The following is a 55922-nucleotide window of genomic DNA, read 5'->3' as shown; positions in this document are numbered from 1 at the left end:
CACGATCAGCGGGTTGATCTCGGCCAGCGAGGCGTCGGTTTCCCAGTAAGCCTTGTACAGGCCCTGCAGGTTCGCGCGCGCGGCGGGGATCGATGCTGCCGGGATGCCGATCTTGGCAGCGATGTCGTCGGCGTCCTTGTCGGTCAGGCCGATCGCCGGATCGATCGCCACCTTGTGGATCAGCTCCGGATGCTTCTCGGCGACTTCCTCGATGTCCATGCCGCCTTCGCTGGAAGCCATCAGCACGACGCGCTGGCTGACGCGGTCGGTGACCATCGAAACATACAGTTCCTTCTTGATGTCCGCGCCTTCTTCAATCATCAGGCGGCGCACCTTCTGGCCTTCCGGGCCGGTCTGGTGGGTGATGAGCTGCATGCCCATGATGGCGTTCGCGTATTCGCGCACCTGGTCGATGGACTTGGCAACCTTGACGCCGCCGCCCTTGCCGCGGCCGCCGGCGTGGATCTGTGCCTTGACGACCCATACCGGACCGCCGAGGGTTTCGGCGGCCTTGACAGCTTCCTCAACGCTCATGCACGGGATGCCGCGTGGAACGGTCACTCCGAATTTGCGGAGGATTTCTTTACCCTGGTACTCATGGATTTTCATGCGAGCTTCCCTTCAAACGCTGATGTGGTTGGCTGCTTGCAGCCGGTTGATCAAGTGGTGGATTTGGTTGGCCGGGCCGTTGCCCAGCGCGGATAGAACTGCGCGACCGCGGCGCCATCGGTGCGCAAGGCATGGCAGCGGTCGAGTTGAAACGGTTTGATTGCCTGGCCGTCCGCGCCCGCCTCGCCGCGCACCGGGATCACGTCGCCGGCGAATGCCTGCACCGCCGCCGTCGGCAGGATGGTGGCGAGCTCGGAAAGATGCGTGCAGCCGGCAATGCCGCCCATGCGCTGCTTTACCTCGTAGCGAAAACCCTGCATCAGATTCAGGCCGATGAGCTTGCGGTAGTCGGGACCGATGGTGTCGCAATGGCCGGGGTACGGCGTGGAATCGGAAACGGCGGCGACATCGACGATCTGCATGCTGGTGTCGATGGTCAGGCGCAGCCACAGGTCGTGGATGGGTTCACCAGCGACACGCACGCCTGCCGCGGCATGGACGTCGCGGGTTTTCACATCGGAGATGTTGGCATCGATATCCCATAGTCCGTCTTCGCGCGCATAGGCATCGATGCGGATGGCGCGGGTGTGTTTCTTCTCGCGACGAACGGGGGAATTTGGCAGGGGCATAAAGACACGGGTGCCAGGGAGCGGCGAAGCATGGATATGCCGCATTTGCGCGTTACTGTCACAGCTTCTGCGACAGCGGCCGCTCCTGCGGCGTTAGCAAAAAAACCGGGAGAGTGTAGCACAGCTTGTGGCCGCTTTAGCAAGCGGAGTGTCGGGATGGCATCGAGGTAATTCGGGCAAGACTCGATTCGCAGCGGCGGCCGCCGAGTCTTATCAGATTGAAACCCAGAAGCCAACCTCGTTGAGCGGCAAGCAGCGCGCAAGCGACTGGAAGCGGCTTTGCAGTCGTTTCGAACCCTTGGGCAGAAGTCTTGCCAAGCGTGACATCCTCTTCGCGGCGACGGCGACCATTCTGTGGCGCCTGAGAGGGACGACATGGTCAAAATTTCGCAGGCAGCCGGCTTGTCGCTGACGACCCGCCTGAAGCAAAACCGCGCATGCAGACTTCGCGCGCACCGCGTGCATCGCGGCAGCAAAGCAAATGACCGTATGCACACTGAACTTTCCATCATCGAACAGCTACAGATGCGCCTGAGCGGCTCGTTTGCTCGCCATCCAGGGCGTTATCAGAGTGGCGACAACGCTATTGCGCCTCCGAGCTTTTTTCCATCCTGAAAATTCAACTCAACATGCGTATCGATCAACATGGCGTGACTGCGCCTGTCCATCAGCAACACACTCAAGCCACCGATGAAGGGCAACAGGTCCAGACTGGAAATGGACCTCAACAGGCACCGGTGGTGCATCGCCAAGCGCAATACGCCGCCCTGCTTGTCAATCTGGGCAATGCTCGGGTAGCGCCGGCGAACTTCAATGGCCCTGGCCCGGCTTTGGCGGCGCGAAACGGTCCTGCCCGGGGTGTAACCATGTTGCTTGATGCCGCAGCGCACCTGGCATTGAACCAGTAAGACTTTCTCTAAGCGGATCGGTGCCGCAGACGGAGCGTCAGGCAACAAGCAGCTCTTACGATCACGTTGCTCATCCATGAACAAAGATAAAAAAAAGCGGGTCTGCCATTAAGGCAGACCCGCTTACTTCATTACCCGAAGAAGCGCTTGTCGCTTACTCCGCTTCGTTCACTTCCTTTGCTTCCTTCGCCTCACGCGCAGCCTTCGCGCCATCGGCGCCCTTGCCGGCCGGGATTTCCGGCACGCCCAGCGAAGCGCGCACCTTGTTCTCGATCTCGCGTCCCAGCTCCGGACGCTCCTTCAGGAAGTTACGGGCGTTGTCCTTGCCCTGGCCGATGCGCTCACCGTTGTAGCTGTACCAGGCGCCCGACTTCTCGACGATCTTCGCATCCACGCCGAGGTCGATGATCTCGCCTTCACGCGACGTGCCTTCTCCGTACAGGATGTCGAAGTGCGCTTCCTTGAACGGCGGCGCGATCTTGTTCTTGACGACCTTGACCTTGGTTTCGTTACCGATCACCTCGTCGCCGGACTTGATCGAGCCGGTGCGGCGGATGTCCAGGCGCACGGACGCATAGAACTTCAGCGCATTGCCGCCGGTGGTGGTTTCCGGATTGCCGAACATGACGCCGATCTTCATGCGGATCTGGTTGATGAAGATCACCAGGGTGTTGGTACGGTTGATCGACGCGGTCAGCTTGCGCAGCGCCTGCGACATCAGGCGGGCCTGCAGGCCGGGCAGCGAATCGCCCATGTCGCCTTCGATTTCCGCACGCGGGGTCAGCGCCGCGACCGAGTCGACCACGATCAGGTCGACGCCACCCGAACGCACCAGCGCATCGGTGATTTCCAGCGCCTGCTCACCGGTGTCCGGCTGCGAGATCAGCAGGTCGGACAGGTTGATGCCCAGCTTCTGCGCGTAGCCGACATCCAGCGCATGCTCGGCGTCGATGAAGGCGCAGGTGCCGCCCACCTTCTGCATCTCGGCGATGGTTTGCAGCGTCAGCGTGGTTTTACCCGAGGATTCCGGGCCGTAGATTTCTACGATGCGTCCGCGCGGCAGGCCGCCGACACCGAGCGCAACGTCCAGGCCGAGCGAGCCGGTGGACACCACCTGGACTTCCTCGGCGGGCGAGTTGTCCGCCATGCGCATGACGGAGCCCTTGCCGAACTGCTTCTCGATTTGCGCCAGCGCGGCCGCAAGCGCCTTGCTCTTGTCCGAGCCGGTTTGTGCTTTCTTGTCGTCCATATATGTCTTTCAGCGTGGGAGTCAGACCGGCTGGTGGCAGCGCGATGCGACGGTTGAGGGGAGAAATGCGGAACCGATACTGTACATAAATCCAGTGGTTTTAGCAAGCGAAACCGGCGGTGCTGTGGGGTTTTCGGGAGCGGCATTGCCGCGTTTTCCGCCGGCCCTGAGTCATGGAATTTGCGGCCGGGACACCGAATTGCAAGACACCGGACACTACAGCATTCAGCCGCTTTTTTCCATTTCCGTTCTTGTTCGTAGAACGAAAAGCCAATAGACTCCCTTAACCATTTGCCAAAACTCCCCCATGCGTATTCTGCTTGCCGAAGATGACGGTGTCCTCGCCGATGGATTGACGCGCTCGCTGCGCCAGTCCGGCTATGCGGTCGACTGCGTCAAGGATGGCCAGGAAGCCAATGCCGCGCTCTCCGTGCAGGATTTCGACCTGCTGATCCTTGACCTCGGTCTGCCGCGCATGGATGGCCTGGAAGTGCTGCGCCGGCTGCGCCTGCGCGATTCGCGCATGCCGGTGCTGATACTGACCGCCAATGATTCCGTCGATCAGCGGGTGCGCGGGCTGGACCTGGGCGCCGACGATTTCATGGCCAAGCCCTTCGCGCTGTCCGAACTCGAAGCCCGGGTGCGTGCGCTGACGCGGCGCGGCGTCGGCGGCGGACCGACGATGATCCGCCACGGCCCGCTGGCCTTCGACCAGGTTGGCCGCGTCGCTTACCTGAACGAACAGATGCTCGATCTGTCCGCGCGCGAGCTCGGCCTGCTGGAAATCCTGCTGCAGCGCACCGGCCGGCTGGTGTCGAAGGAGCAATTGGTGGACCACATGTGCTCCTGGGGCGAGGAAGTCAGCAATAACGCCATCGAGGTCTATGTGCACCGGCTGCGCAAGAAAATCGAGGCGGGCGGCGTGCGCATCGCCACCGTGCGCGGGCTCGGCTACTGCCTGGAGAAATACGTGGATCCGGCCGGTCAGACGCGGCCGGCAGCCTGAGCGACGTAGCGCATGGACCGCGCGCCGCAGGCCGCATCGGCTCTACAGGAAGACGAGGAAACCACGCAGCGCTCGCTGTTCGGCGAGATCCTGGACTGGATGCTGGTGCCGCTGTTGCTGCTGTGGCCGCTGAGCATCGCCATCACCTACCTGGTCGCGAAGAACATCGCCAATCAGCCCTTCGACCGCGAACTCGAGGACAAGGTCACGGTGCTGGCGCAGCAGGTCAAGCTCATCGACGGCCGCATCGCGGTGGGATTGCCGGCGGCGGCGCGCGACATGCTGCGCGCCGATGAAATCGATGCCGTCAGCTACCAGGTGCTGGGGCCGCGCGGCGAATTGCTCGACGGCGAGCTCGATATGCCTGTGCCGGTGGACGATGAGGACCGCACGCCCTGGGCCGTCACGCTGCGCTACGACACGATGCGCAATGCCGATGTGCGCATCGCCTATGTCTACGTCGGCCTGCCGCCGCAGGAAGGCGGCATCGCGCCGCGCCAGGCGCTGGTGCAGGTTGCCGAAACCCTGGACAAGCGTGCCGACCTGGCTAACCAGATCATCAAAGGCGTGATCCTGCCCGAATTCATCATCCTGCCCGTGGCCCTGGCGCTGGTGTGGTTTGCGCTGTCGCGCGGCCTGTCGCCACTGGCGGAACTGCAGCGGCAATTGCGCGCGCGCCGCAGCGAAGACCTGTCGCCGATCGATACCAGCCATGTGCCGGAAGAAATCACGCCGCTGGTCGGCTCGCTGAATGCGATGCTGGAAAAGGTATCGCAGAGCATCGAGATGCAGAAGCGCTTCATCGCCGATGCGGCGCACCAGATGAAGACGCCGCTGGCCGGCATGCGCATGCAGTCCGAGCTGGCGCTGCGCCAGACCAGCGCCGAGGAAATCCATCGCTCGCTCGAGCAACTGGCCAAGAGCAGCGAATCGGCCACGCGCCTGGTGAATCAGCTGCTGGCGCTGGCGCGCGCGGAAAACCAGACGCCGCAGGCCTCGCCCTTCGTGCCGGTGGAGCTGTCCGAACTGGCGCGCAATGTGGTGCACGACTGGGTACAGCTGGCCTTTGCGCGCGGCATCGATATCGGCTTCGAACAGCCCGAGCATCCGCTGCTGGTGGCGGGCAATCCAACCATGCTGCGCGAGCTGCTCGGCAACCTGATCGACAATGCCTTGCGTTATACCCCGGCCAACGGCAGCGTGACCGTGCGCGTGCGTGCGGACTTGCCGCATGAACTGGCGATACTGGAAGTCGAAGACACCGGTCCCGGCATTGCGCCGGCCGAGCGCGGTCACGTGTTCGAACGCTTCTACCGCATCCTCGGCAGCCATACCGAAGGCAGCGGCCTGGGCCTGGCCATCGTGCGCGAGATCGCGCAGCAGCATGGCGCCGAGGTCGAGATTCTCGCCAATCCGCAGTGCCGCGACAGAAAGCTGCCGGGCACGCTGTTGCGCGTGACGCTACCGATGCGGCAGCGCCCGGACCAACTCGAGGACTACAGCTGACATGCCTTCCACAGAACAACGCGGCAGCATCTGGTGGCGCCGCACGCGCCGCCTGACCCTGCTGCTGCTGGCGATCTGGTTCGCGCTGACCTTCGTGGCCATCTTCTTTGCGCGGGAATTGTCGCAGCTGGTGGTATTCGGCTGGTCGCTGTCGTTCTACCTCGCTGCCCAGGGCGCACTGCTCGGTTATCTGGCGCTGATCGGCATCTATGCGTTGTGCATGCGTCGAATCGATAGCAAAGCGCTGGAGGAACGCCATGGCGCTTAAGCGATATACCCGGCGCCTGACGCAGCACTATCTGCTCTACACCATCGGCTTCTTCCTGATCCTGGCCGCGCTGGCGGTGCTGGAAAAGGAAGGTTTTCCGCGCACCTGGATCGGCTATCTGTTCATCTTCGCCACCATCGTGCTGTATGCCGGCATCGGCGTGATCAGCCGCACCGCGGACGTGGTCGAATACTATGTCGCCGGACGCCGCGTGCCGGCGCTGTTCAACGGCATGGCGACCGCGGCCGACTGGATCTCGGCGGCCAGCTTCATCAGCCTGGCCGGCGGCCTGTATCTGCAGGGCTTCGACGGCCTGGCCTACATCATGGGCTGGACCGGCGGTTATGTATTGGTAGCCCTGCTGATTGCGCCCTATCTGCGTCGTTTCGGCCAGTACACGATCCCCGACTTTCTCGCCGCGCGCTATCCGGTCAGGGGCAGCGGCACGCCGATCCGGCTGATCTCGGCGGCGGCCACGGTGATGATTTCCTTCACCTATGTGGTCGCGCAAATCTATGGCGTCGGCCTCATCACCTCGCGCTTTACCGGCATCGACTTTTCCATCGGCATCTTCCTCGGCCTGGCCAGCATCCTGGTGTGCTCATTCCTCGGCGGCATGCGCGCGATCACCTGGACCCAGGTGGCGCAGTACATCATCATCCTGGTCGCCTACATGATTCCGGTGGTGTGGCTGTCGGCCGAGCACACCGGCATCCCGGTGCCGCAGGTGGCGTATGGCGCGGCGCTGGCCAAGCTGTCGCAGCGCGAAGCCGAGCTCACTGCGGATCCGGCCGAACAGGAAGTGCGCGCCGCCTTCCGCCGCCGCGCCGATGAGGATACGGCGCGCCTGGCCGCCCTGCCCGGTTCCTGGGAAGAGGGAAAGCGGCTGGCGCAGCGGCACGTCGAAGATCTGAAGACCAGCAATGCCTCGCTGCTGCAGATCCGCGCCGCCACGCGCGAACTCGCGGCCTATCCGCGCGATCCGGCGGAGGCGCGCCGCGTCTGGTCGGAAGACCGGGCCGCGAATCTCGCGCGCGCCGCGCCGCCGAATTCGCATGTCGCGCCGTTTCCAGGACCGGACAAGGCGAGTTCGGATGCGCGCCGCAACAACTTTCTGGCCCTGGTGCTGTGCCTGATGATGGGCACCGCCGCGCTGCCGCACATCCTGGTGCGCAGCTACACCACGCCATCGGTGGCGGCCTCGCGCAGCTCGGTGTTCTGGACGCTGCTGTGCATCCTGCTGGTCTACACCGCCGTGCCGGCGCTGGCCGCGCTGGTGAAGTACGACATCTATACCTCGCTGGTGGGCAGCGAATACAACAGCCTGCCGGCCTGGGTCTCTTATTGGGCCAGCATCGACAAGCTGCATCCACTGGTGCAGATCACCGACATCAACGGCGACGGCTATGTACAGCTTGCCGAGATCGCCATCGATGCCGACATGGTGGTGCTGGCCACGCCCGAGATCGCCGGCCTGCCCTATGTGATTTCCGGCCTGATCGCCGCTGGCGGACTGGCCGCGGCGCTGTCCACCGCGGATGGCCTGCTGCTGACCATATCCAGCGCGCTCGCGCACGATACCTATTACAAGACGATCGCCCCGATGGCCTCGACCCAGAAACGGGTGACGATTTCCAAGCTGATGCTGGTGGTGGTGGCGCTCCTGGCCGCGTATGCCGCGTCGCTCAAGCCAGGCAACATCCTGACAGTAGTCGGCATGGCGTTTTCGCTGGCGGCCTCGACACTGTTTCCGGTGCTGGTGGCCGCGGTGTTCTGGCGCCGCGCCAATGGTTGCGGCGCCATCGCCGGCATGCTGGTCGGCTTCATGGTCTGCGTGTATTACATGCTGCATGCCGGCGCCGTGCCGGAAGGCGAGCTTGCATCCCTGTGGTTCGGCATCGCGCCGATATCGGCCGGGGTCTTCGGCGTGCCGGCCGGATGCACCGCGCTGGTGCTGGCAAGCCTCATGACGGCGCCGCCGGATGCACGAATCGAGGGATTCATTGAGCAATTGCGCCAACCGGATGCATGAGGCTGGGCGCGGCATGGCACAACAGCATGCCTTGCAGCCGCAGCGTTTGCGACAACTGGTTACGGCGCATTGACGGCAGGTCGCATCCCGCATGCCGGCCTGCCGAATTGCGACGCCCCATGCCGGGCGGGCATGCTTCTTGATTGCAGGAAGCATGCCATTTGGCCTACCCATGCTCCAGTTCACCATGCCCACTCCCTTCGATGAAATGCATGCCGTCGGCGAAGCCCGCGAGCACTATCGCGTCTTTGACCGCTGGCTCTCCGATCAGTCGCCGGACACCCTGGCGCACAAGCGCGCCGAAGCCGACCTGATCTTCCGCCGCGTGGGCATCACCTTCGCGGTCTATGGCAGCGATGCTGGCACCGAGCGCCTGATTCCCTTTGACATCATCCCGCGCATCATTCCCGGCAATGAATGGAAGATGCTGCAGGCGGGACTGGTACAGCGAGTGCGCGCGCTCAACATGTTCATCCATGACATTTATCACGAGCAGCGCATCGTGCAGGCGGGCGTGATGCCGGCCGAACAGGTGTTCCGCAATGCGCAGTATCGACCCGAGATGCAGGGCGTCGATGTCGCATCAGACATCTATGCGCATATCGCCGGCGTGGACATCGTGCGCGCCGGCGCCGGCGAATACTACGTCCTGGAAGACAATCTGCGCGTGCCTTCCGGCGTGTCCTACATGCTGGAAAACCGCAAGATGATGATGCGGTTGTTTCCCGAACTGTTCGCGCGGCACCGCATCGCGCCGGTGGCGCATTATCCAGACCTGTTGCTGGACAACCTGCGTTCGGTTGCGCCCTTGGGCGTGGACAATCCCACCGTGGTGGTGATGACGCCCGGCATGTACAACTCGGCCTACTTCGAGCATGCGTTCCTGGCGCAGCAGATGGGTGTGGAACTGGTCGAGGGTAAGGATTTGTTCGTGGCCGATAACACGGTCTACATGCGCACCACGCGCGGACCGAAGCGCGTCGACGTGATCTACCGCCGCATCGATGATGACTTCCTCGACCCCCTTGCCTTCCGCGCCGATTCCACGCTCGGCGTGCCGGGCCTCTTGTCGGTGTACCGCGCAGGCCGCGTCACGCTGGCCAATGCAATCGGCACCGGCGTGGCCGACGACAAGTCGATCTATCCGTATGTGCCGGACATGGTGCGCTTCTATCTTTCCGAGGAGCCGATCCTCAACAACGTTCCGACCTGGCAATGCCGGCGCCGCGAAGACCTCGATTACACGCTGGCCAATCTTGCCGATCTGGTGGTGAAGGAAACCCATGGCGCCGGCGGCTACGGCATGCTGGTCGGGCCGGCATCAACCAGGGAAGAGATCGAAGCCTTCCGTCAGCGCATCCTCGCCAAACCTGAAGGCTATATCGCGCAGCCGACGCTGGCGCTGTCGACCTGTCCGACCTTCGTCGAAGCCGGCATCGCGCCGCGGCATATCGATTTGCGTCCCTTTGTCTTGTCCGGCAAGACCGTGACCATGGCGCCGGGCGGGCTGACCCGCGTGGCATTGAAGGAAGGCTCGCTGGTGGTGAATTCGTCGCAGGGCGGCGGCACCAAGGACACCTGGATTCTGGAGGAATGACATGCTGAGCAGCACGGCCGACAATCTTTTCTGGATGGCGCGCTATACCGAGCGCGCCGAAAACACCGCGCGCATGCTCGACGTGAATGTGCAGACGGCGATGCTGCCGCAAAGCCCGCAAGCCACTGAGCAGGGCTGGCGCGCGATGCTGGGCATTTCCGAGCTGGAGGAAGCCTATGCGCGCAAGTACGCGCACGTCCATGCGCGCGATGTGCTCGACTTCATGGTGCGCGATCCATCGAACCCCTCCTCCATCGCCTCCTGCCTGGCCAGCGCGCGCGAGAATGCGCGCGCGGTGCGCGGCTCGCTGACCACCGAAGTCTGGGAAATCCAGAACACTACCTGGCTGGAGCTGCAGGGCCAGCTGAAGAAGCGCGCGCAGGAGGACAATCCGAGCGCGTTCTTCGAATGGGTCAAGTACCGCTCGCACCTGTCGCGCGGCGTGACCATCGCTACCATGCTCAGGGACGAGGCCTTCTACTTCATCCGCATGGGCACGCACCTGGAGCGGGCCGACAATACCGCGCGCATCCTCGACGTGAAGTTCCATGGGGCGCGCGAGGCGCAGGCCGCGCAGGGGATGCAGGGGATGCAGGGGATGCAGGGGATGCAGGGGATGCAGGGGATGCAGGGGATGCAGGGGATGCAGGGGATGCAGGGGATGCAGGGGATGCAGGGGATGCAAGGCGCGCAGAGCTTGGAAACGCAGCGCGATTTCTATCACTGGGCCGCGGTGCTGCGCTCCGTGTCGGCCTTCGAAACTTACCGCAAGGTCTATCGTGACGTCATCACGCCGGAACGGGTGGCCGAGCTGCTGATGCTCAGGTCCGACATGCCGCGCTCGCTGATCTACTGCATGAACGAAGTGCTGTCCAATCTGGAACAGGTACGCAACGATGTATCGGCCGACACCGAGCGCTTCGCCGGCCGCCTGCATGCACAGCTGCGCTTCGCTACCATCGAGGACATCCTGAGCTCCGGATTGCATGACTACCTCGACCGTTTCCTCGCCGATGTCTATGAAATCGGCAACCGGGTCAGTCGCGATTTCCTGCTGCCGCTTTCGGCCTGATCCCATGATCCTGACCATCTGCCACGAAACGCATTACCGCTATACCGAGCCGCTGTCGTACGCGATTCAGCTGCTGCGCCTGACGCCGCGCCGCGAGGCGCATCAGCAGACGCTGTCCTGGCATATCGCCGCGCCGGGACGCTGCCATGCGACTGACGATGCCTACGGCAATGCGATGCATGTGCTGACCATCACCGGCAGGCACGATGAAAGCCATCTCGTCGCCGCCGGTCGGGTGCAACTCTTGCCGCTGGATCGCGGCAGGCTCGAGGATATCGGCAGTCTGCCGCCGCTGGTCTACAGCGTCGCGACCCGGCTGACCGTAGCGAGCGAGCCGGTGGCCGAGTTCGCCACGCGCCATCTACGCGGTCGGAGCACCGCCAGCATGCTGGCGCTGGCCGAAGCGATACGCGACGCGGTGGCCTATCGCAGCGGCGCCACCGAAGTCTCGACCGCCGCTGCCGATGCGCTCGCGCTTGGAGAAGGCGTGTGCCAGGATCATGCGCATCTGTTCCTGGCCTGCTGCCGCGCGCAGGGCGTGCCGGCGCGCTATGTGTCCGGCTACATCGACCCGGGCACCAGCGACCATGCCGACAGCCATGCCTGGGTCGATGCCTGGGTGGAAGATGGCGATTACAGCGGCTGGGTCAGCATTGACGTCACTCATGCCTGCCCGCAGGATCTGCACTACTGCCGCTTGGCCGTGGCGCGCGATTACGATTCGGCCGCACCGGTGCGCGGCGTGCGCCGTGGCGGCGGCCATGAAACCCTGCGGGTCGACGTCAGCGTCTCGCGCGAGCAGTAAAGGTACAATCCGCATTTTTCTTGCCGAACGACATCATGACCTACTGCGTCGCCATGCGCCTCCATGCGGGGCTGGTCTTTCTCTCCGACTCGCGCACCAATGCCGGCGTGGACAATGTCGGCACCTTCCGCAAGATGTATTTGTTCGAGAATCCCGGCGATCGGGTGATGGTGCTGATGACCTCGGGCAACCTGTCTCTGTCGCAATCGATACGGCAGGCGATCACGGATTATCGCAGCGCGCAGGGCGAATCGATCTGGAACGTGGCATCGATGTACGACGCCGCGCGCATCGTCGGCGAGGCCATACGCCGGGTGCATGCGCGCGACGCAAAGGCGCTGGGCGACTTTGGCATCGACTTCAATGTGCGCATGATCTTTGGCGGCCAGATCCGCGGCGAAGGATGCCGGCTGTTCCAGATGTACTCGGCCGGCAACTTCATCGAGTCACATGATGAAAACACCTACTTCCAGATCGGCGAGTCGAAATACGGCAAGCCCATCATCGACAGGGTGATCACGCCGGCCTCAAGCCTGGATGAAGCGGCCAAGTGCGCGCTGATCTCGATGGATTCGACCTTGCGCTCGAACATCTCGGTTGGGCTGCCGCTGGATCTGCTGGTGTACGAATGCGATGCGCTGGCCGTGAATCGTTTTGTTTCCATCGATGAGAAGAATGCGTATTTCCGCATGATCCGCGAGACCTGGGGAACGCAGCTGAAGCGTATTTTTGAAAGCATCGATGACCCGGTGTGGAATGCGCCGCAGCCGAGCACGGAGCCGGCGCTGTCGAAGGCGGGAACGTATGCGCATCCGGTGCGGATCCCGCCGCCGAAGGATGTAGCCGCGGGCGTGCAGCAGAGTTTGCCGTTGCAAAGTGTGGCGCAGCAGGGCGGGGATGATGCGCAGCACTGAGGCTGAACGAAAAAGTCCGGAAGCTGGTTAGCTTACGGACTTCGGGAACTTCAGGCGCAGCCTCTGGTAAGGAAGTTCGTTGCGCGCTTCGATGTCCAAAGCCTTCTTTGGCGCACGTCGCGTTATTGCTTCTCCTTTTCCATCTCTTCAAGTCGACGTCTAGACTCTGCGAGCACAGAGATATCGGTAGATATTTGCTCTGGATTCCTTTTAATAATGTCGAGGCCATCTTTACTGGGGTCGCAAGAGCCTGGACCGCAAATTCCGCCTTGCACATCATCGAGCGCGTTATCTTCCAGTTTGGCTTTATCTGCCGCCTCGTTCTGAGACTTACCATTCTTCTGCTGTTCAGGCATCTCATTCTCCCTGGGAATCAAGTGTTGAAAGCAAGATTGCCGGCGAACGTTTTCATGCATCGCATGCGGGCCAGGCACTGTAGCGCGGTTGAGAAAAGTTGCCGCCGTGCTGGATGAAACGAACCGGCCTAGAAACGATGCCGACGACCGCATGCGAACGGACCCGCGAATCATCCTTTCGGCTTCTGCAATGGTGAAAAGGGAAACTGTTACCTTCCGGGAGGCGCCATGGGTTCTTCTTGCCCCGGCGATACAGGAATGTTTTTTATGACGGGGTTGTTCTGTAATGAATGCTTTACATTCTCTATGCGCTCTCCGAATTCAGGCGTTCCACCACTTGCGCCACCTTGAATGTCCTCCAGCTTTTCTTCTTCCAAGGCCGTACCCTGAGTATTACGCCGCGATTTTTGCGAGCCCTTCTGTTCTGACATGGCATTCTCCATAACAATTAGCCAGCGAAAGCGGAATGCTCTCCGGCAGAGCCTTAGTGGAATGCCAACATGACGGTGTTCCAGTATCCGAGTTAAAGGTGGATGAGATAGGGGAGACACAAACCGTCGATGCGAATGTCCCGACACGGTAATGTTGCGCCTCCGTAGCTACGCTGACGCAAGAGGCGCACAGGAAGGCATGCATTCGAGAAAAAGCCATGAAAAAAGCCGGGACTGGAATGCCCGGCCTTGCATGACTGCCCTCCATACCTGCTTCACTTGGGGAAGAAATACGAGATACCACCTTTCTTTTCGAGTTCGGCGCGGTTGATGGGCTTGGCCATCCATTGCTCCAGCATGATTTGCTGCGATTTAGGATCAGTAGTGCAGCCTCTCTGCTCATTCCACTCGACATTTCTGCGCACGATCTCTGTAGCTTCTTCTCGGGTCAGGTATTCAGGCTGTTTGCCGCCAGTGATCGACTCGAGCAAGCCGTCATCAACCGTCGATGGCATCTCGTCAGCCGTATTGGATAGTTTTGCAGCACCTTCTTTCATACGTCCTCCACGTGATGGCGCCGCAGGAAGGCAGCGCCGCGTGGCATCTGTCACGGCCGACGCGTGATTAGTTCAATGTTCCATTTAATGTTTTGGAAAGCAGAACGATTCAGCAGACGTTCGAGACCTCAATCAGATTCGCATCCGGATCGCGGAAATAGACGGAGAGTATCGGCCCCTGCGCGCCAGTGCGCCGCACTGGCCCTTCAATGATCTCGACGCCAGCCGCGCGAATACGCGCAGCGGCCTCATCGAGCGGCGTGTCGGTGATGAAGCACAGATCGGCCGAACCCGGCGTCGGACGTTGCGCCTTTGGCTCGAATTCATGACCGTGCCGATGCAGGTTGATCTTCTGCGCGCCGAAGGCCAGCGCCTTGCGGCCTTCGCCGAAAGTGATGACCCGCATGCCGAGCACGCGGGTATAGAAATCGCAGGTCGTGTCGATGTCCGCGACGGTCAGCACCAGGTGGTCCAGTCGCGCGACCTGCATGGTTTACTCGACGATGGTTTGCGCCTCGTCGCCCTGGCGCTCGCGGATTTCGCCGATGCGGAACACGGTCTCGCCGGCGGCGCGCAATTGCGCTATCGCCGCGTCGGCATTCGCGGGCGACACGATCACAGTCATGCCGATGCCGCAGTTGAAGACACGATGCATCTCAGCATCGGCCACGCCGCCATGCTGCTGCAGCCAGGAGAACAGTGGCGGCATGGTCCAGGCGTCGCGCTTCAATACCGCAGTCAGATTCGGTTGCAGCACGCGCGGAATGTTTTCCACCAAGCCGCCGCCGGTAATGTGCACCAGGCCACGCACTTCGATCGCCTTCATCAGCGCCAGCAGCGGCTTCACATAGATGCGGGTCGGCGCCATCAGCGCGTCTGCCAGCGGCTGGCCGTGGAAATCGGCATTCAGATCAGGCCTGGCAACCTCGATGATCTTGCGCACCAGCGAATAGCCGTTGGAATGCACGCCGGAAGACGCCAGGCCCAGCACCACATCGCCCGGCGCGATCTTGCTGCCATCGATGATCTCGGACTTTTCCACCGCACCAACCGCGAAGCCGGCCAGGTCGTATTCACCGTCCGGATACATGCTCGGCATCTCGGCGGTTTCGCCACCGATCAATGCGCAGCCAGCGAGTTCGCAGCCATGGGCGATGCCCTTGATGACATCGGTCGCGCTGGGCACGTCGAGCTTGCCGCAGGCGAAGTAGTCGAGGAAAAACAGCGGCTCGGCGCCCTGCACCAGAATGTCGTTGACGCTCATGGCGACCAGGTCGATACCGACAGTGTCATGGCGCTTCAGTTGAAAGGCCAGCTTGAGCTTGGTGCCCACGCCATCGGTGCCGGACACCAGCACCGGCTCCCGGTATTTCTTGCCGATCTCGAACAATGCGCCGAAGCCGCCGATGCCGGCGAGCACGCCTTCCCGCATGGTCCGTTTCGCGTAGGGCTTGATGGCTTCAACCAGGGCATCGCCGGCATCGATGTCGACGCCGGCATCGGAATAGGACAGGGAAACGTTCGAAGGAGAAGTCATGGCGGGATATGGCCGCGGAAGGCGGTAGAATAACGGGTTTCGAGCCGGATCAACGCATCCGGAAAAACCGGTATTTTATCAAACCGCCCATTGCCGTCGCCGAATTCATGCCGTTTTCTTTCATCGCCAACCGCCGCGCCGATGCCGACTCCAGGTCTGCCGAGCGGCCCGTTGCGGTGCGGGCATGCGGCGAGCGACGGCCCGGCCTGCCAGCGCGAAGCCCACTAGCATGAGACAGTTGCTGCTGGATCTGAACGCCGAAAAGTGGCAAACCCTGGCCAACTTCGAAGCCGGCCGGAACGCGGAACTGTATCAACTGATGCGCCGCCTGGCGTCACATTCCACCGTTGCGCCGCATGAGCGCTTCGTCTACCTGTGGGGCCGCGCCGGCGCCGGCAAGACGCATTTGCTGCGCGCGCTGGCCGCATCGAGCCGCTCGCGCTATCTCGCGGCCGACGCGCCGCAACGTGCATGGCGCTTCGAGCCCGACATTCCGCTTTACCTGCTGGACGATTGCGAACAGTTGCCGGCGAAGTCGCAGATCGCCGCATTCAATCTGTTCAACGAAGCGCGCGAGCATGGCGCGATGATGATCGTCGCCGGCGCGGTGCCTCCGGCTGTGCTGCCAGTGCGCGAAGATCTGCGCACCCGCATGAGCTGGGGCCTGATCTACCAGGTGCATGAACTGTCCGATGAGGAAAAGATCGCCGCGCTGAACCAGGCGGCGCAGGCGCGCGGCCTGCAGCTCTCGGCCGGCGTGCTGCCCTATCTGATTACGCATTTCCAGCGCGATATGCGATCCTTGTCGGCCATGCTCGATGCGCTGGACCGTTATTCGCTGGAAACCCAGCGTCCCATTACCCTGCCACTGCTGCGCAGCCTGTTGCAGCTGGAAGAAGAATCAAAGACATGAACCTGACGCTGTTTGACCTCGACCATACGCTGTTGCCGCTGGACTCCGACTATGAGTGGGGACAGTTCATGTGCCGCGTCGGCGCGGTGGACGCGGTGGAATTCGCGCGCCGCAATGCCGAGTTCTACGAGCAATACCAGGCCGGCACGCTGGACCCGGTGGCCTATCTCGAATTCGCCTTTGGCAACCTGGCGCGCTTTCCGCGCGCAAAGCTCGACAGCCTGCACCGGCAATTCATGGAAGAAGTGATCCGGCCGGCGCTGCGGCCGGCGGCGCTCGATCTGGTGCGCCGCCATCGTGACGCCGGCGACCTAGTGCTGATCATCACCGCCACCAACCGCTTTGTCACCGCGCCGATCGCGCAAGCCTTCGGCGTTGAGCATCTGATCGCGGCCGAGCCCGTGCTCGACGACAGCGGCGACATCACCGGCGCCTTCCGCGGCACGCCGCCCTACGGTCCGGGCAAGGTGGTCAATCTGCGCCACTGGCTCAACGCGCGCGGCCAAACGCTGGAAGGCTTCGCCACCAGCACCTTCTACAGCGATTCGCAGAACGATATCCCGCTGCTGTCCGCCGTGACCCATCCGGTGGCAACCAATCCCAATGCCCGTCTCAGCGCCCATGCGAAGGCGCAGGGCTGGCCCATTCTGAATCTGTTCAATGATTAAGAAGCTCATCAGGCGCATCCTCGGCAAGCCGGCGGCCGATCCCACCCAGCCGGTCATCCTCGGTCCCGAAGAACACCGCATCCGGCCCGAGCTGGTATCGCCGAACGCGGTCCGCGTCACGCAGACGCTGCAGGCCGAAGGCTACAAGGCCTTTCTCGTCGGCGGCGCGGTGCGCGATCTGCTGCTGGGCATTCCGCCCAAGGATTTCGATATCGCCACCAATGCCACGCCCGAGCAGGTCAAGCGCCTGTTCCGGCGCGCCTTCATCATCGGCCGCCGGTTCCAGATCGTGCATGTGATGTTCGGGCAGGAATTGCTGGAAGTGACCACCTTCCGCGGCAGCTCATCGGAAGCCGCGCCGCGCGACGAGCATGGCCGCGTGCTGCGCGACAACACCTTCGGCGAGCAGCATGAAGACGCGCTGCGGCGTGACTTCACCATCAATGCGATGTACTACGATCCGGCCACGCAGCAGGTGCTGGACTATCACGGCGGCATCGAAGACATCCGCGCGAAGACGCTGCGCATCATCGGCGTGCCGGAAGAGCGCTATCGTGAAGACCCGGTCCGTATGCTGCGCGTGGTGCGCTTCGCCGCCAAGCTCGGCTTCGAGATCGATCCGGCCGCGCGCGCGCCGATCAGTGTGATGGCGCCGCTGCTCAACAACGTGCCGGCCGCGCGCGTCTTCGATGAAATGCTAAAGCTGTTGATGAGCGGGCAAGCCATGGCCTGCCTCGAGCGCCTGCGCAGCGAAGGCCTGCATCACGGCCTGCTGCCGCTGCTGGACGTGGTGATGGAGCAGCCGCTCGGCGAGCGCTTCGTGCGCCTAGCCCTGGACAATACCGATGCCCGCATCAAGGCCGGCAAGCCGGTGTCGCCGGGTTTCCTGTTCGCCTCGCTGCTGTGGCACCAGGCGCTGGAGAAATGGCGCGCTTACCAGGCCGCCGGAGAATTGCCGATCCCGGCGCTGCACATGGCGGCCGACGATGTGCTCAACGGCCAGACCGAGAAGCTCGCGCTGCAGCGGCGCATTGCGTCCGACATGCGCGACATCTGGGCAATGCAGCCGCGCTTCGAGCGCCGTACCGGCAAGTCGCCCTACAAGCTGATCGAACATCCGCGCATGCGCGCCGGCTATGACTTCATGCTGCTGCGCTGCGCCTCCGGCGAAATCGACGCCGAGATCGGCGAGTGGTGGACCGCCTTCATCGAAGGCGATGGCGCAACCCGCGAAGAACTGCTGACCAGAAAGCCGCGCACGGAAGGCGATGCACCGGCGAAGAAGCGACGCCGCAGTCGCAGCCGCAACCGAAATGCCGCCGGGGGAGCCAGCGGGTCCAATGGCGCGAGCGCAGAGAACGCGGGCAATGAAGCGCAGGGCGGCGCTCGTACCGGCGAACCTGTGACCAGGGACAACGTCGAATGAATGCTGCCGCGCATGTGCTCGCCTACATCGGCCTGGGCGCGAACCTCGGCGATGCGCGCGCCAGCGTGGAAGCAGCATTGCAGCGCTTGAACAGCTTGCCGCAAACACGCCTGGATGCGGCATCAAGCCTGTATGCCACCGCGCCTGTCGATGCCGACGGCGATGATTATGTGAACGCGGTGGCGCGCATCGATACTGCATTGCCGGCGCAGGAGTTGCTGCGCCATCTGCTCGACATTGAACAGGACTTGGGCCGCGAGCGGCCCGGCTACAATGCGCCGCGCACTCTTGACCTCGATCTGCTGCTGTATGGCGAAGAACGCATCGACGAACCCGGCCTCATCGTGCCGCATCCGCGCATGACGCAGCGTGCCTTCGTGCTGGTGCCGCTGCTGCAGCTCGATCCACTGATCACGATTCCCGGCGCAGGGCCGGCGCAGGGCTTCATGCCGGATGTGGCCGCGCAGGCGATACGGCTGCTGAAGCCTTAGCGCCGGCCACATCACATCGATAAACCATCCGCAGGAGACATCACAATGGCAGCCTACCTACAAGAAAACGCCGGCGCCGCGCGCACCAAGCCGGTCACCATCCCCACCCTGCTCTTGATGCGCGCCAAAGGCGAGAAGATCACGATGTTGACCTGCTATGACGCCAGCTTCGCAGCGCTGATGGACCGCTGCGGCGTGGACATGCTGCTGGTCGGCGATTCGCTCGGCATGGTGTCGCAGGGCCACGGTTCGACGCTGCCGGTGACGATACAGGACATGGCCTATCACACCGCCAGCGTGGCGCGCGGCAACCGCAACGCGATGCTGGTGGCGGACATGCCCTTCGGCACCTATGCCACGCGCGAGATGGCCTTTGCCAACGCGGCGATGCTGATGCAGGCCGGCGCGCAGATGGTGAAGATCGAAGGCGGTGCCTGGCTGGCCGATACCGTCCACTTCCTCACCGAGCGCGCCATTCCCGTGTGCGCGCACCTCGGCCTGACGCCGCAATCGGTGCATGTGCTCGGCGGTTTCAAGGTGCAGGGCAAGTCCACCGAAGCGGCGGACCGGCTCAAGGCCGATGCGCTGGCGCTGCAGCAGGCTGGCGCATCCGTGCTGGTGCTGGAAGCGATCCCGCGCGGCCTGGGCAAGGAAGTCACCGAATCGCTGGCGATGCCGACCATCGGCATCGGCGCCGGCCCGGATTGCGCCGGCCAGGTGCTGGTGATGCATGACATGCTCGGCGTCTTCCCCGGCCACAAGGCGCGCTTCGTGAAGAACTTCATGGAAGGCCAGACCAGCATCGATGCCGCGGTGCTGGCCTATGTGCAGGCGGTCAGGGATGGCAGCTTTCCGGCGGCGGAGCATTGTTTCTGAGATGAGAGGGACGCCGCTGCTCGCCGCGGCAGCAATGAAAGTGGAGCTATCGTAGCGGCTGCACGCAAGGCGCTGTAGAGTAATCCGACTGTTTCGTTTCAACCTTCCTCGATGTATCTGATGATCAACTATCAAGCGATCATTACCTTGGAGCCCGGCAAGCGTGGCGGCAAACCATGCATCCGGGGTCTGTGTATCACGGTGCAGGACATCCTGCAATGGATGGCTGACGGCATGAGCATCGACGATATCCTGGCCGACTATCCTGAATTGACCCGCGATGATGTGCTGGCATCGTTGGCTTATGCTGCCGATCGCGAAGGTCGTGCCGCCGTGTTGCACGTCGTGGCATGAAGTTGCTGCTAGACGAAAATATTTCACGACGCATCCTGCCGATGCGCATCGAGAGCTATCCCGATTCATCCCATGTCAGCTTGCTTGGGATTGAGCGTGCTGATGATCGGTCGATCTGGCGTTTTGCCAAGTAGAACGGGTATGTGATCGTGACCAAGGACGACGACTTTCAGGGATTGCTGAATGTTCTCGGCCATCCGCCGAAAGTCGTCCGCCTGAGAATGGGCAATTGCAGCAATCACGCAATCATCAGCGCATTGATTCGGCAGTTTTCAGCAATCGCCTCCACCTTGGCCGAGCCGGCAGTGGGTCTTGTCGAACTCTACGAATAAAGCTTTGACTATTGTCGATTCAGCGACGCAAGCCCATGGCTTGATGCAGTAAGAGTGCTCATAGCGCCACGATACAAATCCAGACATGTCCGAATGCCCGAACAAACCAGGAGCATTTGAACGGACGCTTCGCTTCGCGCAAATCGCTGAAGCCGTACAGGTTTCATCCCACCCGGCTTGCATTGTTCAATCCTGTTCACTCATACGCCGTGAACGCCGTCGCCATCGATTCCTCCAGCTGCCGCTGGCTGCCGATGTTCACGCCAAGATCGCGCAGCAGGCCATCATGCACGCCATAGACAATGCTGTGCACCGTGACTTCCTGGCCGCGTTCCCAGGCGTCCTGGATGATGGTGGTCTGGCACAGGTTGTGCGCCTGCTCGATGGCGTTCAGCTCGCAGAGCCGGTCCAGGCGCTCCTTGTCCCCCAGCACCTGGCCGAGATAGCGGCCGTGCTTGACCGAGACGTCCTGCACATGGCGCAGCCAATTGTCAGCCAGGCCGACGCGCCGGCCGATCATGGCTGCCTGCACGCCGCCACAGCCATAGTGGCCGCAGATGATGATGTGCTTGACCTTCAGCACATCGACCGCGAACTGCAGCACCGACAAGCAGTTCAGATCACTGTGCACCACGACGTTGGCGATATTCCGGTGCACGAACAGCTCACCCGGCAGCAAGCCCAGCAGTTCATTCGCCGGCACCCGGCTGTCCGAGCAGCCTATCCACATGTACTCCGGCGTCTGCTGCGCCGCCAGGCGCTGGAAAAAACCCGGCTCCTGCGCCGAGATGTCGGCGGCCCACTGGCGGTTGTTTTCAAATAGCTGCGGGTAAGTGATTTCCCTGGCGGTTTTCAAGCTCATGCTGCGTACTCCTGTGTCAAATATTCCGTGAATCAATGCCGGCGCGCGGCCGACAGCGAAAAGCGTTCGATGAAGCGGCGGTCGATCGCATCCTTCCATTTCCATACCCAGTCGCCCTGCCACGCCATCCCGCGCCAGCAGGCGATCGCATGACGGCCGCCGGTGGAAATCAGCGCCAGGTGCGAGCGCTGCGCATGATAGGCCAGCAAGGGTTCACCGCGCATCGAGCGCAGCAGGTTTTCCGCCAATATCGGCCCCTGCCGCACCGCGATCACGCCGGACTTGAGCCACGGCATGCCGGCATGGCTGGCCGCGTCGCCGGCGGCGAATACCTGCGCGTGACTGGTCGAACGCAGGCAATCGTCGACTTCGATGAAGCCGTCGCGGCAGGCCAGCCCGGACTGTGCAAGCCAGGGTTGCGCGCCGGCGCCGGTGGCCCAGATCAACGCATCATGCGCAATGGCGCGGCCGTCGTTCAGATGCAGCCTGCCCTCTTCGACCGCTTTGACCTCGGCGCCCATGAAAACATCGATGCCGGCCTCCTGCATGCGGCGCATGGCCAGCCGCGCGGCGCGTGCTGGATAGCCGCCAAGCAAGCTGCGACCGAGCAAGGTGCAATGCATGGATACGCCCGCCACCTTCATCCGATAGGCCATGGCCAGCGCCAGTTCCACGCCGCCCGCACCAGCGCCGACCACGACCAGACGCGCAACCCGAGTTCGCCGCGTGGCCAGCGCCTGGATACGCTGCCATCCCGCCAGAAAGTCGCCCACCGGCTTGACCGGCAATGCATGCGCGGCAGCACCCGAAACTTGCCACACCGGTGGCGTCGAGCCGATGTCGATTGAGACGACATCGAAATCCCAGCCGCGGCCATCGTCGGCGCGCGCCCGCCTGGCAAGCGGATCGAGCGCGCCTATGCGCGCCTGCACGATGTCGACGCCGGCATGTGCCGCCGGCGGCAGCAAGTCGATATGGGTTTCCGCGGCCGCGTAATGCCCGGCGACCAAACCCGGCAGCATGCCGGAATACGGCGTATGCAGCTCGCGCGTGACCAGTGTCGCTTTGATGCCGGCACGTTGCGACGGCGCCAGCCGGCCCAGGGCTTCCAGTACGAACAGATGGGAATGCCCGCCCCCGATCAGCAACAGACGCGTCATGCCGCAGCCCTATTCGCCCGAAAACACAATATCGCCATACCAGGCATGGCCACGGCTGCCACTGTTGTCGCCATCGGTCATGACGGCCACGGCATCGATGGCGGTGATGTCTTCGCCGAAGGCAGCGCGCAAATCCTCGCGCACATTGCGGCGGTGCTTCACCCACTGGCCAGCCTGCGCCGCGCCGCTGTCGACGGCGAGCATCATCGCCTGCTTCGTGAACGGATTCGGCCAGCGCATGCCGACCGGATTCTGCGCCGCCCACACATAGTTCAGCGCCAGGCTGGAAAGCCCGAATACGCCACGTTCAATCACCACGTAAAGACGCACCGGAAAGTCGTCGCCGCGCCTGGTGTTTTCATCGATGCCGGCATACGGCGCTTCGATCTTCCACGACCATTCGAGCATCGGCGTTTTTGTCAGGTCGATATGGATCTTGCGGAAGCGGCCAGACGCTGCGCCATCGGTCTGCGCTTCCAGCACGGTGCGGCCATCCACCATCGTCAGCGCATAGCGGGTATGGCCCTTGAACGATTTCTCTTCCCAGCCGTTGAGGTCGCCGCCGGAAAACGCGCCAACGACGATGCCGGCCGCAACGGCCGGTGCGCCAACGAGCGCGAGGGCAGCAGCGCCCATCCACCGTCGCATGCGCGGCCGGTGCCTGCTGATTGCGCCGCACATGCACATGAAAAAGCCGCTGGCATCGCTGCCAGCGGCTGTTCGGGCCAGGTGAAGCTTATTCAAAGAACTCCTTGACCTTGTCCTTCCACGACTTGCTTTGCGGACTGTGGCGCGAGCCGCCCTCGGTCATCGAGCGATCGAATTCGCGCAGCAATTCCTTTTGCTTATCGGTCAGGCGCACCGGTGTTTCGACCACGACATGGCAGAACAGATCGCCGGCCAATCCCGAGCGCACGCCCTTGATGCCCTTGCCGCGCAGGCGGAATACCTTGCCCGACTGCGTGCCTTCCGGCACCGTGAACGACACCTTGCCGCCCAGCGTCGGCACTTCGATCTCGCCGCCCAGGGCTGCGGCGGCGTAGGAAATCGGCATCTCGCAATGCAGATCGTCGCCTTCGCGCTGGAACACCGGGTGCGGCTTGATATGGATTTCAACGTACAGATCGCCCGGCGGCCCGCCGTTCATGCCCGGCTCGCCATTGCCCGACGAACGGATACGCATGCCGTCGTCGATGCCGGCCGGGATCTTCACTTCCAGCGTCTTGTTGCGCTTGATGCGGCCGGCGCCGGAACAGGTCGGGCACGGGTCCGGAATCACCTTGCCCGAGCCGTGGCATTTCGGGCAGGTCTGCTGAATGCTGAAAAAGCCCTGCTGCATGCGCACCTGGCCGTGGCCGGCGCAGGTCGGGCAGGTGGTGGGCGACGTGCCCGGCTTGGCGCCGCTGCCGTGGCAGGTCTCGCAGTTGTCCCAGGACGGCACGCGGATCGTGGTGTCAAAGCCGTTGGCTGCCTGCTCCAGCGTGATCTCGAGGTTGTAGCGCAGATCGGCGCCACGGTAGACCTGCGGACCGCCGCGGCCACGACCGCCACCGCCACCGCCGAAGATGTCGCCGAAGATGTCGCCGAAGGTATCGGCGAAGCCGCCGGAGAAGCCGCCCGCGCCGCCCATGTTCGGATCGACGCCAGCGTGACCGTAACGGTCGTAGGCGTCGCGCTTCTGCGGATCGGACAGCATCTCGTAAGCCTCTTTGGCTTCCTTGAATTTTTCCTCGGCCGCCTTGCTGTCCGGGTTGCGGTCGGGATGGTATTTCATCGCCAGCTTGCGATACGCCTTCTTGATGTCGTCATCCGAAGCGTCTTTCGCCAAGCCCAGCACTTCATAAAAATCGCGCTTTGCCATCTAGGCCCTCTCTTGCAGCAAAACGCCGAGCGGCGGTCGGTGGACTCGCGGCTCGGCGAAATCACGCGGCTTTATCCCGCGTGATGCTCATTATTTGTCTTTGACTTCCTTGAAGTCCGCGTCGACCACATCGTCTTCACGCGGACGCGACTCGGAGGCTCCTGCGCCGCCTGCCGCACCGGCTCCCGCACCTGCTGCGCCGGCACCTGCGGCCTGCTGCGCCTGCGCATCGGCATACATCTTCTCGCCGAGCTTTTGCGCCGCGGTCGACAGTGCTGCAACCTTCTCGTCGATGTCGGCCTTGTCGTTGCCCTTGAGCGACGCTTCGAGATCCTTGATCGCGGCTTCGATCTTTTCCTTCTCGCCGCCATCGAGCTTGTCGCCATACTCGGAGAGCGACTTGCGGGTTGCATGCACCAGCGCATCGCCCTGGTTGCGCGCTTCGGTCAGCTCCTTCAGGCGCTTGTCCTCGGCCGCATTGGCTTCGGCGTCGCGCACCATGCGCTGGATCTCTTCTTCGTTCAAGCCCGAGTTGGCCTTGATCGTGATCTTGTTTTCCTTGCCGGACGCCTTGTCCTTCGCGCTCACGTGCAGGATGCCGTTGGCGTCGATGTCGAAGGTGACTTCGATCTGCGGCGTGCCGCGCGGCGACGGCGGAATGCCTTCGAGGTTGAACTCGCCCAGCGCCTTGTTGCCGGCCGCCATTTCGCGCTCGCCCTGGTACACCTTGATCGTCACCGCCGGCTGGTTGTCCTCGGCAGTCGAGAACACCTGGCTGAACTTGGTCGGGATCGTGGTGTTCTTCTGGATCATCTTGGTCATCACGCCGCCCAGGGTTTCAATACCCAGCGACAGCGGCGTCACGTCCAGCAGCAGCACGTCCTTGCGGTCGCCCGACAGCACCGAGCCCTGGATCGCGGCGCCCACGGCCACCGCTTCGTCCGGGTTCACGTCCTTGCGCGGATCGCGGCCGAAGAATTCCTTCACCTTCTCCTGCACCTTCGGCATGCGGGTCATGCCGCCGACCAGGATCACGTCATTGATGTCCGAGACCTTCACGCCGGCATCCTTGATCGCGGTGCGGCACGGTTCGATGGTGCGCTCGATCAGTTCCTCGACCAGCGATTCCAGCTTGGCGCGGGTGATCTTCAGGTTCAGGTGGACCGGCGCGCCGTTGGCCATGGCGATGTACGGCTCGTTGATTTCGGTCTGCTGCGACGAGGACAGCTCGATCTTGGCGCGCTCGGCGGAAGCCTTGATCCGCTGCAGCGCGATCGGGTCCTTGGACAGGTCCAGGCCGTTGATCTTGCGGAATTCGTCGATGATGTAATCGATGATGCGCTGGTCGAAGTCTTCACCACCGAGGAAGGTGTCGCCGTTGGTGGACAGCACTTCGAACTGCATTTCGCCGTCGACGTCCGCGATCTCGATGATCGAGATGTCGAAGGTACCGCCGCCGAGGTCATACACCGCGATCTTGCGGTCGCCCCGTTCGCTCTTGTCCAGGCCGAAGGCCAGCGCGGCCGCGGTCGGCTCGTTGATGATGCGCTTGACTTCCAGGCCGGCGATGCGGCCGGCGTCCTTGGTCGCCTGGCGCTGCGAGTCATTGAAGTAAGCCGGCACGGTGATCACGGCTTCGGTGACTTCCTCGCCGAGATAGTCTTCGGCGGTCTTCTTCATCTTGCGCAGCACTTCGGCGGACACTTGCGGCGGCGCGAGCTTCTTGTCGCGCACGCCAACCCAGGCGTCGCCGTTGTCGGCTTCGACGATCTGGTAAGGCATCAGGCCGATGTCCTTCTGCACTTCCTTCTCTTTGAACTTGCGACCGATCAGGCGCTTGACGGCGTACAGCGTGTTCTTCGGATTGGTGACGGCCTGGCGCTTCGCGGGAGCGCCGACGATGATTTCGCCGTCTTCCAGGTAAGCAACGATGGAAGGCGTGGTGCGCGCGCCTTCGGAGTTTTCAATGACCTTGGGTTGACCGCCTTCCATGACGGCGACGCAGGAGTTGGTCGTTCCCAGGTCGATACCAATGATTTTGCCCATGATGTTTATCCCTTGATTGTTCGGTTAGACGAAAAGTCCGTTGCTGCCTATATGTGGAGAAAGCTGGCTCTTTCAAGAAGGCCGGGAAGCTTCAGGAACCCTTTTGCTGCGACACGGTCACCAGCGCCGGACGCAGCAGGCGGTCGGCGATGGTGTAGCCCTTCTGCAGCACGGAGACGATGGTGTTGACGTCCTGGTCCGCGGGCACCATGGAAATGGCCTGGTGCTTCATCGGGTCCAGCTTTTCTCCCTGGGCGGGATTGATTTCCAGCAGGCGGTTCTTTTCGAAGGCCGAGGCAAGCTGCTTCAGCGTCATTTCCACGCCTTCCTTCAGGGATTCGATCGTGGGGGATTCGACTTTCAGCGCCATTTCCAGGCTGTCCTTCACCGGCACCAGCGCTTCGGCGAAGTTTTCGATCGCGAATTTGTGCGCCTTGGCGATGTCTTCCTGGGCGCGGCGGCGGATGTTTTCCGTGTCGGCCTTGGCGCGCAGGAAGGCGTCCTGCATCTCGGCGAGCTTGGCTTCCGCGCTCGCCAGCCTGTCTTCGGCAGTCTCGGCACCCTGAGCGCCCTCGGCAGCTGCGGCGGCGCCGGACGCGGCTTCGTCCTGCAGATTGTTGTTCTGTTCGTCTTGCATAAATAACTCCGGCTGAAATCGGGTTGGTGAATTAACCACTCGCCGCAAGTGGGGATAGCACCGGGCATTTCAAGGCCCGCGTTTGCAGAAGTCGCATCAGAAATTCAACGCGGCGCGCCCATGGCCTGCGCCCGCGCGGCGCCGATTTCAGCGTCGCCGCGCCGGTGCGCCAGTTCGGCGCCGGCTTCCTGCGTCGGCCAGCCTTGCAGGTGGCGCTCGGCGATGCCTGCCAGCGCGGCAATCCAGGCCGGCGATTCATTCAGGCAGGGGATGTAGCGGTATTCGGCGCCACCATGGGTAAGGAAATCGCTTTTGACTTCCATGTCGATTTCCTCGAGCGTTTCCAGGCAATCGCTGGTAAAGCCGGGGCACATCACGTCCACGCGCTTGACGCCTTCTTTCGCCAGACGCTGCAGCGTCGGCGCGGTGTAGGGCTGCAGCCATTCGGCCTTGCCGAAGCGCGACTGGAAGGTCACCAGATATTGATCGTCGGACAGGCCGAGCGCGGTGGCCAGAAGACGCGCCGTCTTGTGGCATTCGCAGTGGTAGGGGTCGCCCAGCATCAGCGTGCGCTTGGGCACGCCGTGAAAGCTCATCACGAGCTTTTCGCCACGACCGTCAACCTCCCAGTGCCGCAGCACCGACTGGCGCAGCGCTTCGATATAGCCGGGGTCGTCATGGTAGTTGCGTACGAAGCGCAGCTCGGGGATGTTGCGCACCGTGGCGTAGTGGCTGAAGACCGCGTCCCACATCGATGCGGTGGTGGTGCCGGAATATTGCGGATAAGCCGGCAGCAGCAGGATGCGGCCAAAGCCCTCCTCCTTCAGCGCCTTCAGCACCGCGGGCAGCGCCGGTTTGCCGTAACGCATGGCCGGCACGACCTTCACGCGATGGCCGCGCTCGCCCAGGGAACCCTGCAGCAGCGACGCCTGGCGCACGGTGTGCACCAGCAGCGGCGAACCATCGGGGCTCCAGATCGACGCATATTTCTTTGCCGACGCCTTGGAGCGGAACGGCAGGATCACGCCGTTCAGGATGAACCACCAGACCGCCTTCGGAATCTCGACCACGCGCGGGTCCGACAGGAATTCCTTCAGGTATGGCCGCACTGCGGCGGCGGTAGGCGCGTCGGGCGTGCCGAGGTTGGCCAGCACGATGGCGGTGCCACCGATCTGGCCATGGCGATGGGCGGGTTCGGTCTGGTAGCGCATCACGATGCCAGCAGTTCCCGCGCATGCTTGCGGGTGGTAGCGGTGATCTCGATGCCGCCAAGCATGCGGGCGACTTCCTCGATGCGCGCCTTCGCATCCAGCGGCTCGATGCGCGACACCGTCTTGCCATTGGTGCCGGTGGCCTTGCGCACCTGGAAATGCTGATTGCCCTGGCTGGCGACCTGCGGCAGGTGGGTCACGCACAGCACCTGGTGCTCGCCGCCGAGACGCTTCAGCAGCCGTCCGACGACCTCGGCCACGCCGCCGCCGATGCCGGTGTCGACCTCGTCGAAGATCAGCGTCGGCGTCGACGTGGCGCTGGACGTGATCACCGAGATCGCCAGCGCAATGCGCGCCAGTTCACCGCCTGACGCGACCTTGGCCAGCGGCCGCGGCACGCTGCCGGCATGACCGGCAACCAGGAATTCCACCTGCTCCAGGCCATAAGCGGCCGGCTCGCAGGCATTCAGCCCGACTGCGAAGCGCCCGCCCGACATCGACAGGTCCTGCATCGCTTCAGTGACGGCGCTGCCCAGGCGATCGGCCGCGGCGGCGCGCGCCTTCGACAGCTTCTGCGCCAGCGCCAGATATTCCTTCTTCAGCTTGTCTTCCTGCGCGCGCATCGCGTCGAGATCGGAAGCGTCGGCGAGCTGCTGCAGCTGCGCCGACAGGGTTTCCAGCTCTTTCGGCAAATCGTCCGGGTCGACATGGTATTTGCGCGCGGTGGAATGGATCGCTTCCATGCGTTCCTCGACGGTGCGCAGCCGGTCTGGATCGAGTTCGACGCGGGACAGGTAATCGTTGAGCGCATACACCGCTTCCTGCAGCTGGATCTGCGCCGGCTCCAGCGCTTCGAGCACCGGCTTTAAGCCATCGTCGACATCGACCAGCTTGTTGATGCGGCCATTGATCGCCGACAGCTGCTTCAGGATCGGATGCTCGTCAGTCTCGGAAATCGCCGACAGCGCTTCCTGCGCGCCTTCGATCAGGCTGGCCGCATGCGACAGCCGGCTGTGCTCATTGCTGATATCGGCCCATTCGCCCGGCTTGACCGCGAGCTTCTCGAGCTCGGCGACCTGCCATTCGAGCCGCTCGCGCTCGAGCAGCACCTTTTTCGCATCGGCTTCGAATTCCTCGCGCTGCCGCGCCAGCGTACGCCAGGCGCGAAATGCCGCAGCCACGGCCTTGGCGTCGTCGGCCAGGCCAGCCTGGCTGTCGAGCAGCGCGCGCTGCGCATCGGCTTTCAGCAAGGATTGGTGCGCATGCTGGCCGTGGATGTCGACGAGCAGTTCGCCGAGGTCGCGCAATTGGGTCGCGGTGGCAGCCACGCCGTTGATGTAGGCCTTGGAGCGGCCGGCATTGTCGATCACCCGGCGCAGCAGCACGCTGCCTTCGTCGGCGTCGAATTCATTGGTTTGCAGCCAGGCCTGGGAGTCGGGGGAAAGCGAGAATTCCGCGCTGATGTCGGCCTTGGCCGCGCCTTCGCGCACCACGCTGGCGTCGCCGCGGCCGCCCAGCGCCAATGCCAGCGCATCGATCAAAATCGACTTGCCGGCGCCGGTTTCCCCGGTGAACACCGTGAAGCCGGAACCTAGCTCGAGTTCAATCGCGTCGACGATGACAAAATCGTGTATGGAAAGTGTGCGCAGCATCTGAAAGGGAGAGAAGGAAACTTGCCCGGAGGGTGCCGGCTTGCGGATCAGTATCAGTTCGCGAACGCGACCGGGCGCTTATTTTAACTGACCTTCGACCGAAGGATATTCGTTCCAGTGCAACTTTTCCCGCAGGGTACTGTAGTAGCTCCAGCCGCGCGGATGCAGGAAGGTGGCGGCATGCCCGGAACGCCGGATCAGGATGCAATCATGGTGCGCAAGGCTGGCCAGCGACTGCATGTCGAAATTGATGCTGCAGTCGCGCCCGGCGATGACCTCGACGCGGATCGCGCAGGAATCCGGTAGTACGATCGGCCGGTTCGACAGCGCATGCGGCGCGATCGGCACCAGCACCATGCCCGACAGCGACGGATGCAGCAGCGGACCGCCGGCCGACAGCGCATAGGCGGTGGAACCGGTCGGCGTGGAAATGATCAGGCCGTCCGAGCGCTGGTTGTACATGAAGCGACCGTCGACCTCGACGCGCAGCTCGACCATGCCCGAGCCGGCGCCGCGCGCCACCACTACATCGTTGAAGGCCAGGCCATGAAAGATTTCGACGCCGTCGCGGATCACCACGCCCTCGAGCAGGCTGCGCTGCTCGGATTCCATCTGCCCGGCCAGCATTTCCTCCAGCAGCGGCAGCATGCCTTCGGCCGGGATGTCGGTCATGAAACCGAGCCGGCCCTGGTTGATGCCGATCAGCGGCACATTGAACGGCGCCAGCCGGCGCGCGATGCCGAGCATGGTGCCGTCGCCGCCGACGACGATTGCCGCGTCGGCTTGCCGGCCGATCTCGTCAGCACTTGCGGCAGGGACATGCGGCAGTTCGATATTGCTTGCAGTTTCGGCTTCCAGCACCACTTCTATGCCGGCGCCCTTCAGGAATGCGGCCAGTTGGGTCAGGGATTCGGCGATGCCGATCGCGCCGGGTTTGCCTATGATCGCGATTTTCTTGAAGTGCATCGGCCGGGAGGGAAGCGGTTGGGGCGACATGCGCGAGATTAGACCATAATTCCCCGGAAACGCGGCGCACGCCGGCTTGAATTCTTAAATATTTGACAAACATGGCGGCAATCAAGGCAATCCTGTTCGATCTTGACGATACGCTCTGGCCTATCGTTCCCGTCATTTCTCGCGCGGAAACATTGCTGCAGGAATGGATCCATATCCATGCACCGCGTGCGGTAACCGGCTACAGTATCGATGAGATGCGCCGGCGCCGACTCGCACTGATGCGCGCCGAACCGCGTTATGCGATCGACCTGGCGGCGCTGCGGCACGCGGTTCTGACACAACATTTTCATCAGTGCGGTGAGGATGGGAGGCTGGTCGAAGCGGCGATGGCCGTATTTTCCGCCGCGCGCAACGAGGTGACGCCCTTTCCGGATGTGCATCCGGTGTTGGATCGCCTTCGCGGCAGACTCCTGCTCGGTTCGATCTCCAACGGCGTAGCCGATCTGGAAACGATAGGCATGGCGCATTATTTCAAGGCGTCGGTGGCGGCGCACCGCTTCGGCACTGCCAAGCCGGATCCGGCGATCTTTCATGCCGGTTGCGAAGCGCTGGGCGTAGCGCCGGAAGAAGCAGTCTATGTCGGTGACGATCCTCTGCTCGACGTCGAAGGCGCGCAAAAGGCGGGGCTGCGCGCCGTCTGGCTGAAACGCCTGGAAATGCTGCCGTCGCGCAACATGCCCGAGCACATTCGACCGGATGCCACTTGCGGCAGCCTGATTGAATTGGAGCAATGGCTGGACGACAGTATGATGGGCCCCGCCCGAACCGTTCTACAGGATTGATTAACGCAAATGCAACTCGATCATCGCGCACAAACTTTGCTGAAGGCCTTGGTGGAGCGGTATATCGCCGAAGGGCAGCCGGTTGGTTCTCGCGCCTTGTCGAAAATATCCGGCCTGGACCTCTCCCCTGCGACCATACGCAACATCATGGCCGACCTCGAGGAAATGGGGCTGGTCGCCAGTCCGCACACCTCAGCCGGCCGCATCCCGACGCCGCGCGGCTACCGCATGTTCGTCGACACCCTGCTCACGGTGCAGACGATCGATGAAACCACGGTCGGATTCAAGCTGCAGCCTGGCAGACAAAGCCCATCGCAGCAGCGCATCCTTTCCAATGCCGCGCAGGTGCTGTCCTCGCTGTCGCAATTTGCTGGCGTGGTGGTGACCCCGCGGCGGGAATCGGTGTTTCAGCAGGTTGAATTCCTGCGGCTGTCGGAAAAGCGGGTGCTTCTGGTCATCGTGGCGCCGAACGGCGAAGTGCAGAACCGGCTGCTGCTGACCGACGTTGACTACACCCGCACCCAGCTCATCGAAGCGGCCAACTACATCAACCTGCATTACGGCGGCCTGAGTTTCGACGACGTGAAGCTCAGGCTGCAGGCCGAACTGCGCCAGCTGCGCGATGACATGACGGCCCTGATGCAGGCCGCCGTGGAAGCCGGCAGCGACGCCATGACCGAGGACAATGACGAAGTCGTCATTTCCGGCGAACGCAATCTGCTGGCGGTGACCGATCTTTCCTCGAACATGAGCTCGCTGCGCAAGCTGTTCGACATGTTTGAGCAGAAAACCGGCCTGATGCGCCTGCTCGACGTATCGTCCAAGGCCAGCGGCGTGCAGATCTTCATCGGCGGCGAATCGCAACTCGTGCCGGTGGAGGAAATGAGCGTGGTCGCCGCGCCCTATGACGTCAACGGCAAGGTGGTCGGCACGCTGGGCGTGATCGGACCGACGCGCATGGCGTATGAGCGGGTAATTCCGATCGTTGACATCACCGCCAAGCTGCTGTCGAACGCACTGAGCCACAACGGATGAAAATCGGCCTGATTTCCGACACCCATGGCCTGCTGCGGCCGCAGGCGCTGGAAGCCTTGCAGGGTGTTGAACGCATCATCCATGCCGGCGACATCGGCAACATGGACATACTCGACGCGCTGGCGCGGATTGCGCCGGTCGACGCGGTGCGCGGCAACAACGACAACGGCGCTTGGGCGCGGGATATCCCCGAGCGGCAAACGCTGCATTTCGACGGCATCGACATCCTGCTGCTGCACGATGTGAAGGAATTGCGCCGCGAGATTCCCGCCGCGCGGGTGGTGATCGCCGGTCATTCACACAAGCCGCAGGTGGCGGAAAGAGAGGGCGTGCTGTACGTCAATCCCGGCAGCGCCGGCCCGCGGCGCTTCAAGTTGCCGGTGAGCGTGGCAATCCTGGAAATCCATGCCGGCACCGTTGCCGCGACGATCGTGGAACTGCAGATTTGAGCTTTGCCGGCGGCAGCGATATCGGCTGTTGCGGCTATCTGTGACGATGCGGGCAATCTGTCTTCGTGCAATGCGCATACAGGGCCAGCGCATGTTCGGTCAGCTTGAAGCCGCGTTCCAGCGCAACGTTCTGCTGCCTCGCCTCGATTTCCGCATCGAAGAATTCCTCCACCAGTCCGCAATCCAGGCATACCAGATGGTCATGATGCGAGCCCTCGTTGAGCTCGAACACCGCCTTGCCCGACTCGAAATGATTGCGGCTCAACAAGCCGGCCTGTTCGAACTGCGTCAGCACCCGATACACGGTGGCCAGGCCGACATCCATGTTTTCGGCCAGGAGGATCTTGTACACGTCTTCGGCGCTCAGGTGGCGCACCGTGCTGTTCTGAAAAATCTCGAGAATCTTCAAGCGCGGCAGGGTCGCCTTGAGACCGCTGGCTTTCAGATCGGAGGAGTTGTTGGGCATGAAATTGCTCGGATGCAGATGAACTGCTTTATCATATAGCGTTTGACCACCTCGCTCAATCGACTGAGATTTCCCTATGCGTCTGCTGTTTCCCCGCTCCGGCCGTCTGCCGGCGCCTGCTTCAGGTGCGCTGTGCGTGCTGTTCGCGGCTTGCCTGGCAGGCTGCGCATCGAAAAATCCGCTGATCGATGATCCGCAAGTTGCGACCCGCAGCGAAGCGCCGAAGGCACAGGCCGCGGCTCCGGCCTCGGTGCCGACCTCGTCCGACCACGACACCGTGCAAACCACGCGCGACAAACCTTTCCTCGGCTTTCTCCGCCCTTACCGTCCCGACATCCAGCAAGGCAACTTCGTTTCCCGCGAAATGATTTCGCAGCTGCGCGAAGGCATGAGCCAGGACCAGGTGCGTTTCATCCTCGGCACGCCGCTGCTGACCGACGTCTTCCATGCGAACCGCTGGGATTACCCGTTCCGCATCCGCAAGGGCAATGGCGAAACCACCGCGAGCCGCGTCACGCTGTATTTCGAAGACAACCGCCTGACGCGCATCGTCGGCGGCGACCTGCCGACCGAAGCCGATTACCTGTCGCGCATCGCCGGTGAAAAGCAGAAGAAAGGCGACGCCAAGCCGGCCGCGGAAGCGACGCCGTCTCCCGCCGCCGATACCCGCACCCCCGCAACAGCTCAACCATGAATCCTATGAAAATCGCAGTCGCCGGCGCTTCCGGCCGGATGGGTCGCATGCTGATCGAAGCCATCCGCAACGATGCCGATGCACAACTCGCCGGCGCGCTCGATGTGCCCGGCTCCATCGGCATCGGCACCGACGCCGCCGCCTTCCTCGGCCATGACAGCGGCGTGAAAATCGCCTCGGACTTCGCCACGGCCCTGGCCGACGCGCAATACCTGATCGACTTCACCCGCCCCGAAGGCACGCTCGCGCACCTGGAATACTGCGCCGCGCACGGCATCAAGATGATCATCGGCACCACCGGCTTCGACGCCGCCGGCAAGGCCGCCATCGCCGCCGCCGCCGAGAAGATCGCCATCGTGTTCGCGCCGAACATGAGCGTCGGCGTGAACGTGACGATGAAGCTGCTCGAACTGGCCGCGAAGAATTTCTCCGAAGGCTACGACATCGAAATCATCGAGGCGCACCATCGGCACAAGGTCGATGCGCCGTCGGGCACCGCGCTGCAGATGGGCGAAGTCGTCGCAAAGGCGCTCGGCCGCGACCTGAACGAAGTCGGCGTGTTCGCGCGCGAAGGCGTCACCGGTCCGCGCGACCCGTCCTCGATCGGCTTCGCGACGATACGCGGCGGCGACATCGTCGGCGACCACACGGTGCTGTTCGCCGGCATCGGCGAGCGCATCGAGATCAGCCACAAGTCGTCCAGCCGCGCCAGCTATGCCAGCGGCAGCCTGCGCGCGGCGCGTTTCCTCGCCGAGCGCGAGCGTGGACTGTTCGACATGCAGGATGTCCTGGGCCTGCGCTGACGACGCGGCGGTGTAGGTTTCGATGCCTGCGCCATCACGACGTCTGTCGGCAGCGCTCCTTTTGTCCCTGCTGATCCATGGCGGGGCCTTCATGACGCTGCGCTACCGTGCGAACTCGCCGATACCATTGGTTGCGCCTCCCGTGCCGATCGAAGTGACGCTACTGCCACCGACGCCGCCTGCCGTTGCCGCGCCGGTGGCGCCGCCGAAACCTGCCGAAGCGCCCAAACCGGCGGAGCCGCCGAAACCGGTCGCAGCCAAGCCACCACCGGAAAAGAAGACACCGCCCAGACCGGTGAAACCGGCGCCCGAGCCGCATCGCGCTGTACCAAAGCACGTGCCCAAGCCGTCGCCGGAACAGGTCCCGGCTGCCCCACCTGCCGCGCCCGCTGCGCCTGCAGTGACAGCCGCGCCGACGCCGACGCCGAATCCGGCGCCGGAAGCACCGGTGGCACCGCCCGCGCCACCTGCACCGCCCGCGCCGCCGGTGCACACGGGCGCATCGATTCCCGCGAGCTATGCCGCCACCAACCGTCCGCCAGTGCAGCCGCCGCGCTCGATACGCAACGGCGAGGAAGGCACGGTGATGTTGCGGGTCCAGGTACGCGCCGACGGCAGCGCCGGAGAAGTCCAGATCGCGCAATCCAGCGGCTTTCCGATGCTCGACGACGCGGCGAAAAGCGCGGTGCAGAACTGGCATTTCCATCCGGCCACGCTGGACGGCAAGCCGATCACCGAATGGTTCCGCGTTCCCATCAACTTCAAACTCAGCAATTAAGCACAGCACACCATGAATCCGACGATCGCGAATCAAAACCTGGGACTGGCCCACTACTGGGCGCAAGGCGACGCCGTGTCGCATGCGGTGGCCTATGTGCTGCTGCTGATGTCCATCATCAGCTGGTACTACATCCTGGCGAAAGCCTGGAGTTCCTGGCGTATCCGCAGGAGCGCCGGCAGCCTCGAAGCCTTTTGGAAGGCGCCGACGCTGGCCGACGCGATCGACGTGGTGCGCGCCGCCGACAGCGAGCAGGTCTATACGCCCCTGGCCGCGCAAAGCCTGGAAGCGGCCAACATCCGCGCGCAGGAAAATTCGCTCAACGCCAGCGTCGACCCGAGCGAGCTGATCACCCGCACGCTGCGCCAGCAAATCAACCGCGTCGCGGCGCGGCTCGAGAACGGCCTGACGCTGCTGGCCTCGGTCGGCTCGACCGCGCCCTTCGTCGGCCTGTTCGGCACCGTCTGGGGCATCTACCATGCGCTGATCGCGGTGTCCGCGGCCGGCACGGTGCAGATCGACAAGGTCGCAGGCCCCGTGGGCGAAGCGCTGATCATGACAGCGCTCGGCCTGGTGGTCGCGATTCCCGCGGTGCTGGCCTATAACGCCTTCACCCGGGTCAACCGCGTCACGCTGGCGGAACTCGATGCCTTTGCGCACGATCTGCATGCATATCTGACCACCGGCAGCCGCATCGGCAAATAAGGAGACAAACCCATGGCATTCGGCGGATTCAACGACGACAAGCAGGGCGCGCCCATGTCCGACATCAACGTCACGCCGATGGTGGACGTGATGCTGGTGCTGCTGGTGATCTTCATCATCACCGCGCCGCTGTTCACCCATGCGGTGAAGCTGGATTTGCCGGCGGCGCAGGCAGCTCCCGCGCCGGAAAAGCCGGAAACCATCACGCTGTCCATTGACGGCGCCGGCAAGATCTACTGGAACGATGCGCCGATCGAGCAGGCCGACCTGGCAGCCAGAATGTCGGCTGCTGCACAGAAGCAGCCGCAGCCCGAGCTGCAGCTGCGCGCCGACAAGGGAACGCGCTATGAAGTCATCGCGCAGGTCATGGCCGCCGCGCAGAACAATGGCCTGACCAAGCTCGGCTTCGTCACCCAGCCGACGGAAAAATAGCGATGGCGCGCGTGGCGCTCGACGGCAGGCGCATCACCGATTGGCCGTCCTTTCACCGGGAATCGCAGGCCGCCTTCGGCTTTCCGGCGTATTACGGCGCCAATCTCGATGCCTGGGTCGACTGCCTGTCCGGCGTGCGCGATGGCGACGGCATGAGCGGTTTCGCGCTTGGTCCGGGCGAGATGCTGGAGATCGAGCTGCAGCATGCGGATGTCTTGCGCAGCAAAACGCCGCGAATCCTGGAAACACTCGAAGCCCTGATCGATGCGGCCAACGAGCGGATCACGGATGCCGGGCAGAAGCCGGGGTTGCGCTTGATTGAAACCTGAACCCGGCGCGGCTGCGTAGGTTGGGCTGACGAAGGAAGCCCAACATGCTCGCGGCCCGCAGGCGCCCGATGTTGGGCTTGCCAGCCCAACCTACGAGGAATGCGCGCCGAGCGCCTAATGAGCCGACCGCTTCGAAACGCCCTCTTTCCCCACCCACCCCGCGCAGCGGCCTGCCAGTATAATCCCCGGTTCACATCCACTTTCGCCGCACCGCCATGCAAGAAAAATACAGTCACGCCGAGGTCGAGCAAGCCGCGCGCGACCACTGGCAATCCATCGATGCCTACCGCGCCGTAGAACACGCAAAAGACAGCAAGGGTAACGAGAAGCCGAAGTTCTATGCCTGCTCGATGCTGCCCTACCCGTCCGGCAAGCTGCACATGGGCCATGTGCGTAACTACACCATCAATGACGTGATGTACCGCCATCTGCGCATGAGCGGCTACAACGTGCTGATGCCCATGGGTTGGGATGCCTTCGGCATGCCGGCGGAAAATGCGGCGATGGCCAACAAGGTGCCGCCGGCGCAATGGACGTATTCCAACATCGCGTACATGAAGCAGCAGATGCAGTCCATGGGCCTGGCCATCGACTGGTCGCGCGAAATGACTGCCTGCAAGCCGGATTACTACAAGTGGAACCAGTGGATGTTCCTGAAGATGCTCGAGAAAGGCATCATCTACCGCAAGACCGGCACCGTGAACTGGGACCCGGTGGACCAGACCGTGCTGGCCAACGAGCAGGTGATCGACGGCCGCGGCTGGCGCTCGGGCGCGCTGATCGAGAAGCGCGAAATCCCGATGTACTACGCCCGCATCACCGACTACGCCGAGGAATTGCTCGAACGCGTCGAGAACGATCTGCCCGGCTGGCCCGAGCGCGTGCGCGTGATGCAATCGAACTGGATCGGCAAGTCGGTCGGCGTGCGCTTCGCCTTCCCGTATGACCTGACCGAAGTCGGCAGCACCACGCATCCGCTGCCGGCCGACACCGGCGACTTCCCGCTGAAGGGCAAGCTCTGGGTGTTCACCACCCGCGCCGACACCATCAAGGGCGTGACCTTCTGCGCGATCGCGGCCGAGCATCCGATGGCGCAACTGGCCGCGCGCGCGAATCCGGAGGTCGCGGAATTCATCGCCGAATGCAAGCGCGGCAGCGTCATCGAAGCCGACATGGCGACGATGGAAAAGAAGGGCATCCCGACCGGCATGTATGTCGAGCATCCGCTGACGAACAAGCTCATCGAAGTCTGGGTTGGCAACTATGTGCTGATGAGCTACGGCGAAGGCGCAGTGATGGGCGTGCCGGCACATGACGAGCGCGACTTCGCGTTTGCAAAGAAGTACGTGTTGCCGATCGAGCAGGTCATCGATGTGGACGGCAAGCTGTTCTCCAACGAGACCTGGCACGACTGGTATGCCGACAAGGAAAACGGTCGCTGCATCAATTCGGGCAAGTACGACGGCATGAATTACCAGCAGGCCGTCGACGCGATCTCTGCCGACCTCGCCGCCAAGGGTCTCGGTGAAAAGAAGGTGACCTATCGCCTGCGCGACTGGGGCATCTCGCGCCAGCGTTACTGGGGCACGCCGATTCCCATGATCCATTGCGCATCCTGCGGCGACGTGCCAGTGCCGGAAAAGGATCTGCCGGTAGTGCTGCCGGAAGACTGCGTGCCGGACGGCAGCGGCAATCCGCTGAACAAGCACGAAGCCTTCCTGCATGTCGATTGCCCGCAATGCGGCAAGCCGGCGCGGCGCGAAACCGACACGATGGACACCTTCGTCGATTCGTCCTGGTACTACATGCGCTACTGCTCGCCGGGCAACAGCGAGGCGATGGTCGATGCACGCAATGACTACTGGATGCCGATGGACCAGTACATCGGCGGCATCGAGCACGCGGTGCTGCACCTGCTCTATGCGCGCTTCTGGACCAAGGTGATGCGCGACCTTGGCCTGGTCAAGTTCGACGAGCCCTTCACCCGCCTGCTCACGCAGGGCATGGTGCTCAACGAAACCTATTACCGCGAAGATGCCTCGGGCAAGAAGACCTGGTACAACCCCGAGGAAGTCGAACTGGCCTTCGACGACAAGGGTCGCCCGGTATCGGCGACGCTGAAGGCAGACGGTCAGCCGGTGCAGCTCGGCGGCACCGAGAAGATGTCGAAGTCGAAGAACAACGGCATCGATCCGCAGGCGCAGATCGACCAGTACGGCGCCGACACCGCGCGCCTGTTTACGATGTTCGCCGCGCCGCCGGAGCAGACGCTCGAATGGTCGGGCTCGGGCGTGGAAGGCGCGAACCGCTTCCTGCGCCGCGTATGGAGCTTCGGCCAAGCGAACGCGGGCCGCATCGCGCATACCGCCGTGGTCGACTTCGCCACCTTGCCGGAAAACCTGAAGACCCTGCGCCGCGAAACGCACAAGGTGCTGCAGCAGGCCGACAACGATTACCGCCGCATCCAGTACAACACCGTGGTTTCAGCCTGCATGAAACTGCTGAACCTGCTCGAGGGCGCAAAACTGGCCGACGAGCCGGCATCGAACGCGGTGCTGTATGAAGGCTTCTCGATCTTCCTGCGGCTGTTGTATCCGGTCGCGCCGCACATCACCCATGTGCTGTGGCAGGAGCTCGGCTATGCGAACAGCTTTGGCGACATCCTCGACGCGCCCTGGCCGCAGGTCGATGCCGCGGCGCTGGAACAGGCCGACATCGAACTGATGGTGCAGGTCAACGGCAAGCTGCGCGGCAGCATTCGCGTGCCGCGCGAAGCCGACCGCGCCGCGATCGAAGCGGCGGCAATGGCTTCCGAGGGCGTGCAGAAATTCGTCACGGGCGCGCCGAAGAAGATCATCGTCGTGCCGGGCAAGCTGGTGAACATCGTCGCATGAAGACAGCTGCCATTTCCCACGGCCGGCGCCTGGCCGCCGCCGCCCTCGTCGCTGGTCTACTGTCCGGTTGCGGCTTTCACATGCGCGGCAGCGGACCGCAGGAGCCTTTGCCGTTCAAGACGCTGTATCTCGCCTTCGCGCCGGAGTCGCCGCTCGGCGTCGAGCTGCGGCGCAATCTGCGTGCTGTCAATCAGGTGCAACTGGTGGATGATCGCAAGGCAGCCGAAGCCATTCTCGAGCCGCTGACCGACAGCCGCGACAAGCAGGTGCTGTCGCTGAACAGCCAGGGTCGAGTGCGTGAGTTCAACCTGTTCTATCGCTTCTCCTTCCGCGTCGTCGACAACGCCGGCCACGTGCTGCTGCCGACTTCGCAGGTGACCGTGCGGCGCATCCTGCCGTACAACGAGAACCAGGCCCTGGCCAAGGAAATCGAGGAAGCGCAGCTGTACCGCGAGATGCAGAGCGACGTGGTGCAGCAGGTGCTGCGCCGCATCTCCTCGATCAAGCCGCAGCCGCCGGCGCAAGGCTGAGATGCAGCTGCGACTCGACGCGCTCGACGCCCATCTCGGCAAGACGCTCGCGCCCCTGTATGTGATCGCCAGCGACGAGCATCTGCTGGCGCTGGAGTCGGCCGACCGCATCCGCCGCGCCGCGCGCGAGCGCGGCTACACCGAGCGCGAGGTGATGACGGTCGAGCGCGGCTTTCGCTGGAGCGCGCTGGCAGCGGCCAGCCAGTCGCAATCGCTGTTTGGCGACCGCAAGCTCATCGAGCTGCGCATTCCGACCGGCAAGCCCGGCAAGGATGGCGGCCAGGCGCTGCAAGCCTATGTCGGCATGCTGTCGCCGGACAATGTCACGCTCATCACGCTGCCCGAGCTCGACTGGGCGTCGAAGAAGGCCGCCTGGGTCACGGCGCTGCAGAATGCCGGCGTGTATCTCGAGATCGGCCGCGTCGAACGCGCGCAATTGCCGGGCTGGATCGGCACACGCCTCGCCGCGCAAGGCCAGAGCGCGGAGCGCGACAGCCTGGACTTCATCACTGAACGCGTCGAAGGCAATCTGCTGGCCGCGCACCAGGAGTTGCAGAAGCTGGCGCTGCTGTATCCGCCGGGCCGGCTGTCCTTCGAGCAGGTGCACGATGCGGTGCTGAATGTGGCGCGCTATGATGTGTTCAAGCTTAACGAAGCGATGCTCGCCGGCGACTGCGCGCGCCTGGTGCGCATGCTCGAAGGCCTGGAGGGCGAAGGCGAAGCGCTGCCACTGGTGCTGTGGGCCATGGCCGAGGAGATCCGCACGCTGATCAAGCTGCAGTCGGGATTGGCCGATGGAAAGCCGTTGGCGGCGCTGCTGAAGGAAAACCGGGTGTGGGGTCCGCGCGAGCGCCTGGCCGATGCCGCGCTGCGCAGGCTACCTCTGCCCTGGCTGAAGGACGCGCTGCGCGAAGCGGCGCAGATCGACCGCATGGTGAAGGGCCTGAGGCCGCGCGGCTTTTCCGGGGATGCGTGGGATGCGCTGCTGCAGCTGGGATTGAAGATCGCGCAAGGCAGACGCTGAACATGTCGTCTTCGTAGGGTGGGCGCAGCCCACGCGTTTTCTTGCGTGCCGCAGACCGCGTGGGCTGCGCCCACCCTACGAAGACCCGAGATTTTTTGGGTCTGCTCGACCGCGCACCAGGTCTATCAATCGTGGAGCGCATGGCTGGAGCAGTCGCTACACAAGAGTCCGCGACTGGGTTATCACCGTTACGCAAGGCAAGGACGCCAAGCCACGAAAGAATCGAAAAGGCAATGCAAATGGACATCAAGCAATACATGAATGAAGTCGGCCAGCGCGCCCGCGCCGCGTCGCGCGGCATGGCTCGGGCCGGCACCGCCGAAAAAAACCGTGCGCTGCTGCTGATCGCGGCCGCGATCCGGCGTGACGCCGAAGCGCTGAAGGCGGCCAATGCACGCGACCTCGACGCCGCACGCGCAGCCGGCATGGAAGCGGCGATGCTGGACCGCCTCACGCTATCGGAAAAGGCCATCGCCACCATGGCCGAAGGCCTGGAGCAGATCGCTTCGCTGCCGGACCCGATAGGCGAAATCAGCAACATGAAATTCCGCCCTACCGGCATCCAGGTCGGCCAGATGCGCGTGCCGCTGGGTGTGATCGGCATCATTTATGAAGCCCGACCGAACGTGACCGTGGACGCCGCCGGCCTGTGCATCAAGAGCGGCAATGCAACGATCTTGCGCGGCGGCTCGGAAGCGATCCATTGCAATCAGGCGCTGGCAAAGCTGGTGCAGGAAGGCATGGCCGGCGCAGGACTTCCGGCCGATGGCGTTCAGATCGTCGAGACCACCGACCGCGCCGCGGTCGGCGAACTGATCACGATGCCTCAATACGTCGATGTGATCGTGCCGCGCGGCGGCAAGGGCCTGATCGAGCGCCTGATGCGCGAATCGCGGGTGCCGATGATCAAGCACCTCGACGGCATCTGCCATGTCTATATCGACGATCAGGCCGATATCGCTAAAGCGCTGCCGGTGGCCTTCAATGCCAAATGCCATCGCTACGGCACCTGCAATACGATGGAAACCCTGCTGGTGGCGCGCGGCATCGCCAAGGAAGTGCTGCCGCAGCTTGCCGAGCTGTACCGCACCAAGGAAGTCGAACTGCGCGCCGATGAGGAAGCGCATGCGATCCTCGAAGGCTATCCGCATCTTGCGCGCGCGACCGAGGAAGACTGGGGTACCGAATACCTCGCGCCCATCCTCGCGGTGAAGGTGGTGGCAGACATGGATGAAGCGATCGCCCATATCAACACCTGGTCGTCCAAGCACACCGACGCCATCATCACCGAGAACTACAGCCGCGCGATGCGCTTTCTGCGCGAAGTCGATTCCGCCTCGGTGATGGTGAATGCCTCCACCCGCTTCGCCGACGGCTTCGAATACGGCCTGGGCGCGGAAATCGGCATTTCCAACGACAAGCTGCATGCGCGCGGCCCGGTCGGCCTGGAAGGGCTGACCTCGCTGAAGTACGTGGTGTTCGGCCACGGCGAAGTGCGGCAGTAAGCGCGCGCCAACCATAGGGAAAGGCATCCATGCTCTGGGTCAAATCGCTGCACATCGTCTTCATTGCGTCCTGGTTCGCCGGCCTGTTTTACCTGCCGCGCATCTTCGTCAATCTCGCGATGGAAACGCATGAGGTCGCGACCGCGCGCCTGCTGCTGATGGCCAGGAAGCTGTTTCGCTTCACCACGATACTGGCGGTGCCGGCGGTGATCTTCGGCGTGTGGCTGTGGCTGGGCTACGGCATCGGGCGAGGCCCCGGCAACGGCTGGCTGCATGCGAAGCTGGCGCTGGTGATCCTGGTCATCGGCTATCACCATGCCTGCGGCTCGCTGCTGAAGAAATTCGAGGCTGGCGTCAACAAGCGCAGCCATGCCTGGTACCGCTGGTTCAATGAAGTGCCGGTGCTGCTGCTGCTGGCCATCGTGATCCTTGTGGTGGTCAAGCCCTTCTGAAGCTTCCCAACGTGCAAACCGATATCGAAAGCCCCGCCATGTCCCGTACCTGCGCCTACTTTGTCGCCCCGCCCTCGCCCTATGTGTATCTGGGCCACGAGCGCTTTATTGAACTCGCGCGCCGCCATGGCGTGGAGATCGACATCAAGCCTTTCGATATCGGCCGCGTCTTCGCGCAGTCGGGCGGATTGCCATTGCCCAAGCGTGCGCCGCAGCGCCAGGCTTACCGGCTGGTGGAGCTGGAACGCTGGAGCAGCTTTCTCGGCCTGCCGCTGAACCTGCATCCGCGCTTCTTTCCGGTGGCTGGCGATCCGGCGGCGAAGCTGATCATCGCGGCCAAGGCGCATGGCGTCGATGCGGCGCTGGCGCTTTCGGGCCGGATCTCGCGCGCGATCTGGGCCGAGGAAAAGGACATTTCCGATCCCGACACCCTGGCCGCGCTGGCGCAGGCCGCCGGCCTCGATGGCGCGGCGCTGCTGGCGGCATCGAAGGGCGATGACGTCGCGGCCGAATATGCGCGCAATACCGAGGACGCCATCGCCGCCGGCGTATTCGGCGCGCCCTGGTATGTGTTCGAAGGCGAGCCGTTCTGGGGACAGGACCGGCTCGACTTCCTCGAACGCGCCTTCGCGCGCGGCTGAACCACCGCTACGCACCACAGACGAGCGGCCCGGCGCCGCTCGATCGTTTTTCATCCACGGACAAAAGGTACCCCCAATGACCATGTATTCCTATTTCTGCCCCTGCCCGCGCGGCCTCGAAGCCGCGCTGGCCGAGGAACTCGGCGAGATCGCGCAGGACAGCAAGACCCTGAAGATCCACAACCAGGTGCCCGGCGGCGTGCACTGCTCGGGCCACATCGACGACGCCTGGCGCATCAACCTGCATTCGCGCATCGCTTCGCGCGCGCTGCTGCGCATTGCGCAATCGAGCTATCTGAACGAGAACGATGTCTACGACCTGGCGCTGGCCGCGCCCTGGGAAGACTGGTTCGAAGTGGATCACACGATCCGCATCGACGTCACCGCGATCAAGTCGCCGCTGAAAAGCCTGGAGTTCACCACGCTCAAGATCAAGGACGCGGTCTGCGACCGCTTCCGCGACCTCTGCGGCAAGCGGCCGTCGGTCAACACCAGGACGCCGGACATGCGCATCTTCGCGTTCCTGGATGCGCGCAACATCACGCTGTACCTCGACACCTCGGGCGAGCCGCTGTTCAAGCGCGGCTGGCGGCTCGACACGGGCGACGCGCCGCTGCGCGAGAACCTGGCCGCGGGCCTGTTGCGGGTGGCGGGCTGGAAGCCGGGCGAAGTGCTGTTCGATCCGATGTGCGGCTCGGGCACCATCCTGGCCGAGGCTGCGCAGATGCTGGCCGGCATTCCGCCCGGTGCGCGCCGCGCCTTCGCCTTCGAGAAATTCAATGCGCATGACGCCTCGGCCTGGCGCGCCCTGAAGGGCAGCGTCAAGCCGAATCCGCTGCCGGCCGCGCCCAGCATCTTCGGCAGCGACATTTCCGGCGACATGGTGGTAATGGCGCGCAGCAATCTGCAGCGCGCCGGCATTGCGTTCGACGTGCCGTTGAAGCAGATCGAGGCGCAGGAAGTGAAACCGCCTTCAGAGCTGCCGGGTTTCATGATCACCAACCCGCCCTATGGCGAGCGCATCGGCGTGCGCGGCGACAGCAGCGTTGGCGAGGACGAGCTTGCCACGGCCTTCTTCAGCGCCTTCGGCAGCACGCTCAAGACACGCTTTCCCGGCTGGAAAGTGTTCCTGTTCACCGCCGACCTCGGCCTGCCGCGGCTGATGCGGCTGAAGGAATCGCGCAAGACGCCCTTCTACAACGGCGCCATCGAATGCCGGCTGTTCCGCTTCGACATGGTGGCCGGCTCGAACCGGCGCGAAGCCAAACCGGCCGGCTGAGGCAGCGTTCGTCTTGTCCATCGTCGACACCATTCGCGGCTGGGCGCGGCGCATCAAGCGCGATGCGCTGATGCTGTGGTTCGCCAGCCGTCATCCCGATACGCCCTGGCTGGCCCGGCTGCTGTGCGTGGTGGCAGTGGCGTATGCGCTCAGTCCTATCGACCTGATTCCGGATTTCATCCCGGTGCTTGGCTTTGTCGACGATGCGCTGCTGCTGCCAGCCCTGCTGTGGCTGGCGCTGCGGCTGCTGCCGCCCCATGTGGTCGACAGCAGCCGCGCCGAGGCGCAGGCATGGATGGATGCGCAGCGGGAACGGCCGAAAAGCCATGCGGGCGCGGCAATCATCGTGCTGATCTGGCTGCTTGGCGCGTATGGCGCCTGGCGCTGGTGGCAGGCATGAGACGCGGGCTGCCGCGTGCCTGGCGCGATATGCGCCGGCATCGCCGCCCCCGACCGCGTGCCTGCACCCTGCGTGCGCTGCCATATATTGATCAATGTGCTGGAATGGAGACTCAATTTCTCAGTCGTACATCCGTTAATCAATGGCAAGGTCCATCCTGCCCGCCTGCCATTGCGCCGCGTTCACGGCACCGCACTCCGGAAATCTTCCTGCCACAACAGAATCATCGCCCATGCTGATCGCTCCGCTACCCGCCAATGAGGCCGCGCGTCTGCGCCTGCTCAAGCACCTGGAACTGCTCGACACGCCGCCGGAGGAAAGCTTCGACCGCATCACCAGGCTGCTTGCCGGGATGCTGCAGGTGCCGATCGCGCTGGTGAGCCTGATCGATGAAAATCGCCAGTGGTTCAAGTCCCGGATAGGCACCGATGTCTGCGAAACGCCGCGCGACATTGCCTTCTGTGCCCATGCGCTGCATGAAGCGGACATGCTCGTCATCGAAGATGCGCATGCCGACACCCGTTTTGCCGACAATCCGCTCGTCGTCGGGCCGCCTTTCATTCGCTTCTACGCCGGCGTGCCGCTGCGCAGCCATGACGGCCTCGTGCTCGGCACCCTGTGCGCCATCGATACCCAGCCGCGCAAGCTCGCTCCAAACGCCGCCGCGGCGCTGCGCGATCTCGCCAGAACGCTGGAGCGCGAGATCGCCCAGCGCGAGGCGGCAATGGATACCCGCCTGGTGCAGGAACAGGACCGGCGCACGCTAGCGCTTTCCGAGGCGCGCTTTTCCACGGTGTTCCAGCGCTCGCCGACGGGCAAGGCCCTGGTCGATCTGCAGGGCCGGTTCATCGACGTCAATCCCAAGCTATGCGAGATCACCGGTTATGCCGCGGAAGAGCTGCTGCAGAAGACCTTTGCCGAGATCACGCATCCGGACGATCTGGAGCAAGACCTGCGGCTGCTGGCGGAACTGATGGTCGACCGGCGCCAGAGCTTTTCGATGGAAAAGCGCTATCTGCGCCGGGACGGCTCCTGGATCTGGGTACAGATCAGCGTATCGCTGGTGCGCGATGAGGAAGGCACGCCGGTGCACCTGATCGCCGTGATTCAGGACATCGCCGATCGCAAGCGCGACGAAGCGTTGCAGCACGACTATCAGGCCGAACTTGAGCACAGGGTACGGGAACGCACCGCCGCGCTGGCCGCCAGCCGCGAAATGCTGCAGACCATCACGGACAACCTGCCGGTGCTGATTGCGCATGTAAACCGCGAACTGCGCTACACCTTCAACAACGACATGTACCGCCAGGTGTTCGGCGTCGATACGTCCGAGCTGACCGGCAAGCCTCTGGCGAGTGTGCTGCGCCCGGAGCTGTACCAGCAATTGCTGCCCTATTTCCGCCGCGCGCTGGCGGGCGAGCGCGTCACCTGCGACAACGTGCGCTACAGCCTTGCGCAGCCGCGCGTCTGGAGCGGCACCTATGTTCCCGATGTGCGCGACGGCGAAGTCGTCGGCTTCTATGTGATGTCGCAGGACGTGACCGAACGCAAGCGCGCCGAAAAGCTGATGCATGACAAGGCCATGCTCGATCCCCTGACCGGCCTGCCGAACCGGCGCGCGCTGCATGAAAAGATGGAGCAAAGCTTCAGTGCAGCGAGCGCATCCGGCGCATCCGGCGCATCCGGAGATAGCGGCGCCGGCCTGGCGCTGTTCTTCATGGACCTGGACGGCTTCAAGGGCGTCAACGACAGCCATGGCCATGAAACCGGCGACGCCTTGCTCAGGCAGGTTGCGCAACGCATTCGCCAGGTGGTGCGGCAGCAGGACTTCGTCAGCAGGCTTGCCGGCGATGAATTCGTGGTCGTTGCTGAACACATTCCCGTGGCCGCGTGCGAGCGCGTTGCCGAGAGCATACGCGCGGCGCTGGCGCGCCCCTTCGTGCTCGACGATTGCACGGTATGCATCGGCACCAGCATAGGCATCGCGCTACGTCCGCCGGAGCGGCAGACCGGCACGGCGCAATTGCTGTCCGAGGCCGATGCGGCGATGTATGAAGCCAAGCGCCGCGGACGCAACGGGTATTGCTTCGCACCGACGTCGCCGCCCGCGTCCTGACCGGCGTCCATGGCAGGCATGCGCCCGTTTCAGCGCTCATGCCTGCAACGGCAGCCGCAGCACCTCGGTTTCATCTCCCACGGCCGGATGCGTCGAGAATCCCAGCCTTCGGACCAGGCCCAGCAGCGCGCGATTGCTGTGCAGCGCTTCGCCGACGATCTCGCGTATGCCGCGGCTGCCGCAATAAGCGATCAGCTTTTCCATCAGCAACCGGCCCAGGCCCTGCCCTTTCATGTCCGAGCGCACGATGATGGCGAACTCGGCCTTGTTGCCATCCGGGTCGGCGATGGCGCGCGCCACGCCCAGGGTTTCGAAACTGCCGTCAGCACGCCTGCGGCTGGCGATGAAGGCCATCTCGCGGTCGTAATCGATCTGCGTGAGCCGCGCGAGCTGCGCCGGCTGCAGCTCGCGCATGCGCGAGAAGATGCGCAGCCGCACATCCTCGGGGTCGAGCGCATTGAAGAAGCGCAGGTGTTCCTCGCCATCCTCGGGCCGTATCGGCCGCAACAGCAGCGGCTTGCCCTGCCAGGACACGGTTTCCTCGAGTTCCTTCGGATACGGCCGGATCGCCAGGCGCCGCGATGCGCTTCCCGTCGCCGGCCGTGCCAGCTTGACCCGCGCATCGAGCGCGATCACGCCATTGGCGTCTGCCAGGAGCGGATTGATGTCCAGCTCCACGAGCTCGGGCTGATCGATCACCAGCTGCGACAAGGCCACCAGAACCCGACCTATTGCCGCCATGTCCGCCGGCGGGCGGTTGCGGTAACCCTTGAGCAGCCGTGCCACCCGGGTGCGCGCAATCAGCGACTGCGCCAGCGCATGGTTCAGCGGCGGCAATTCCATCGCATGGTCGTCGCTGACCTCGACTTCGACGCCGCCCTGGCCGAACATGATGACCGGGCCGAACACCGGGTCGGTGGCCACGCCCAGCAGCAGCTCATGCGCCAGCGGACGATGCGCCATGGCCTGCACCGTGAAGCCGGCGAGCGTGGCCTCGGGCAGCATCTTGGTCAGGCGGCGATGCATGGCCGCGGCGGCGGCGCGCACCGATTTCGCGTCTTCGAGATCGAGGGCGACGCCGCCGACATCGGACTTGTGCAGGATCTGCGGCGACAGAATCTTCACCGCGACCGGAAAGCCGATCTCCTCGGCGAACTGCGCCGCTTCCTCCGGCGTGGCCGCGGTGCGCGTGGCCACTACCGGGATGCCATAGGCTTCGAGCAGATGGCGTGATTCCGGCTCGGACAGCGTGCTGCGGCCGGCATCGAGCACCTCGCGCAGCAGAGTCGCCGCCACCTCGCGCTGCGGCGCGAAATCTTCCAGCATCGACGGCGGCACCTGCATCAGCGTCTGCTGGTTGCGGCGGTACTGCACGATCTGCATGAACGCGCGCACCGCTTCCTCGGGCGTGGCATAGGTAGGAATGCCGCGCTCCGAGAAGATGTGCCGCGCATCCAGCAGGCCGTCGCCGCCGAGCCAGCAGCCGAGCACATTGCGCGAAGTCTGCGCGGCCAGCGGCGCGACCGCGTGCGCGATCTCGCGGCTGTCGACGATTGCGGTCGGCGCGTGGATGAACAGCAGCGCATCGCATTCCCGGTCCTGCAGCGCCGCCTCCATCGCCGCGACATAGCGTTCGGCCGGCGCGTCTCCGATGATGTCGATCGGATTGCCATGCGACCAGGTCGGCGGCAGCGCCGCATCGAGCTTGTCCAGCGTTGCCGGCGACAGCTGCGCAAGCTTGCCGCCTTCGGCCATCAGCGCATCGGTGGCCATCACGCCCGGTCCGCCGCCGTTGGTGAGGATGCACAAGCGCTCGCCAAACAACGGCTTCGAACGCGCCAGCGTCTCCGCCGCGCTGAACAGGTCTTCGGTGTTGAACACCCTGAGCATGCCGGCGCGGCGAATCGCGGCGTCATAGACCGCGTCCGAGCCGGCCAGCGCGCCGGTATGCGAGGCCGCGGCGCGCGCGCCTTCGACCGCGCGACCGGCCTTGATCACCACCACAGGCTTGCTGCGGCCTGCAGCGCGCGCGGCGGACATGAATTTGCGCGCATTGTGGATGTCCTCCACGTACATCAGGATCGCGCGCGTGGCGCCATCGCTGGCGAGGTAATCGAGCAGGTCGCCGAAATCGACGTCGGCGCTGTCGCCCAGCGACACGAAGCGCGAGAAACCGATGTCGCGGCTTTTGGCCCAGTCGAGCACGCCGGTCACCAGCGCGCCGGATTGCGACAGGAAGGCGATGCGGCCGGGCTTGATATTGGTGTGCGCGAAGCTCGCGTTCAGGCCGATGCCGGGCGCGAGCAGTCCGACGCAGTTCGGACCGAGTATGCGCAGCAGATGCTTGCCCGCAGCCTCCAGCATGCGCTGGCGCAGCGTGACGCCATGCGCATCGCACGTTGAAGACAGGCCCGCGGTCAGCACCACCGCGGCCTTCGTCCCGCGCGCGCCCAGCTCGGCAATGATGCCCGGCACGGTGTGCGGCGGCGTGCAGATCACTGCCAGATCCGGCGCCGCTGGCAACGCTGCGATGTCGGCATACACCGGCCGCCCCTGCAACTCGCGGTATTTCGGATTGACCGCATACACCGGGCCCGTGAAGCCGCCGGAAAGCAGGTTGGTCAGCACCGTCGCGCCAACGCTGTGCGCTCTTTCGGATGCACCGATCACCGCGACCGACTTCGGTTCGAACAGGAACTGCAGGTTGCGTATGCTCATTTCGACTCCCGACCTGGAATGCGAGGTTTCTGGCAGGCATGGCGAATTTTGACCTGAGTCAAAATCCGCCAAAACATGAATGCGGACAAGGCGCTGCGTTGTGGACTGGGGCCTCCAGTGCGCATACGCTTTCGGTGCGCATCGGATGCACGCGCCCCGGCGCAACAACCTTCTCTAGACAACGCATCCATTGATGAATTCCAGCGAAAGGACCTTGCCATGTCTTACAAAACCATCCTGGTGCATGTCGACCAATCGCGCCATGCGCCGCAGCGCATGCGCATCGCCGCCGACCTGGCGCTGCGCCACGGCGCGCATCTGATCGGCGCTGCCGCCACCGGCCTGTCGCGCTTCGTCGCCGCCACCGGCGGCATCAACATGCAGGACCCGGCGCTGACGCAGCACCTGAACTTCCTGCGCCGTCAGGCCGAAAGCGCGCTGGCGCAATTCGAGGAAACGGTGCGCGCGGCCGGCGTGCCCTCGTGGGAGCGGCAATTGGTCGAGGATGAACCGGCCGGCGGCATCAGCCTGCTCGCGCGCTACACCGACCTGGTGGTGCTGTCGCAAACCGATCTCGATGAAGCCCTGCCCGGCATTGGCTCGGACTTCACGGAGTATGTGGTGGGCAATTGCGGCCGGCCGGTGCTGGTGGTGCCGTATGCCGGGCAGTTCGAGCATGTCGGCCGGCATGCGCTGGTGGCTTGGGACGGCAGCCTTGCTGCCAGCCGCGCCATCGCCGGCGCGTTGCCATTGCTGTGCGCGGCGCAGGATGTGCGGGTCGTGGTGTTCAATGCCGACAAGCAGGTCAATGTGCATGGCGAGCAGCCGGGCGCGGACCTGGCACTGTATCTGGCGCGGCATGGATTGAAGGTGGAAGTGCTGCAGGAAACCACCGAACAGGACAGCGGCAATGCGCTGCTGTCGCTGGCCGCCGATGTAGGCGCCGACCTCCTGGTGATGGGCTGCTACGTGCATAGCCGCTTCCGCGAGATGCTGCTCGGCGGCGCCTCGCGCACCGTGTTCGAATCGATGACGTTGCCGGTGCTGATGGCGCATTGAACCGCGCACGGTGCTGTGTATTGAGCGCCTCGCCTTATTGCAGTTCCGGCCCCAATCCGATCGGGGCCGGCGCAATGCTGACAATGGTGGAAAACAGTTTGTCGAAGCTGCCCTTCACCTCCTGACCGGCCAGCGGATCGACATTGCCCGAGAAAGCCCGGTGCGCATCGCGCCATTCCTCGTCGGTCAGGAAACGCGTCAATACCGGGAACAGGGTTTCTTCCTCCAACCGCATGTGACGGAAATAAAAATCGGCATAGCGTTCGACCATGTCGCGCAACGGCAGCAGCAGCGCGGCGCCGCCGAATTCATAGCGGATCACCATGTGCTCCAGCTCGCGCACCATGGCTTCACCTTCGGCATGCTGCGTTTCGAGTTCGTTGATCACCTCGTCATAATCGCCGGTATGGCGCGCCAGTGGAGCGAACAGCCATTGGTCTTCCTTCGGATGATGCAGCCGCTCCGGATAATCGGCGATATAAAGCAGCATCGCGCGAAACACCTTCGCATCCGGATGCGCGCCGGACTGCGCCGCGCGCAGCAGATGCCGCAATCCCTGCAGAATTGCGGCCAGGCGTTCATGCTCTTCATGCAGCATGCGCAGCGTGGATGTGGCGGATGGCTTGGCCTTGGTCGTCAACATGATGTGTTTCTCCAGTACGGTCACACTTGTCGGCAACGCGTCTTCACGCTGCCTGCACGCCGGCGAACCCGGTCAACAGGTATTGCAGCAGTTCGCGCACCGGGCGTATGGCGCGGCCAAAGGGCAGCGGTTCGGAGCCACGGAAGAACAGGCCGCGCTGCACATCACCCTTGAGCGCATAGCCCAGGCGCAGATCGATGCAGAACTGGCCGGCCTTCGCGTCGCCATCACGCAAGCCGCATTGATGCAGGCAATCAAAAGACACGATGCAATCGCGCTTGTGCGCCTTGGTGCACAGCTTCTCTTCCTTCAGCAGATAGGATTCCAGCCAGGGTGTCTTCACCGCCCGCGCCGGCAGGCCGGCCGTGCTCATGAAGGTAACGATGTCCTCGGGCCGCGCTTCGGCCAGCACGCGCTTGAATTCGGGATGGGCATCGCCTTCCTCGGTCACCGCGAAGGGCGTGCCGAGCTGCACGGCGGATGCGCCGAGATTCAGCAAGCCCCGTACCTGTTCATGGCCATGGATGCCGCCAGCGGCAATCAGCGGGATGCGTTCGCGCTCGATGCCGAGTTCGCGCAGCACCTGCAATGCGCCTTCGATCACGCGCGGGAAGGCATACTGCGGCGCATTGATTTCCTCGATGCGCGGCGCGCCGAGATGGCCGGCGGCAAAGCGCGGATTCTCGATCACGATGGCATCCGGCAGCCGGTTGCGGCGCATCCATTTCTTCAGCACCAGCGCGATGCCGCGGGCATCGGACAGGACGGGAATGAGCGCGACATCGGGAAACGCGGCGGTCAGCTCCGGCAGGTCCAGCGGCAGTCCGGCGCCGACCACGATGGCTTGCGCGCCGCTTTCGCAGGATTGCCGCACATAGGCGGCGTATTCGGCGACGGCGCGCATGACATTCACCGCGACCATGCCGCGTCCTTGCGCCAGGTCCAATGCGGCGCGCACTTCACGATCCAGCGCAACGAGGTTTGCCGCATTGATCGCGGCCTTGTCGCGCGACTTCGCGGTCGCGGCCATCAGGTCCGGATGATGCCGGCGCAAATCGACGCTGGAGATCGTTCCCATCGCGCCGAGGCTGGCGACAGTGCCGGCCAGGCGATGCGCGGAAACACCCACGCCCATGCCGCCCTGCACGATGGGCAAGAGTTGATGGTTCTTGATGATCAGGGGAGGCAAGGCAGTTTGCTGCACGATGGGCTTGGGAATGATGGGGACGGCCGACTGTAGCAAACGGGGGTTTTTGAAAAATTGATATGGGTCAAAATTGCCCGGGAGGGATGGAGCGGGTAAATGGGCAAGCGGATTTGTGTTGTGGCAGCAGTCACCGTGCATGCTGACGATATATCCGGCAAGTCTCCATATCTTCGTGATGACATCCGTAGCACTGCACGCCGCAATGATTCGTGCCGCCCACGCGGTCATGTCTTCATTGCGGTATGCGGCAAGGAGAGAAGAAACTCGGTGGCCAGCGCGACGCAGCGCTCATAGCTCGGGGTATAGCGCAGCGTACGGATAGCGGCGAACCGGCTAGTAAGGGGTGACGCATGCGCAACAATCTCGCGCAAGAACACTTCTCGATGGCGCATCAGGAACGGCGCTGCCGCGCGCAATGCCTCGGGCTCCCGCTCGATCACCAGGCACAGGTCGAACAGGTCACGCGCCGTGGGCCGATCACCACGGTGCCACATCTTTTTGGCGACGATCTCCGTCGAGGTCTCGACTCGCACGGGCCTGTCGAACAACACCCATTCCTCGACAGCCGAGGGCATCAAGTTCGGCGATGCGACGAAGTCGATTTCCCCTTCCGGCAAACTGAGCTTGATGAACTGCGCGCCTTCCTCGTAATCAGCACAGATGCTGGCCGCGACATCGGACAGGCGGGGGCTCACGTACCCGAGGTACTGCGGATCGGGAACGAACAAATCGATGTCGTTGGACAAGCGGTGCTGATACCGCAACATCAGCACCGTGCCGCCGCCAAAAGTCCAGTATGGGTTGGACCTGCCATGCCGGTCGATTTCATCGATCAGGGTCAGCGCGTGCCGCAGCAGAATTTGCCACGGGCCGTCGGGCAGGCTGGACGGCGCGCTCACTGCCACACCGTACGGTACAGGTGCAAGGTGCGCGACCAGTGCGACAGGTGTTTCCAGATGCGCTTCGGCGCAACGCCGGTCTGGGTAGCGGCTTCCTCCACCGCCTTGACCACCAAAGGCAATGGTGCCTCATCCAGAATGGCTGACACATGCGGTTCATATCCTCGCGGAATCGCGCCCGACGCCAGCGCTTCGGCCAGCCTTTCCTGCGTCAGTTGGCCTTCGTAGCTGACATTGGCTGCCACAGTGGCCTTGAACAAGCCGCGCTGACTGGCATGCGGCTGCAAGTTCAATTCCAGACCGAGCAGGGCCAGCAGCGTCATCAGCTTCGCAACGCCGAGATCCTTGATGCGGCCCGATTCCAGCTGGTTGATCGTCAAGCGCGACAAGCCTGCCATCCTGGCGAGCTGTGCCTGCGTGAGCTGCAATTCGGTGCGGCGCTTTTCAACCTGGCGGCCGATTTCGAGAAGTTGCATGGTTCCCCCACAGCAGAAAATATGCAAAACATACCTTACATTTTGTCTGCAGGCCAGTGGCATGGGTCGCGCGTGCGACGCAAGCACCTGTCCTTCCCGGGCACGGCAAACGAAAGTGCCGAGATCGGCGGCTGCCGAACTTTGTCGACCTCATCGGTTTCTGCGCGAGCGCATCAGGGCTCCCGCAAGGCCGCGGGAATCAATCTCCCGATTTGGTGAACTGCCCCACCAGAAAATCCAGAAACACCCTGCTGCGCGCCGGCATATGCTGCCGGCTCGGATAAAACGCAAACAGATCCGCCGGCGGCGGCGCATAGTCCGGCAGCACCACCTGCAGCCGTCCCGAGGCCAGGTACTTGGCCGCATCCCATTCCGAGCGCAGCAGGATGCCGTGGCCATCGAGCGCCCAGCCCAGCACCACGTCGCCATCGTTGCTCGACAGCGTCCCGCTCACCTTGACATTAATCTCACGCCTGCCCTTCATCAGCCGCCAGATGCCCCAGGCATCGTCGTTCTGACGGTGCACGATGCAGCTGTGCTGCGCCAGGTCTTCCGGCGTCTGCGGCATGCCGGCGCGCTTGAGGTAGGCCGGCGAAGCGCACAGGAAACGCCGGTTCGACAGGA

At 63.6% G+C, this 55922-nt stretch carries 59 protein-coding genes and 1 pseudogene (2 of these 60 running past the window's edge); 36 read left to right on the top strand and 24 right to left on the bottom strand.

Features of this window, described 5'->3' with window-relative positions:
* Together sucC and JJB74_RS09785 are read right to left on the bottom strand one after the other, a co-directional pair.
* Positions 1 to 609, bottom strand: partial view of an ADP-forming succinate--CoA ligase subunit beta gene (gene sucC, locus JJB74_RS09790; protein WP_200591666.1) — the 5' portion only. Its footprint begins 558 nt before the window's first position; the window shows 609 of its 1167 coding nt (coding positions 1-609); the start codon lies at positions 607 to 609; the stop codon falls past the left edge of the window.
* Positions 610 to 659: 50 nt separating this feature from the next.
* The gene (locus JJB74_RS09785) at positions 660 to 1238 is read right to left on the bottom strand and encodes a DUF2889 domain-containing protein (RefSeq protein WP_200591665.1); all 579 of its coding nucleotides are present in this window, start codon (positions 1236 to 1238) and stop codon (positions 660 to 662) included.
* Positions 1239 to 1613: 375 nt separating this feature from the next.
* Here JJB74_RS09785 and JJB74_RS09780 point away from each other — a divergent pair, with 375 nt between their 5' ends.
* A complete protein-coding gene (locus tag JJB74_RS09780) occupies positions 1614 to 1853 on the top strand; it encodes a hypothetical protein (protein ID WP_200591664.1) in 240 nt (79 codons plus the stop codon).
* A 14-nt stretch (positions 1854 to 1867) separates the two neighbouring features.
* Entirely contained in the window at positions 1868 to 2146 is a 279-nt protein-coding gene (locus JJB74_RS09775) for a hypothetical protein (protein ID WP_200591663.1), read from the top strand.
* A gap of 154 nt (positions 2147 to 2300) precedes the next feature.
* Here JJB74_RS09775 and recA read toward each other — a convergent pair whose 3' ends face one another.
* Positions 2301 to 3395 carry a recombinase RecA gene (recA, locus tag JJB74_RS09770; protein WP_200591662.1) on the bottom strand — a complete coding sequence of 365 codons (1095 nt, stop codon included), beginning with the start codon at positions 3393 to 3395 and terminating at the stop codon, positions 2301 to 2303.
* Positions 3396 to 3702: 307 nt separating this feature from the next.
* On the opposite strand from recA, the gene JJB74_RS09765 reads away from it, so the two are divergent.
* From JJB74_RS09765 to JJB74_RS09730, 8 genes are all read left to right on the top strand, one after another.
* Positions 3703 to 4401 carry a response regulator transcription factor gene (locus JJB74_RS09765; RefSeq protein WP_200591661.1) on the top strand — a complete coding sequence of 233 codons (699 nt, stop codon included), beginning with the start codon at positions 3703 to 3705 and terminating at the stop codon, positions 4399 to 4401.
* Between the two features lie 12 nt (positions 4402 to 4413).
* Entirely contained in the window at positions 4414 to 5907 is a 1494-nt protein-coding gene (locus tag JJB74_RS09760; protein ID WP_200591660.1) for a sensor histidine kinase, read from the top strand.
* A gap of 1 nt (position 5908) precedes the next feature.
* A complete protein-coding gene (locus JJB74_RS09755) occupies positions 5909 to 6175 on the top strand; it encodes a DUF4212 domain-containing protein (protein WP_200591659.1) in 267 nt (88 codons plus the stop codon).
* Positions 6165 to 8207, top strand: coding sequence for a sodium:solute symporter family protein (locus JJB74_RS09750; RefSeq protein WP_200591658.1), 2043 nt, complete (start codon positions 6165 to 6167; stop codon positions 8205 to 8207). The genes JJB74_RS09755 and JJB74_RS09750 overlap by 11 nt, the downstream gene beginning before the upstream one ends.
* A 187-nt stretch (positions 8208 to 8394) precedes the next feature.
* Positions 8395 to 9804 carry a circularly permuted type 2 ATP-grasp protein gene (locus JJB74_RS09745; RefSeq protein ID WP_200591904.1) on the top strand — a complete coding sequence of 470 codons (1410 nt, stop codon included), beginning with the start codon at positions 8395 to 8397 and terminating at the stop codon, positions 9802 to 9804.
* 1 nt (position 9805) lies between these two features.
* A complete protein-coding gene (locus JJB74_RS09740; protein WP_200591657.1) occupies positions 9806 to 10876 on the top strand; it encodes an alpha-E domain-containing protein in 1071 nt (356 codons plus the stop codon).
* 4 nt (positions 10877 to 10880) lie between these two features.
* Entirely contained in the window at positions 10881 to 11681 is an 801-nt protein-coding gene (locus JJB74_RS09735) for a transglutaminase family protein (RefSeq protein ID WP_200591656.1), read from the top strand.
* A gap of 35 nt (positions 11682 to 11716) precedes the next feature.
* Complete coding sequence (locus JJB74_RS09730) at positions 11717 to 12595, top strand: peptidase (RefSeq protein WP_200591655.1); 879 nt, start codon at positions 11717 to 11719, stop codon at positions 12593 to 12595.
* A gap of 122 nt (positions 12596 to 12717) precedes the next feature.
* Here the strand turns inward: JJB74_RS09730 and JJB74_RS09725 are convergent, their stop codons facing one another.
* The 5 genes from JJB74_RS09725 to purM form a co-directional block, all read right to left on the bottom strand.
* Positions 12718 to 12951: a hypothetical protein gene (locus JJB74_RS09725; protein ID WP_200591654.1), complete on the bottom strand. Its 234-nt coding sequence runs from the start codon at positions 12949 to 12951 to the stop codon at positions 12718 to 12720.
* Between the two features lie 209 nt (positions 12952 to 13160).
* Positions 13161 to 13382, bottom strand: coding sequence for a hypothetical protein (locus tag JJB74_RS09720; RefSeq protein WP_200591653.1), 222 nt, complete (start codon positions 13380 to 13382; stop codon positions 13161 to 13163).
* A gap of 275 nt (positions 13383 to 13657) precedes the next feature.
* A complete protein-coding gene (locus JJB74_RS09715) occupies positions 13658 to 13939 on the bottom strand; it encodes a hypothetical protein (protein WP_200591652.1) in 282 nt (93 codons plus the stop codon).
* A 109-nt stretch (positions 13940 to 14048) separates the two neighbouring features.
* Positions 14049 to 14429, bottom strand: a complete 381-nt coding sequence (locus JJB74_RS09710) for a VOC family protein (protein ID WP_200591651.1) — start codon at positions 14427 to 14429, stop codon at positions 14049 to 14051.
* 3 nt (positions 14430 to 14432) lie between these two features.
* Positions 14433 to 15476 carry a phosphoribosylformylglycinamidine cyclo-ligase gene (gene purM, locus JJB74_RS09705; protein ID WP_200591650.1) on the bottom strand — a complete coding sequence of 348 codons (1044 nt, stop codon included), beginning with the start codon at positions 15474 to 15476 and terminating at the stop codon, positions 14433 to 14435.
* 229 nt (positions 15477 to 15705) lie between these two features.
* On the opposite strand from purM, the gene hda reads away from it, so the two are divergent.
* The 7 genes and pseudogenes from hda (at position 15706) to JJB74_RS33155 (ending at position 20536) form a co-directional block, all read left to right on the top strand.
* Positions 15706 to 16389, top strand: coding sequence for a DnaA regulatory inactivator Hda (gene hda, locus JJB74_RS09700; RefSeq protein ID WP_200591649.1), 684 nt, complete (start codon positions 15706 to 15708; stop codon positions 16387 to 16389).
* Entirely contained in the window at positions 16386 to 17057 is a 672-nt protein-coding gene (locus tag JJB74_RS09695; RefSeq protein WP_200591648.1) for a histidinol-phosphatase, read from the top strand. The genes hda and JJB74_RS09695 overlap by 4 nt, the downstream gene beginning before the upstream one ends.
* A complete protein-coding gene (pcnB, locus tag JJB74_RS09690) occupies positions 17050 to 18483 on the top strand; it encodes a polynucleotide adenylyltransferase PcnB (protein WP_200591647.1) in 1434 nt (477 codons plus the stop codon). Before JJB74_RS09695 ends, pcnB begins: the two co-directional genes overlap by 8 nt.
* Entirely contained in the window at positions 18480 to 18974 is a 495-nt protein-coding gene (gene folK, locus JJB74_RS09685; protein ID WP_200591646.1) for a 2-amino-4-hydroxy-6-hydroxymethyldihydropteridine diphosphokinase, read from the top strand. The genes pcnB and folK overlap by 4 nt, the downstream gene beginning before the upstream one ends.
* Positions 18975 to 19019: 45 nt before the next feature.
* Entirely contained in the window at positions 19020 to 19850 is an 831-nt protein-coding gene (gene panB / locus JJB74_RS09680; RefSeq protein WP_200591645.1) for a 3-methyl-2-oxobutanoate hydroxymethyltransferase, read from the top strand.
* Positions 19851 to 19970: 120 nt separating this feature from the next.
* Positions 19971 to 20204, top strand: a complete 234-nt coding sequence (locus tag JJB74_RS09675) for a DUF433 domain-containing protein (RefSeq protein ID WP_200591644.1) — start codon at positions 19971 to 19973, stop codon at positions 20202 to 20204.
* Positions 20201 to 20536: pseudogene (locus JJB74_RS33155) on the top strand (DUF5615 family PIN-like protein). The gene JJB74_RS09675 and the pseudogene JJB74_RS33155 overlap by 4 nt, the downstream one beginning before the upstream one ends.
* A gap of 196 nt (positions 20537 to 20732) precedes the next feature.
* On the opposite strand, the gene can reads toward JJB74_RS33155, so the two are convergent.
* The 9 genes from can to JJB74_RS09620 all read right to left on the bottom strand — a co-directional run bounded on the left by can (position 20733) and on the right by JJB74_RS09620 (position 30961).
* On the bottom strand, positions 20733 to 21398 hold the full coding sequence (can, locus tag JJB74_RS09660) for a carbonate dehydratase (RefSeq protein WP_200591641.1): 666 nt from the start codon (positions 21396 to 21398) through the stop codon (positions 20733 to 20735).
* Positions 21399 to 21430: 32 nt separating this feature from the next.
* Positions 21431 to 22558 carry an FAD-dependent oxidoreductase gene (locus tag JJB74_RS09655; RefSeq protein WP_200591640.1) on the bottom strand — a complete coding sequence of 376 codons (1128 nt, stop codon included), beginning with the start codon at positions 22556 to 22558 and terminating at the stop codon, positions 21431 to 21433.
* A 9-nt stretch (positions 22559 to 22567) separates the two neighbouring features.
* Positions 22568 to 23302 (bottom strand): DUF3047 domain-containing protein, encoded by a 735-nt coding sequence (locus tag JJB74_RS09650; protein ID WP_200591639.1) that lies wholly within the window; start codon positions 23300 to 23302, stop codon positions 22568 to 22570.
* The gene (dnaJ, locus tag JJB74_RS09645) at positions 23295 to 24419 is read right to left on the bottom strand and encodes a molecular chaperone DnaJ (RefSeq protein ID WP_200591638.1); all 1125 of its coding nucleotides are present in this window, start codon (positions 24417 to 24419) and stop codon (positions 23295 to 23297) included. The genes JJB74_RS09650 and dnaJ overlap by 8 nt, the downstream gene beginning before the upstream one ends.
* A 90-nt stretch (positions 24420 to 24509) precedes the next feature.
* The gene (gene dnaK / locus JJB74_RS09640; protein ID WP_200591637.1) at positions 24510 to 26465 is read right to left on the bottom strand and encodes a molecular chaperone DnaK; all 1956 of its coding nucleotides are present in this window, start codon (positions 26463 to 26465) and stop codon (positions 24510 to 24512) included.
* A gap of 91 nt (positions 26466 to 26556) precedes the next feature.
* Complete coding sequence (grpE, locus tag JJB74_RS09635) at positions 26557 to 27102, bottom strand: nucleotide exchange factor GrpE (RefSeq protein WP_200591636.1); 546 nt, start codon at positions 27100 to 27102, stop codon at positions 26557 to 26559.
* A 104-nt stretch (positions 27103 to 27206) separates the two neighbouring features.
* Positions 27207 to 28313, bottom strand: coding sequence for a ferrochelatase (gene hemH, locus JJB74_RS09630; RefSeq protein ID WP_200591635.1), 1107 nt, complete (start codon positions 28311 to 28313; stop codon positions 27207 to 27209).
* Positions 28313 to 29965, bottom strand: a complete 1653-nt coding sequence (gene recN / locus JJB74_RS09625) for a DNA repair protein RecN (RefSeq protein ID WP_200591634.1) — start codon at positions 29963 to 29965, stop codon at positions 28313 to 28315. Before recN ends, hemH begins: the two co-directional genes overlap by 1 nt.
* Positions 29966 to 30043: 78 nt before the next feature.
* Positions 30044 to 30961, bottom strand: a complete 918-nt coding sequence (locus JJB74_RS09620) for an NAD kinase (RefSeq protein WP_200591633.1) — start codon at positions 30959 to 30961, stop codon at positions 30044 to 30046.
* 71 nt (positions 30962 to 31032) lie between these two features.
* Here JJB74_RS09620 and JJB74_RS09615 point away from each other — a divergent pair, with 71 nt between their 5' ends.
* The 3 genes from JJB74_RS09615 to JJB74_RS09605 are packed head-to-tail and all read left to right on the top strand — an operon-like array spanning position 31033 to position 33248.
* Positions 31033 to 31764 (top strand): HAD family hydrolase, encoded by a 732-nt coding sequence (locus tag JJB74_RS09615; RefSeq protein WP_200591632.1) that lies wholly within the window; start codon positions 31033 to 31035, stop codon positions 31762 to 31764.
* A 9-nt stretch (positions 31765 to 31773) separates the two neighbouring features.
* Positions 31774 to 32799, top strand: a complete 1026-nt coding sequence (hrcA, locus tag JJB74_RS09610) for a heat-inducible transcriptional repressor HrcA (protein WP_200591631.1) — start codon at positions 31774 to 31776, stop codon at positions 32797 to 32799.
* Positions 32796 to 33248, top strand: a complete 453-nt coding sequence (locus tag JJB74_RS09605) for a metallophosphoesterase family protein (RefSeq protein WP_200591630.1) — start codon at positions 32796 to 32798, stop codon at positions 33246 to 33248. The genes hrcA and JJB74_RS09605 overlap by 4 nt, the downstream gene beginning before the upstream one ends.
* 34 nt (positions 33249 to 33282) lie before the next feature.
* On the opposite strand, the gene fur is transcribed toward JJB74_RS09605, so the two are convergent.
* Entirely contained in the window at positions 33283 to 33714 is a 432-nt protein-coding gene (fur, locus tag JJB74_RS09600) for a ferric iron uptake transcriptional regulator (RefSeq protein ID WP_200591629.1), read from the bottom strand.
* 76 nt (positions 33715 to 33790) lie between these two features.
* Between fur and JJB74_RS09595 the strand changes: the two genes are divergently transcribed.
* The 15 genes from JJB74_RS09595 (at position 33791) to JJB74_RS09525 (ending at position 48296) form a co-directional block, all read left to right on the top strand.
* Positions 33791 to 34408 (top strand): outer membrane protein assembly factor BamE, encoded by a 618-nt coding sequence (locus tag JJB74_RS09595; protein WP_200591628.1) that lies wholly within the window; start codon positions 33791 to 33793, stop codon positions 34406 to 34408.
* Entirely contained in the window at positions 34405 to 35211 is an 807-nt protein-coding gene (gene dapB / locus JJB74_RS09590; protein ID WP_200591627.1) for a 4-hydroxy-tetrahydrodipicolinate reductase, read from the top strand. The genes JJB74_RS09595 and dapB overlap by 4 nt, the downstream gene beginning before the upstream one ends.
* Positions 35212 to 35233: 22 nt before the next feature.
* Positions 35234 to 35989 (top strand): energy transducer TonB, encoded by a 756-nt coding sequence (locus tag JJB74_RS09585; RefSeq protein ID WP_200591626.1) that lies wholly within the window; start codon positions 35234 to 35236, stop codon positions 35987 to 35989.
* 12 nt (positions 35990 to 36001) lie between these two features.
* Positions 36002 to 36694 carry a MotA/TolQ/ExbB proton channel family protein gene (locus JJB74_RS09580; protein WP_200591625.1) on the top strand — a complete coding sequence of 231 codons (693 nt, stop codon included), beginning with the start codon at positions 36002 to 36004 and terminating at the stop codon, positions 36692 to 36694.
* Between the two features lie 12 nt (positions 36695 to 36706).
* On the top strand, positions 36707 to 37126 hold the full coding sequence (locus JJB74_RS09575; protein WP_200591624.1) for an ExbD/TolR family protein: 420 nt from the start codon (positions 36707 to 36709) through the stop codon (positions 37124 to 37126).
* 2 nt (positions 37127 to 37128) lie between these two features.
* Entirely contained in the window at positions 37129 to 37455 is a 327-nt protein-coding gene (locus JJB74_RS09570) for a barstar family protein (RefSeq protein WP_200591623.1), read from the top strand.
* A 215-nt stretch (positions 37456 to 37670) separates the two neighbouring features.
* Positions 37671 to 40349, top strand: a complete 2679-nt coding sequence (gene leuS / locus JJB74_RS09565; RefSeq protein WP_200591622.1) for a leucine--tRNA ligase — start codon at positions 37671 to 37673, stop codon at positions 40347 to 40349.
* Positions 40346 to 40879 (top strand): LPS-assembly lipoprotein LptE, encoded by a 534-nt coding sequence (locus JJB74_RS09560; protein WP_200591621.1) that lies wholly within the window; start codon positions 40346 to 40348, stop codon positions 40877 to 40879. Before leuS ends, JJB74_RS09560 begins: the two co-directional genes overlap by 4 nt.
* A gap of 1 nt (position 40880) precedes the next feature.
* Positions 40881 to 41903, top strand: a complete 1023-nt coding sequence (holA, locus tag JJB74_RS09555) for a DNA polymerase III subunit delta (protein WP_200591620.1) — start codon at positions 40881 to 40883, stop codon at positions 41901 to 41903.
* 233 nt (positions 41904 to 42136) lie between these two features.
* Entirely contained in the window at positions 42137 to 43408 is a 1272-nt protein-coding gene (locus JJB74_RS09550) for a glutamate-5-semialdehyde dehydrogenase (protein WP_325170117.1), read from the top strand.
* Between the two features lie 29 nt (positions 43409 to 43437).
* Positions 43438 to 43860, top strand: a complete 423-nt coding sequence (locus tag JJB74_RS09545) for a CopD family protein (protein WP_200591618.1) — start codon at positions 43438 to 43440, stop codon at positions 43858 to 43860.
* A gap of 38 nt (positions 43861 to 43898) precedes the next feature.
* A complete protein-coding gene (locus JJB74_RS09540; protein ID WP_200591617.1) occupies positions 43899 to 44501 on the top strand; it encodes a 2-hydroxychromene-2-carboxylate isomerase in 603 nt (200 codons plus the stop codon).
* A gap of 82 nt (positions 44502 to 44583) precedes the next feature.
* On the top strand, positions 44584 to 45780 hold the full coding sequence (locus JJB74_RS09535) for a THUMP domain-containing class I SAM-dependent RNA methyltransferase (RefSeq protein WP_200591903.1): 1197 nt from the start codon (positions 44584 to 44586) through the stop codon (positions 45778 to 45780).
* Positions 45781 to 45793: 13 nt separating this feature from the next.
* Positions 45794 to 46180, top strand: a complete 387-nt coding sequence (locus JJB74_RS09530) for a YkvA family protein (RefSeq protein WP_200591616.1) — start codon at positions 45794 to 45796, stop codon at positions 46178 to 46180.
* 232 nt (positions 46181 to 46412) lie between these two features.
* Positions 46413 to 48296, top strand: a complete 1884-nt coding sequence (locus tag JJB74_RS09525; RefSeq protein WP_200591615.1) for a bifunctional diguanylate cyclase/phosphodiesterase — start codon at positions 46413 to 46415, stop codon at positions 48294 to 48296.
* Positions 48297 to 48332: 36 nt separating this feature from the next.
* Here the strand turns inward: JJB74_RS09525 and JJB74_RS09520 are convergent, their stop codons facing one another.
* Complete coding sequence (locus tag JJB74_RS09520) at positions 48333 to 51014, bottom strand: bifunctional acetate--CoA ligase family protein/GNAT family N-acetyltransferase (protein ID WP_200591614.1); 2682 nt, start codon at positions 51012 to 51014, stop codon at positions 48333 to 48335.
* A gap of 219 nt (positions 51015 to 51233) precedes the next feature.
* Between JJB74_RS09520 and JJB74_RS09515 the strand changes: the two genes are divergently transcribed.
* Positions 51234 to 52073 carry a universal stress protein gene (locus JJB74_RS09515; RefSeq protein WP_200591613.1) on the top strand — a complete coding sequence of 280 codons (840 nt, stop codon included), beginning with the start codon at positions 51234 to 51236 and terminating at the stop codon, positions 52071 to 52073.
* A gap of 34 nt (positions 52074 to 52107) precedes the next feature.
* Here the strand turns inward: JJB74_RS09515 and JJB74_RS09510 are convergent, their stop codons facing one another.
* The 5 genes from JJB74_RS09510 to JJB74_RS09490 form a co-directional block, all read right to left on the bottom strand.
* On the bottom strand, positions 52108 to 52716 hold the full coding sequence (locus JJB74_RS09510) for a hemerythrin domain-containing protein (RefSeq protein ID WP_200591612.1): 609 nt from the start codon (positions 52714 to 52716) through the stop codon (positions 52108 to 52110).
* 43 nt (positions 52717 to 52759) lie between these two features.
* The gene (locus tag JJB74_RS09505; protein WP_234484097.1) at positions 52760 to 53851 is read right to left on the bottom strand and encodes an NAD(P)H-dependent flavin oxidoreductase; all 1092 of its coding nucleotides are present in this window, start codon (positions 53849 to 53851) and stop codon (positions 52760 to 52762) included.
* 296 nt (positions 53852 to 54147) lie between these two features.
* Positions 54148 to 54822 (bottom strand): nucleotidyl transferase AbiEii/AbiGii toxin family protein, encoded by a 675-nt coding sequence (locus tag JJB74_RS09500; RefSeq protein ID WP_200591610.1) that lies wholly within the window; start codon positions 54820 to 54822, stop codon positions 54148 to 54150.
* Positions 54819 to 55298, bottom strand: a complete 480-nt coding sequence (locus tag JJB74_RS09495; protein ID WP_200591609.1) for a helix-turn-helix transcriptional regulator — start codon at positions 55296 to 55298, stop codon at positions 54819 to 54821. Before JJB74_RS09495 ends, JJB74_RS09500 begins: the two co-directional genes overlap by 4 nt.
* Before the next feature lie 199 nt (positions 55299 to 55497).
* Positions 55498 to 55922 carry the final stretch of a LysR family transcriptional regulator gene (locus tag JJB74_RS09490; RefSeq protein WP_200591608.1) on the bottom strand. 481 nt of this gene lie beyond the right edge of the window, so only the last 425 of its 906 coding nucleotides appear in the window; the start codon falls outside the window, past its right edge; it ends in the stop codon at positions 55498 to 55500.

This window comes from Noviherbaspirillum pedocola (assembly GCF_016632335.1).
Classification (GTDB): domain Bacteria; phylum Pseudomonadota; class Gammaproteobacteria; order Burkholderiales; family Burkholderiaceae_D; genus Noviherbaspirillum_A; species Noviherbaspirillum_A pedocola.
Note: the sequence above shows the minus strand (reverse complement) of the source record. Positions and strands in the feature narration are given on the sequence as shown.

Bases quoted from the DNA above. Each gene is read 5' to 3' on its own strand.
- JJB74_RS09520 (WP_200591614.1), bottom strand. From the start codon at position 51,014: ATGAGCATACGCAACCTGCAGTTCCTGTTCGAACCGAAGTCGGTCGCG.
- hrcA (WP_200591631.1), top strand. From the start codon at position 31,774: ATGCAACTCGATCATCGCGCACAAACTTTGCTGAAGGCCTTGGTGGAG.
- JJB74_RS09515 (WP_200591613.1), top strand. From the start codon at position 51,234: ATGTCTTACAAAACCATCCTGGTGCATGTCGACCAATCGCGCCATGCG.
- JJB74_RS09755 (WP_200591659.1), top strand. From the start codon at position 5,909: ATGCCTTCCACAGAACAACGCGGCAGCATCTGGTGGCGCCGCACGCGC.
- JJB74_RS09695 (WP_200591648.1), top strand. From the start codon at position 16,386: ATGAACCTGACGCTGTTTGACCTCGACCATACGCTGTTGCCGCTGGAC.
- JJB74_RS09710 (WP_200591651.1), bottom strand. From the start codon at position 14,429: ATGCAGGTCGCGCGACTGGACCACCTGGTGCTGACCGTCGCGGACATC.
- JJB74_RS09540 (WP_200591617.1), top strand. From the start codon at position 43,899: ATGTCCCGTACCTGCGCCTACTTTGTCGCCCCGCCCTCGCCCTATGTG.
- grpE (WP_200591636.1), bottom strand. From the start codon at position 27,102: ATGCAAGACGAACAGAACAACAATCTGCAGGACGAAGCCGCGTCCGGC.
- purM (WP_200591650.1), bottom strand. From the start codon at position 15,476: ATGACTTCTCCTTCGAACGTTTCCCTGTCCTATTCCGATGCCGGCGTC.
- JJB74_RS09570 (WP_200591623.1), top strand. From the start codon at position 37,129: ATGGCGCGCGTGGCGCTCGACGGCAGGCGCATCACCGATTGGCCGTCC.
- recA (WP_200591662.1), bottom strand. From the start codon at position 3,395: ATGGACGACAAGAAAGCACAAACCGGCTCGGACAAGAGCAAGGCGCTT.
- JJB74_RS09730 (WP_200591655.1), top strand. From the start codon at position 11,717: ATGACCTACTGCGTCGCCATGCGCCTCCATGCGGGGCTGGTCTTTCTC.
- JJB74_RS09560 (WP_200591621.1), top strand. From the start codon at position 40,346: ATGAAGACAGCTGCCATTTCCCACGGCCGGCGCCTGGCCGCCGCCGCC.
- JJB74_RS09620 (WP_200591633.1), bottom strand. From the start codon at position 30,961: ATGTCGCCCCAACCGCTTCCCTCCCGGCCGATGCACTTCAAGAAAATC.
- holA (WP_200591620.1), top strand. From the start codon at position 40,881: ATGCAGCTGCGACTCGACGCGCTCGACGCCCATCTCGGCAAGACGCTC.
- JJB74_RS09720 (WP_200591653.1), bottom strand. From the start codon at position 13,382: ATGTCAGAACAGAAGGGCTCGCAAAAATCGCGGCGTAATACTCAGGGT.
- JJB74_RS09675 (WP_200591644.1), top strand. From the start codon at position 19,971: ATGATCAACTATCAAGCGATCATTACCTTGGAGCCCGGCAAGCGTGGC.
- leuS (WP_200591622.1), top strand. From the start codon at position 37,671: ATGCAAGAAAAATACAGTCACGCCGAGGTCGAGCAAGCCGCGCGCGAC.
- panB (WP_200591645.1), top strand. From the start codon at position 19,020: ATGGCAGCCTACCTACAAGAAAACGCCGGCGCCGCGCGCACCAAGCCG.
- dnaJ (WP_200591638.1), bottom strand. From the start codon at position 24,419: ATGGCAAAGCGCGATTTTTATGAAGTGCTGGGCTTGGCGAAAGACGCT.
- JJB74_RS09735 (WP_200591656.1), top strand. From the start codon at position 10,881: ATGATCCTGACCATCTGCCACGAAACGCATTACCGCTATACCGAGCCG.
- JJB74_RS09580 (WP_200591625.1), top strand. From the start codon at position 36,002: ATGAATCCGACGATCGCGAATCAAAACCTGGGACTGGCCCACTACTGG.
- JJB74_RS09725 (WP_200591654.1), bottom strand. From the start codon at position 12,951: ATGCCTGAACAGCAGAAGAATGGTAAGTCTCAGAACGAGGCGGCAGAT.
- hda (WP_200591649.1), top strand. From the start codon at position 15,706: ATGAGACAGTTGCTGCTGGATCTGAACGCCGAAAAGTGGCAAACCCTG.
- JJB74_RS09585 (WP_200591626.1), top strand. From the start codon at position 35,234: ATGCCTGCGCCATCACGACGTCTGTCGGCAGCGCTCCTTTTGTCCCTG.
- JJB74_RS09510 (WP_200591612.1), bottom strand. From the start codon at position 52,716: ATGTTGACGACCAAGGCCAAGCCATCCGCCACATCCACGCTGCGCATG.
- JJB74_RS09495 (WP_200591609.1), bottom strand. From the start codon at position 55,298: ATGCAACTTCTCGAAATCGGCCGCCAGGTTGAAAAGCGCCGCACCGAA.
- hemH (WP_200591635.1), bottom strand. From the start codon at position 28,313: ATGCGCTACCAGACCGAACCCGCCCATCGCCATGGCCAGATCGGTGGC.
- folK (WP_200591646.1), top strand. From the start codon at position 18,480: ATGAATGCTGCCGCGCATGTGCTCGCCTACATCGGCCTGGGCGCGAAC.
- JJB74_RS09785 (WP_200591665.1), bottom strand. From the start codon at position 1,238: ATGCCCCTGCCAAATTCCCCCGTTCGTCGCGAGAAGAAACACACCCGC.
- JJB74_RS09535 (WP_200591903.1), top strand. From the start codon at position 44,584: ATGTATTCCTATTTCTGCCCCTGCCCGCGCGGCCTCGAAGCCGCGCTG.
- JJB74_RS09745 (WP_200591904.1), top strand. From the start codon at position 8,395: ATGCCCACTCCCTTCGATGAAATGCATGCCGTCGGCGAAGCCCGCGAG.
- JJB74_RS09605 (WP_200591630.1), top strand. From the start codon at position 32,796: ATGAAAATCGGCCTGATTTCCGACACCCATGGCCTGCTGCGGCCGCAG.
- JJB74_RS09715 (WP_200591652.1), bottom strand. From the start codon at position 13,939: ATGAAAGAAGGTGCTGCAAAACTATCCAATACGGCTGACGAGATGCCA.
- pcnB (WP_200591647.1), top strand. From the start codon at position 17,050: ATGATTAAGAAGCTCATCAGGCGCATCCTCGGCAAGCCGGCGGCCGAT.
- recN (WP_200591634.1), bottom strand. From the start codon at position 29,965: ATGCTGCGCACACTTTCCATACACGATTTTGTCATCGTCGACGCGATT.
- JJB74_RS09765 (WP_200591661.1), top strand. From the start codon at position 3,703: ATGCGTATTCTGCTTGCCGAAGATGACGGTGTCCTCGCCGATGGATTG.
- JJB74_RS09760 (WP_200591660.1), top strand. From the start codon at position 4,414: ATGGACCGCGCGCCGCAGGCCGCATCGGCTCTACAGGAAGACGAGGAA.
- JJB74_RS09545 (WP_200591618.1), top strand. From the start codon at position 43,438: ATGCTCTGGGTCAAATCGCTGCACATCGTCTTCATTGCGTCCTGGTTC.
- JJB74_RS09575 (WP_200591624.1), top strand. From the start codon at position 36,707: ATGGCATTCGGCGGATTCAACGACGACAAGCAGGGCGCGCCCATGTCC.
- JJB74_RS09750 (WP_200591658.1), top strand. From the start codon at position 6,165: ATGGCGCTTAAGCGATATACCCGGCGCCTGACGCAGCACTATCTGCTC.
- dapB (WP_200591627.1), top strand. From the start codon at position 34,405: ATGAATCCTATGAAAATCGCAGTCGCCGGCGCTTCCGGCCGGATGGGT.
- can (WP_200591641.1), bottom strand. From the start codon at position 21,398: ATGAGCTTGAAAACCGCCAGGGAAATCACTTACCCGCAGCTATTTGAA.
- JJB74_RS09505 (WP_234484097.1), bottom strand. From the start codon at position 53,851: ATGGGCGTGGGTGTTTCCGCGCATCGCCTGGCCGGCACTGTCGCCAGC.
- JJB74_RS09740 (WP_200591657.1), top strand. From the start codon at position 9,806: ATGCTGAGCAGCACGGCCGACAATCTTTTCTGGATGGCGCGCTATACC.
- JJB74_RS09550 (WP_325170117.1), top strand. From the start codon at position 42,137: ATGCAAATGGACATCAAGCAATACATGAATGAAGTCGGCCAGCGCGCC.
- dnaK (WP_200591637.1), bottom strand. From the start codon at position 26,465: ATGGGCAAAATCATTGGTATCGACCTGGGAACGACCAACTCCTGCGTC.
- JJB74_RS09615 (WP_200591632.1), top strand. From the start codon at position 31,033: ATGGCGGCAATCAAGGCAATCCTGTTCGATCTTGACGATACGCTCTGG.
- fur (WP_200591629.1), bottom strand. From the start codon at position 33,714: ATGCCCAACAACTCCTCCGATCTGAAAGCCAGCGGTCTCAAGGCGACC.
- JJB74_RS09775 (WP_200591663.1), top strand. From the start codon at position 1,868: ATGCGTATCGATCAACATGGCGTGACTGCGCCTGTCCATCAGCAACAC.
- JJB74_RS09525 (WP_200591615.1), top strand. From the start codon at position 46,413: ATGCTGATCGCTCCGCTACCCGCCAATGAGGCCGCGCGTCTGCGCCTG.
- JJB74_RS09655 (WP_200591640.1), bottom strand. From the start codon at position 22,558: ATGACGCGTCTGTTGCTGATCGGGGGCGGGCATTCCCATCTGTTCGTA.
- JJB74_RS09595 (WP_200591628.1), top strand. From the start codon at position 33,791: ATGCGTCTGCTGTTTCCCCGCTCCGGCCGTCTGCCGGCGCCTGCTTCA.
- JJB74_RS09780 (WP_200591664.1), top strand. From the start codon at position 1,614: ATGGTCAAAATTTCGCAGGCAGCCGGCTTGTCGCTGACGACCCGCCTG.